The 56,067-nt window shown below is 62.3% G+C and carries 52 protein-coding genes (2 of these 52 only partly in view); 19 read left to right on the top strand and 33 right to left on the bottom strand.

From position 1 onward, the window contains the following. Together AC58NV_RS11430 and AC58NV_RS11425 are read left to right on the top strand one after the other, a co-directional pair. Positions 1 to 864, top strand: partial view of a CaiB/BaiF CoA transferase family protein gene (locus AC58NV_RS11430; protein WP_497227237.1) — the 3' portion only. It extends 240 nt beyond the left edge of the window; only the last 864 of its 1,104 coding nucleotides appear in the window; its start codon lies beyond the left edge, outside the window; the stop codon is at positions 862 to 864. Positions 865 to 1,057: 193 nt separating this feature from the next. Beyond that, positions 1,058 to 3,043: a CocE/NonD family hydrolase gene (locus tag AC58NV_RS11425; protein WP_497227236.1), complete on the top strand. Its 1,986-nt coding sequence runs from the start codon at positions 1,058 to 1,060 to the stop codon at positions 3,041 to 3,043. Positions 3,044 to 3,110: 67 nt separating this feature from the next. Here the strand turns inward: AC58NV_RS11425 and nadC are convergent, their stop codons facing one another. The 3 genes from nadC to nadA are packed head-to-tail and all read right to left on the bottom strand — an operon-like array spanning position 3,111 to position 6,574. Beyond that, a complete protein-coding gene (gene nadC, locus AC58NV_RS11420) occupies positions 3,111 to 3,965 on the bottom strand; it encodes a carboxylating nicotinate-nucleotide diphosphorylase (protein ID WP_497227235.1) in 855 nt (284 codons plus the stop codon). After that, the gene (locus tag AC58NV_RS11415; RefSeq protein ID WP_497227234.1) at positions 3,962 to 5,518 is read right to left on the bottom strand and encodes an L-aspartate oxidase; all 1,557 of its coding nucleotides are present in this window, start codon (positions 5,516 to 5,518) and stop codon (positions 3,962 to 3,964) included. Before AC58NV_RS11415 ends, nadC begins: the two co-directional genes overlap by 4 nt. A gap of 3 nt (positions 5,519 to 5,521) precedes the next feature. Next, on the bottom strand, positions 5,522 to 6,574 hold the full coding sequence (gene nadA, locus AC58NV_RS11410; protein WP_497227233.1) for a quinolinate synthase NadA: 1,053 nt from the start codon (positions 6,572 to 6,574) through the stop codon (positions 5,522 to 5,524). A gap of 289 nt (positions 6,575 to 6,863) precedes the next feature. On the opposite strand from nadA, the gene AC58NV_RS11405 reads away from it, so the two are divergent. Genes AC58NV_RS11405 through AC58NV_RS11395 form a run of 3 tightly spaced genes read left to right on the top strand, consistent with a single transcriptional unit; the run spans position 6,864 to position 9,078 of the window. Next, a complete protein-coding gene (locus tag AC58NV_RS11405; protein ID WP_497227232.1) occupies positions 6,864 to 7,568 on the top strand; it encodes an ABC transporter permease in 705 nt (234 codons plus the stop codon). Next, positions 7,568 to 8,278 carry an ATP-binding cassette domain-containing protein gene (locus tag AC58NV_RS11400; RefSeq protein ID WP_366661229.1) on the top strand — a complete coding sequence of 237 codons (711 nt, stop codon included), beginning with the start codon at positions 7,568 to 7,570 and terminating at the stop codon, positions 8,276 to 8,278. Before AC58NV_RS11405 ends, AC58NV_RS11400 begins: the two co-directional genes overlap by 1 nt. Further along, the gene (locus tag AC58NV_RS11395) at positions 8,275 to 9,078 is read left to right on the top strand and encodes an ABC transporter substrate-binding protein (protein ID WP_497227231.1); all 804 of its coding nucleotides are present in this window, start codon (positions 8,275 to 8,277) and stop codon (positions 9,076 to 9,078) included. The genes AC58NV_RS11400 and AC58NV_RS11395 overlap by 4 nt, the downstream gene beginning before the upstream one ends. Positions 9,079 to 9,152: 74 nt before the next feature. Here the strand turns inward: AC58NV_RS11395 and phnF are convergent, their stop codons facing one another. Further along, positions 9,153 to 9,866 (bottom strand): phosphonate metabolism transcriptional regulator PhnF, encoded by a 714-nt coding sequence (gene phnF / locus AC58NV_RS11390; RefSeq protein WP_497227230.1) that lies wholly within the window; start codon positions 9,864 to 9,866, stop codon positions 9,153 to 9,155. Between the two features lie 107 nt (positions 9,867 to 9,973). Here phnF and phnG point away from each other — a divergent pair, with 107 nt between their 5' ends. Genes phnG through AC58NV_RS11375 form a run of 3 tightly spaced genes read left to right on the top strand, consistent with a single transcriptional unit; the run spans position 9,974 to position 12,115 of the window. After that, the gene (phnG, locus tag AC58NV_RS11385) at positions 9,974 to 10,426 is read left to right on the top strand and encodes a phosphonate C-P lyase system protein PhnG (protein ID WP_497227229.1); all 453 of its coding nucleotides are present in this window, start codon (positions 9,974 to 9,976) and stop codon (positions 10,424 to 10,426) included. Next, positions 10,426 to 11,010 (top strand): phosphonate C-P lyase system protein PhnH, encoded by a 585-nt coding sequence (gene phnH / locus AC58NV_RS11380; protein ID WP_497227228.1) that lies wholly within the window; start codon positions 10,426 to 10,428, stop codon positions 11,008 to 11,010. Before phnG ends, phnH begins: the two co-directional genes overlap by 1 nt. Positions 11,011 to 11,014: 4 nt before the next feature. Next, a complete protein-coding gene (locus tag AC58NV_RS11375) occupies positions 11,015 to 12,115 on the top strand; it encodes a carbon-phosphorus lyase complex subunit (protein ID WP_497227227.1) in 1,101 nt (366 codons plus the stop codon). Positions 12,116 to 12,117: 2 nt separating this feature from the next. Here AC58NV_RS11375 and AC58NV_RS11370 read toward each other — a convergent pair whose 3' ends face one another. Next, a complete protein-coding gene (locus AC58NV_RS11370) occupies positions 12,118 to 12,258 on the bottom strand; it encodes a hypothetical protein (RefSeq protein ID WP_497227226.1) in 141 nt (46 codons plus the stop codon). 46 nt (positions 12,259 to 12,304) lie between these two features. Here AC58NV_RS11370 and AC58NV_RS11365 point away from each other — a divergent pair, with 46 nt between their 5' ends. The 4 genes from AC58NV_RS11365 (at position 12,305) to phnN (ending at position 15,257) form a co-directional block, all read left to right on the top strand. Then, a complete protein-coding gene (locus AC58NV_RS11365) occupies positions 12,305 to 13,162 on the top strand; it encodes an alpha-D-ribose 1-methylphosphonate 5-phosphate C-P-lyase PhnJ (RefSeq protein WP_497227225.1) in 858 nt (285 codons plus the stop codon). A gap of 73 nt (positions 13,163 to 13,235) precedes the next feature. Continuing rightward, a complete protein-coding gene (gene phnK / locus AC58NV_RS11360) occupies positions 13,236 to 14,006 on the top strand; it encodes a phosphonate C-P lyase system protein PhnK (protein ID WP_497227652.1) in 771 nt (256 codons plus the stop codon). Between the two features lie 10 nt (positions 14,007 to 14,016). Then, the gene (gene phnL, locus AC58NV_RS11355; protein WP_497227224.1) at positions 14,017 to 14,700 is read left to right on the top strand and encodes a phosphonate C-P lyase system protein PhnL; all 684 of its coding nucleotides are present in this window, start codon (positions 14,017 to 14,019) and stop codon (positions 14,698 to 14,700) included. Beyond that, positions 14,697 to 15,257 (top strand): phosphonate metabolism protein/1,5-bisphosphokinase (PRPP-forming) PhnN, encoded by a 561-nt coding sequence (gene phnN / locus AC58NV_RS11350; protein WP_497227223.1) that lies wholly within the window; start codon positions 14,697 to 14,699, stop codon positions 15,255 to 15,257. Before phnL ends, phnN begins: the two co-directional genes overlap by 4 nt. On the opposite strand, the gene AC58NV_RS11345 is transcribed toward phnN, so the two are convergent. Further along, entirely contained in the window at positions 15,239 to 15,922 is a 684-nt protein-coding gene (locus AC58NV_RS11345; protein ID WP_497227222.1) for a DUF1045 domain-containing protein, read from the bottom strand. The genes phnN and AC58NV_RS11345 overlap by 19 nt on opposite strands. A 50-nt stretch (positions 15,923 to 15,972) precedes the next feature. Here AC58NV_RS11345 and AC58NV_RS11340 point away from each other — a divergent pair, with 50 nt between their 5' ends. Further along, positions 15,973 to 17,115: an alpha-D-ribose 1-methylphosphonate 5-triphosphate diphosphatase gene (locus AC58NV_RS11340; protein WP_497227221.1), complete on the top strand. Its 1,143-nt coding sequence runs from the start codon at positions 15,973 to 15,975 to the stop codon at positions 17,113 to 17,115. Positions 17,116 to 17,204: 89 nt separating this feature from the next. Here AC58NV_RS11340 and AC58NV_RS11335 read toward each other — a convergent pair whose 3' ends face one another. From AC58NV_RS11335 to AC58NV_RS11305, 7 genes are read right to left on the bottom strand one after another with little or no spacing between them, the layout of a single operon-like run. Next, positions 17,205 to 17,684, bottom strand: a complete 480-nt coding sequence (locus tag AC58NV_RS11335; RefSeq protein ID WP_497227220.1) for a class I SAM-dependent methyltransferase — start codon at positions 17,682 to 17,684, stop codon at positions 17,205 to 17,207. Further along, the gene (locus tag AC58NV_RS11330) at positions 17,685 to 18,443 is read right to left on the bottom strand and encodes a polysaccharide deacetylase family protein (protein WP_497227219.1); all 759 of its coding nucleotides are present in this window, start codon (positions 18,441 to 18,443) and stop codon (positions 17,685 to 17,687) included. It lies immediately after the preceding gene. Next, positions 18,440 to 19,576: a glycosyltransferase family protein gene (locus AC58NV_RS11325; protein WP_497227218.1), complete on the bottom strand. Its 1,137-nt coding sequence runs from the start codon at positions 19,574 to 19,576 to the stop codon at positions 18,440 to 18,442. Before AC58NV_RS11325 ends, AC58NV_RS11330 begins: the two co-directional genes overlap by 4 nt. Beyond that, a complete protein-coding gene (locus AC58NV_RS11320) occupies positions 19,573 to 20,160 on the bottom strand; it encodes a histidine phosphatase family protein (RefSeq protein WP_497227217.1) in 588 nt (195 codons plus the stop codon). Before AC58NV_RS11320 ends, AC58NV_RS11325 begins: the two co-directional genes overlap by 4 nt. Continuing rightward, positions 20,157 to 21,245, bottom strand: a complete 1,089-nt coding sequence (locus tag AC58NV_RS11315; protein ID WP_497227216.1) for a glycosyltransferase family 4 protein — start codon at positions 21,243 to 21,245, stop codon at positions 20,157 to 20,159. The genes AC58NV_RS11320 and AC58NV_RS11315 overlap by 4 nt, the downstream gene beginning before the upstream one ends. A 5-nt stretch (positions 21,246 to 21,250) precedes the next feature. Next, positions 21,251 to 22,495 (bottom strand): glycosyltransferase family 4 protein, encoded by a 1,245-nt coding sequence (locus AC58NV_RS11310; protein WP_497227215.1) that lies wholly within the window; start codon positions 22,493 to 22,495, stop codon positions 21,251 to 21,253. Further along, positions 22,492 to 23,718, bottom strand: coding sequence for a glycosyltransferase family protein (locus AC58NV_RS11305; protein ID WP_497227214.1), 1,227 nt, complete (start codon positions 23,716 to 23,718; stop codon positions 22,492 to 22,494). The genes AC58NV_RS11310 and AC58NV_RS11305 overlap by 4 nt, the downstream gene beginning before the upstream one ends. A 391-nt stretch (positions 23,719 to 24,109) precedes the next feature. Here AC58NV_RS11305 and AC58NV_RS11300 point away from each other — a divergent pair, with 391 nt between their 5' ends. Next, positions 24,110 to 26,509, top strand: coding sequence for a mechanosensitive ion channel family protein (locus tag AC58NV_RS11300; protein WP_497227213.1), 2,400 nt, complete (start codon positions 24,110 to 24,112; stop codon positions 26,507 to 26,509). Between the two features lie 206 nt (positions 26,510 to 26,715). Here AC58NV_RS11300 and AC58NV_RS11295 read toward each other — a convergent pair whose 3' ends face one another. From AC58NV_RS11295 to AC58NV_RS11275, 5 genes are read right to left on the bottom strand one after another with little or no spacing between them, the layout of a single operon-like run. After that, entirely contained in the window at positions 26,716 to 28,062 is a 1,347-nt protein-coding gene (locus AC58NV_RS11295; RefSeq protein WP_497227212.1) for a CoA transferase, read from the bottom strand. Beyond that, positions 28,059 to 29,213, bottom strand: coding sequence for an ABC transporter permease (locus AC58NV_RS11290; RefSeq protein ID WP_497227211.1), 1,155 nt, complete (start codon positions 29,211 to 29,213; stop codon positions 28,059 to 28,061). The genes AC58NV_RS11295 and AC58NV_RS11290 overlap by 4 nt, the downstream gene beginning before the upstream one ends. Continuing rightward, the gene (locus AC58NV_RS11285) at positions 29,210 to 30,238 is read right to left on the bottom strand and encodes an ABC transporter permease (protein WP_497227210.1); all 1,029 of its coding nucleotides are present in this window, start codon (positions 30,236 to 30,238) and stop codon (positions 29,210 to 29,212) included. The genes AC58NV_RS11290 and AC58NV_RS11285 overlap by 4 nt, the downstream gene beginning before the upstream one ends. Further along, entirely contained in the window at positions 30,238 to 32,151 is a 1,914-nt protein-coding gene (locus tag AC58NV_RS11280) for an ABC transporter substrate-binding protein (protein ID WP_497227209.1), read from the bottom strand. The genes AC58NV_RS11285 and AC58NV_RS11280 overlap by 1 nt, the downstream gene beginning before the upstream one ends. Beyond that, positions 32,144 to 33,925 carry an ABC transporter ATP-binding protein gene (locus tag AC58NV_RS11275; protein WP_497227208.1) on the bottom strand — a complete coding sequence of 594 codons (1,782 nt, stop codon included), beginning with the start codon at positions 33,923 to 33,925 and terminating at the stop codon, positions 32,144 to 32,146. Before AC58NV_RS11275 ends, AC58NV_RS11280 begins: the two co-directional genes overlap by 8 nt. A 423-nt stretch (positions 33,926 to 34,348) precedes the next feature. Here AC58NV_RS11275 and AC58NV_RS11270 point away from each other — a divergent pair, with 423 nt between their 5' ends. Beyond that, positions 34,349 to 35,014, top strand: a complete 666-nt coding sequence (locus tag AC58NV_RS11270; protein ID WP_497227207.1) for a TetR/AcrR family transcriptional regulator — start codon at positions 34,349 to 34,351, stop codon at positions 35,012 to 35,014. A 30-nt stretch (positions 35,015 to 35,044) separates the two neighbouring features. Here AC58NV_RS11270 and AC58NV_RS11265 read toward each other — a convergent pair whose 3' ends face one another. After that, the gene (locus AC58NV_RS11265; RefSeq protein ID WP_497227206.1) at positions 35,045 to 38,467 is read right to left on the bottom strand and encodes an indolepyruvate ferredoxin oxidoreductase family protein; all 3,423 of its coding nucleotides are present in this window, start codon (positions 38,465 to 38,467) and stop codon (positions 35,045 to 35,047) included. 146 nt (positions 38,468 to 38,613) lie between these two features. Here AC58NV_RS11265 and AC58NV_RS11260 point away from each other — a divergent pair, with 146 nt between their 5' ends. Continuing rightward, positions 38,614 to 39,072: an Lrp/AsnC family transcriptional regulator gene (locus AC58NV_RS11260; RefSeq protein ID WP_497227205.1), complete on the top strand. Its 459-nt coding sequence runs from the start codon at positions 38,614 to 38,616 to the stop codon at positions 39,070 to 39,072. A gap of 21 nt (positions 39,073 to 39,093) precedes the next feature. On the opposite strand, the gene AC58NV_RS11255 is transcribed toward AC58NV_RS11260, so the two are convergent. Beyond that, complete coding sequence (locus AC58NV_RS11255) at positions 39,094 to 39,486, bottom strand: DUF3307 domain-containing protein (RefSeq protein ID WP_497227204.1); 393 nt, start codon at positions 39,484 to 39,486, stop codon at positions 39,094 to 39,096. A gap of 234 nt (positions 39,487 to 39,720) precedes the next feature. Here AC58NV_RS11255 and AC58NV_RS11250 point away from each other — a divergent pair, with 234 nt between their 5' ends. Further along, the gene (locus AC58NV_RS11250; protein ID WP_497227651.1) at positions 39,721 to 42,678 is read left to right on the top strand and encodes a cyclic nucleotide-binding domain-containing protein; all 2,958 of its coding nucleotides are present in this window, start codon (positions 39,721 to 39,723) and stop codon (positions 42,676 to 42,678) included. Between the two features lie 26 nt (positions 42,679 to 42,704). Continuing rightward, a complete protein-coding gene (locus tag AC58NV_RS11245) occupies positions 42,705 to 43,556 on the top strand; it encodes a fumarylacetoacetate hydrolase family protein (RefSeq protein ID WP_497227203.1) in 852 nt (283 codons plus the stop codon). 158 nt (positions 43,557 to 43,714) lie between these two features. Here AC58NV_RS11245 and AC58NV_RS11240 read toward each other — a convergent pair whose 3' ends face one another. The 9 genes from AC58NV_RS11240 to AC58NV_RS11200 all read right to left on the bottom strand — a co-directional run bounded on the left by AC58NV_RS11240 (position 43,715) and on the right by AC58NV_RS11200 (position 52,146). After that, on the bottom strand, positions 43,715 to 43,993 hold the full coding sequence (locus tag AC58NV_RS11240; protein WP_497227202.1) for an ArsR/SmtB family transcription factor: 279 nt from the start codon (positions 43,991 to 43,993) through the stop codon (positions 43,715 to 43,717). A 276-nt stretch (positions 43,994 to 44,269) separates the two neighbouring features. After that, on the bottom strand, positions 44,270 to 45,376 hold the full coding sequence (locus AC58NV_RS11235; RefSeq protein ID WP_497227201.1) for a Zn-dependent alcohol dehydrogenase: 1,107 nt from the start codon (positions 45,374 to 45,376) through the stop codon (positions 44,270 to 44,272). Positions 45,377 to 45,503: 127 nt separating this feature from the next. Further along, on the bottom strand, positions 45,504 to 46,841 hold the full coding sequence (locus tag AC58NV_RS11230) for a class-II fumarase/aspartase family protein (RefSeq protein WP_497227200.1): 1,338 nt from the start codon (positions 46,839 to 46,841) through the stop codon (positions 45,504 to 45,506). Next, positions 46,841 to 47,551 (bottom strand): alpha/beta fold hydrolase, encoded by a 711-nt coding sequence (locus tag AC58NV_RS11225; RefSeq protein WP_497227199.1) that lies wholly within the window; start codon positions 47,549 to 47,551, stop codon positions 46,841 to 46,843. Before AC58NV_RS11225 ends, AC58NV_RS11230 begins: the two co-directional genes overlap by 1 nt. Continuing rightward, positions 47,544 to 48,335, bottom strand: coding sequence for a 3-oxoadipate enol-lactonase (gene pcaD, locus AC58NV_RS11220; protein WP_497227198.1), 792 nt, complete (start codon positions 48,333 to 48,335; stop codon positions 47,544 to 47,546). Before pcaD ends, AC58NV_RS11225 begins: the two co-directional genes overlap by 8 nt. Positions 48,336 to 48,405: 70 nt before the next feature. Then, a complete protein-coding gene (locus AC58NV_RS11215; protein WP_497227197.1) occupies positions 48,406 to 49,602 on the bottom strand; it encodes an endonuclease/exonuclease/phosphatase family protein in 1,197 nt (398 codons plus the stop codon). A 45-nt stretch (positions 49,603 to 49,647) separates the two neighbouring features. After that, positions 49,648 to 50,625: a threonine ammonia-lyase gene (locus AC58NV_RS11210; protein ID WP_497227196.1), complete on the bottom strand. Its 978-nt coding sequence runs from the start codon at positions 50,623 to 50,625 to the stop codon at positions 49,648 to 49,650. Then, positions 50,622 to 51,452: an alpha/beta fold hydrolase gene (locus tag AC58NV_RS11205; RefSeq protein WP_497227195.1), complete on the bottom strand. Its 831-nt coding sequence runs from the start codon at positions 51,450 to 51,452 to the stop codon at positions 50,622 to 50,624. The genes AC58NV_RS11210 and AC58NV_RS11205 overlap by 4 nt, the downstream gene beginning before the upstream one ends. Before the next feature lie 7 nt (positions 51,453 to 51,459). Further along, entirely contained in the window at positions 51,460 to 52,146 is a 687-nt protein-coding gene (locus AC58NV_RS11200; RefSeq protein ID WP_497227194.1) for a haloacid dehalogenase type II, read from the bottom strand. 137 nt (positions 52,147 to 52,283) lie between these two features. On the opposite strand from AC58NV_RS11200, the gene AC58NV_RS11195 reads away from it, so the two are divergent. After that, a complete protein-coding gene (locus tag AC58NV_RS11195) occupies positions 52,284 to 52,712 on the top strand; it encodes an FKBP-type peptidyl-prolyl cis-trans isomerase (RefSeq protein ID WP_366661270.1) in 429 nt (142 codons plus the stop codon). A 115-nt stretch (positions 52,713 to 52,827) separates the two neighbouring features. Here AC58NV_RS11195 and AC58NV_RS11190 read toward each other — a convergent pair whose 3' ends face one another. From AC58NV_RS11190 to fabB, 4 genes are all read right to left on the bottom strand, one after another. Next, positions 52,828 to 53,451 (bottom strand): TetR/AcrR family transcriptional regulator, encoded by a 624-nt coding sequence (locus tag AC58NV_RS11190; RefSeq protein WP_497227193.1) that lies wholly within the window; start codon positions 53,449 to 53,451, stop codon positions 52,828 to 52,830. Beyond that, positions 53,448 to 54,080: an HD domain-containing protein gene (locus AC58NV_RS11185; RefSeq protein WP_497227192.1), complete on the bottom strand. Its 633-nt coding sequence runs from the start codon at positions 54,078 to 54,080 to the stop codon at positions 53,448 to 53,450. The genes AC58NV_RS11190 and AC58NV_RS11185 overlap by 4 nt, the downstream gene beginning before the upstream one ends. Before the next feature lie 128 nt (positions 54,081 to 54,208). Beyond that, positions 54,209 to 55,000 carry an enoyl-ACP reductase FabI gene (locus tag AC58NV_RS11180; RefSeq protein ID WP_497227191.1) on the bottom strand — a complete coding sequence of 264 codons (792 nt, stop codon included), beginning with the start codon at positions 54,998 to 55,000 and terminating at the stop codon, positions 54,209 to 54,211. A 6-nt stretch (positions 55,001 to 55,006) separates the two neighbouring features. Next, a protein-coding gene (fabB, locus tag AC58NV_RS11175; protein ID WP_497227190.1) for a beta-ketoacyl-ACP synthase I crosses the window boundary here: on the bottom strand, positions 55,007 to 56,067 show its 3' portion. Its footprint extends 169 nt past the window's final position; the window shows 1,061 of its 1,230 coding nt (coding positions 170-1,230); the start codon falls outside the window, past its right edge; the stop codon is at positions 55,007 to 55,009.

Raw genomic sequence — 56,067 nt, 5'->3', positions numbered from 1 at the left:
GGAAAGCAGGCGGTGGTCAAACTGATCCGGGATGCGGATATTCTGATCGAGAACTTCAAGGTCGGCGGGTTGAAGAAATTCGGGCTGGACTATGAGAACCTGTCAAAGATCAATCCGCGGCTGATTTATTGTTCGGTCACCGGCTTTGGCCAGGACGGTCCTTATGCAGAGCGTGCGGGCTATGATTTTCTGCTGCAGGGAATGTCCGGGCTGATGTCGATCACCGGCGCACAGGATGGCCAGCCGCAGAAGGTGGGCGTTGCGATTACCGATATTGTCACCGGTTTATATGGCACTATCGGCATTCTGGCGGCGGTGGAGCAGCGACATACCACCGGGCGCGGCCAGCATCTCGACATGTCTCTGATGGATTGCGCGACGGCGTTGCTGGCGAACCAGGCGATGAACTACCTAGCGACCGGGGAAAGCCCAACGCGGCTGGGCAATGACCACCCGAATATCGCTCCCTATCAGGTGATGGCAGTCAGTGACGGCCATGTGATCCTTGCGGTTGGGAATGACGGTCAATTTCAGCGGCTTTGCGATGTGCTGGGGCTGGCGGAGGCCAAGGCGGATGCACGGTTCCAGACCAACCAGCTGAGGGTGGCAAACCGGAGGGAACTGACCGCCGTTTTGGAGGTGGCGCTGGCCGGATGGACGCAAGATAAGCTTCTGGCATCGCTGGAGGCGGCCACAGTGCCGGCCGGTCCGATCAATACCATCGGCCAAGCTTTCGAGGACCCGCAGATCAGGCACAGGTGCATGCAGATCACCCCGGAAGGCGTGCCTGGGGTGCGGGGGCCATGGAAATTTTCCGGGGCGGAGCTGGCTTTGGAGAAAACGGCACCCAAGCTGCCAAAATAGTTGCTCAGCTGTCTTGGCCCGCGTATTGACACGGCTTTGCCGCTAAAAACAGTTTGGGGCCGTTGAGACTTTCGTGGACTGTAAGCAGGTCCGCGTACATTCGCTTGCATCTGCTTACGACTGCTCACTTTTCCGCAGTCTAAGTTTGGTCGAATGTGCGGGCATGGCTGACGTTAAAAAAAGGACACTGCCCATGCCCGGTGCATACCGCATCATTGAAAACACGTGGATCTCCATGCCCGGCGGCCGCAGACTGGCTGCCCGCATGTGGCTGCCGGACGGCGAGGGGCCGTTTCCGGCAATCCTGGAATACCTCCCCTACCGCAAGCGTGATGGCACCGCGCCACGGGATGAGACCACGCATACCATCTTTGCTGTCGAAGGCTATGCCTGTATCCGGGTGGACATTGCAGGCACAGGCGACAGCGAAGGGGTGTTCGATGATGAATACTCGGAGCAGGAGCTGAGCGACGGTGAAACCGTCCTTGAATGGATTGCAGAGCAGGACTGGTGCGACGGAAATATCGGCATGATCGGCATAAGCTGGGGGGGCTTCAATGGGCTTCAGCTGGCGTTCCGCCGCCCGGCGGCGCTGAAGGCGGTGGTTTCGGTCGCCTCGACCGTGGATCGATACGCGGATGACATCCATTACATGGGGGGCTGCCTTCTGAGCGATAATGCCAACTGGGGCAGCCAGATGTTTGCTTATCAGTCACGCCCTTCGGACCCGGAGCTTCGTGCTGACTGGCGGGAAGACTGGATCAAGCGGATCGATGGAATGCCATTCATGGCTGCCGAATGGTTGCGCCAGCAGGAGCGCAGCGGCTTCTGGAAGCACGGTTCGGTTTGCGAGGACTGGTCTGCCATCCAGGCCCCGGTGCTGGCGATCACCGGCTGGGCGGATGCCTATGTGAATGCCCCCCCGGCGCTGGCCGCCAACCTGAAGGTTCCAGCCAAGGCAATGATCGGCCCGTGGGAGCACCGCTACGCGCATATTGCCAAGCTGGATCCCGCGGATTTCCATGGTGAGGTGCTTCGATGGTTCGGCAAGTGGCTGAAGGGTGAGGCGACCGGCGCGGAGGATTTGCCGGATTACCGCGTATTCATGCAGGAGCATTTCAACCCCACCATGCAGAATAAGCCCCGGCAAGGCCGCTGGGTGGCAGAGGCTGAGTGGCCGTCGCCAAAAGTGCAGGACAGGGTGATGTACATGGGCCAGGGTGAACTGGCGGATCAGCCTGCCAGCGGAGCGCTGACCGTCAGCAGCCCGGCGACCGTGGGGCAGGCCTCTGGCTATTTCTGCCCTGGAATGCGGTTTGACAATGAACTGGCTGGTGACCAGGCGGGAGATGATGTGCTGTCGGCCTGTTTTGACAGCACGCGGCTGGCCGAGCCCCTGGAGCTGCTGGGCCGTCCGCGGGTAAGGGTGGCCTTCAGCGTTGACAAGCCCGTGGCGCAACTGGTGGCGCGGTTGTGCGATGTCTCGCCCGATGGTGTTTCGCAGCGGATCACCTTCAGGGCGCTGAATCTCACTTGCCGAAACGGTTTCGAAGCTCCGCAGAAGCTGGTTCCGGGTGAGCGTTACAAGGCGGAGATTGAGTTGAATGAATGCGCCCATCGCCTGAAAGCGGGCCATGTACTGCGGCTGGCGTTGTCGACGTCTTACTGGCCGATTGTCTGGCCTGCGCCGGAGGCGGCGGAAGTGACGCTGCACTTGGAGGATTGTTCTCTGGTTTTGCCAGAACGCAATGTCCAGGAAGAGATCGCACCGCGGAACCCTGGTGCTCCACGGGACTATCCAATGTTGCAGGCGGAGCAGTTGCGTGAGGCTGGCGGCACGTCGAAAACCTGGACCCGCGAGGACGGAACGCTGGTGCTGGATACCTTCGATGATTATGGCAAGTCGGTGAATCCCTATCACGGCATGTGTGTCGGCAGCCATGTCACCATGCATTACGAGGTGCATCCGGATGATCCGGCCTCGGCAGCCTTTGCCAGCGACTGGAATTTCGAGTTTGAACGCGGCAACTGGCAGGTCTCAATCGACACAGAGAACAGGGTGACCTGTGACAGGGAGAACTTCTATCTCTGGCGCAAGGTGACGGCCCGTGAAGGGGAGGAGAAGAATGTGGCCGTCATCAAGGAATGGCAGGAGACTATTCCTCGCGGTGTGCTTTAGGCCAAAGCGGGCAGCGGACCATTTGCGGTGGCTTGCGGTGCACAAGACAGCGCCGCAAGCCTGATGGTCAGAAATCGAGGCCGAGGTCGAGGGTGCGCGCCGAATGAGTGAGCGCGCCGGAGGAGATATAGTCGACGCCAGTGGCCGCAACTTCAGCGATGCGGTCGAGCCGCATGTTGCCGGAAGCTTCGGTCACGACGTGGCCTTTGGCCATCTCGACTGCCTTGCGCAGGGTAGGCGTGTCCATGTTGTCGAGCAGCACCACATGGGCGCCGCCAGTGGCGATGACTTCAGAGAGCTGATCAAGGGTGTCGACCTCGATTTCCACCTTCATCATGTGGCTGACACTGTCTTTGGCGGCTTCCAGCACGGCTTTCACCCCGCCTGCGGCAGCGATGTGGTTGTCCTTGATCAGGATCGCATCCGACAGGCCGAAGCGGTGGTTGTAGCCGCCGCCGTGCAGCACCGCCTGCTTTTCGGCAATGCGCAGGCCGGGGGTGGTTTTGCGGGTGCAGGTGATGCGGGCGGCAGTGCCCTTGGTTTCCGCCGCAAAGGCAGCCGTGAGGGTGGCGATGCCGGTCAGGCGGCCGGCAAAGTTCAGCGCGACGCGCTCTCCCGACAGGATCGAGGCAGCGGAGCCGTCGATCGTCATCAGCGTGTCGCCCTTTTTGCAGGCGCTGCCGTCGGGCAAGAGGGTCTCGACCTTCAGCCCGGCATCGACCAGGTGAAAGGCGATGCGGGCGATCTGCATGCCGGAGACCACGCCATCCTCGCGGGCGTTCAACCGGGCGGAATAGGTGGCAGAGGCCGGGATCACCGCGCGGGTGGTGATGTCGCCGTTCTGGCCCAGGTCCTCCATCAGCGCGGCGCGGACCATCGGTTCCAGGATCAGGTCGGGCAGGGTGGCGAATTGGGTACTCATGTCAGTTCCTTGTGAACCTTGGCGCGGATAGCCAGGGCCTCGTCCAGGGTGATGCGGGTGCGGTGCGCTTGTGCGGGGTCGGCCTCGGGGAAGTCGTCGCGGAAATGGCCGCCGCGGCTTTCCTCGCGCTTGAGTGCCGCCGCGGCGATCAGGGTGGCGGTGGCGCACATGTTGGTGAAATTCTCATCTGTGGCCTGCTCCGCCTCAAGCCGGGCAATGGCAGAGAGCGCCTGTTTCAGGCCCGCGGCAGTGCGGCGGACGCCTGCGTGGGCGGTCATGGCTTCTCGCAGGGATTTTATCGCTTCCGGGTCCAGGTCCTGGCCGCCATCAGGAAACTCCGGGTGGACTTCGGTGGCATCTGCGGCAAGATCCAGAGTGCCGATATCCTGGGCCGCGTTGCGGGCATAGACCAGCGCTTCCAGGAGGCCGTTGGAGGCCAGCCGGTTGGCGCCGTGCAGACCGGTCGAAGACGCCTCGCCGCAGACCCAGAGGTTTGCCAGGCTGGTGCGGCCTTTCATGTCCGCATCGACCCCGCCCATGTGGTAGTGGGCGGCAACGGCAACGGGGATCGGCTCCTGCACCGGGTCGATGCCGGCGCGGGCGCAGGTGTCCGCAACCGTCGGGAAGCGGCTCAGAACCTCCGCGCCCAATGCCTCGCGGGTGTCGAGCATCGGGCGGCGGCCTGCTTGTGTTTCGACAAAGATGGCGCGGGCAACAATGTCGCGGGGGGCAAGTTCGGCGTCCGGGTGTTCGGCCAGCATGAACCGGTTGCCGTCCGCATTGATCAGCACCGCGCCTTCGCCGCGCAGGGCTTCGGTGGCAAGCGGGGCGGGATCCTCGCCAATATCAAATGCAGTAGGGTGGAACTGCACAAATTCCGGATCCGCTATGTGGGCGCCGGCCCGGGCGGCAAAACCGATCACCTGACCGCGGATGCGGGGCGGGTTGGTGGTGTGGGCGTAAAGCCCGCCGGAACCACCGCCCGCCAGCAGCACGCCGGGCGCCTTGATCAGCACCGGTGCAGAAGGCGCGTCGGCGCGGGTGATCCAGATGCCGGTGACAGTTGCGCCCTGAGTCTCGAGCCGCACGGCCTGGGTGTTTTCCAGCACCTGAACGGACGGTGCTGCGCGGACGGCGGCAATCAGCGTCTGCATGATCTGATCGCCGGCCTGGTCACCCTTCACCCGCACCACACGGGCGGCGGAATGGGCGGCCTCGCGGCTCATCACGTAGTTGCCCTTCGCGTCGCGGTCGAAGGGGGTGCCGAGTTCGGTCAGGTCGAGGATGTGTTCGCGTGCAACCCGTGTCACCATGGCGGCTACCTCCGGGTCGACGGTGCCGGCCCCTGCCTGCAGGGTGTCGGTGGCATGCGCCTCGGGCGTGTCATGATTGGCCATGGCAGCTGCGACACCGCCCTGGGCCCAGGCTGAGCTTGCGCCTTCGCCCAGCTGTTCGGGAGAGATCACCAGAACCGGCCGCGGTGCCAGCTCAAGCGCAGCATAAAGCGCGCCAAGACCTGCGCCGGCAATGACGATACGGCCGGTTTCGATCACGGATCAGATGCCCAGTTTTTGTGAAAGGTCGATCATACGCTGAACTGCAACGCGGGCCTTCTCGGCCACCTCCGGATCCACCTCGACCGGCTCAGTCATGGTGTGCAGCGACCACAGGACTTTCTCCAGCGTGATCTTCTTCATGTAGGGGCACATATTGCAGGGGCCGACAAATTCCACCTCAGGCAACTGATCGGCGATGTTCGAGGCCATCGAGCATTCAGTGATCAGCAGAGCTTTTTCCGGCTTTTCATCGGTCACGTATTTTACGATGCCGCTGGTGGAGCCGGAGAAGTCGGCCTCGGCCACCACATCGGGCGGGCATTCCGGGTGGGCGATCAGCCGGGTGCCCGGGTTCCACTCGCGGAAATCGCGCAGGTCCTTGGCAGTGTACTGCTCATGCACGATGCAGGAGCCCTCCCACCATACAATGTTCTTTTCCGGAACTTGCTGGGCAATGTTCTGGGCCAGATACTGATCCGGCGTCATGATGATGGTGTCTTCCTCCATCGCGGCAACGATCTGCGCGGCGTTGGAGGAGGTGCAGCAGATGTCCGACGCGGCCTTTACCTCAGCCGTGGTGTTCACATAGGTGACCACCGGCGCCCCCGGGTAGCGACGGCGCATTTCCGCGACGCCTTCGGCGGTGATGCTTTCCGCCAGCGAACAGCCTGCCTCCATATCCGGGATCAGCACGGTCTTTTCCGGGCTCAGGATCTTGGAGGTTTCGGCCATGAAATGCACACCGCATTGGACAATCACATCGGCTTTGACCCTGGTGGCTTCGATTGCCAGCTGCAGGCTGTCTCCAACCACGTCCGAGATGCCGTGATAGATTTCGGGCGTCATGTAGTTATGCGCCAGAATCACCGCGTTACGCTGTTTCTTCAGTTCCAGAATTGCCGCTACATACGGCGCATGGGCCGCCCATTCGACGGGGTTCACCACGCGGTCCATGCGGGCGTAGACGTCTGCCATCTGCTCGGCCAAGGCCGGGTTGGGGGCCAGATCATAGTGGTTGGCGAGCTGATCCCGCATGGATTGCAGGTCGAACATGGTGTATCCTCAAGGTTGCGTCCGGGGTGACACTTTGGGCGGGGGTTGTTTCATGTTCATATCGTCCGCGCAAGCGCGTCTGAGCGGAAACGGAGCCAAATGCGGTGATTTGGCGCTAACAGGCGGCATCTTGGGGAAGCCGTTGTTTCTCAGATGGGTATTGGCAGCATGATTTTCCAGCCGGTTTGCCGTTTTTGGCTGTCCCGGCGTCCTCTCCTGTGATTTGGAGCCGGGCAAAGCCATGTTAGACCGGGCCGGTAGATAGCCCCTAGGAGAGTGACCGGATGCGATGAATGATCTGTGGGCAGGACTAAGCCAGGCCTTTTGGCTGCTGGTGACACTGGACGCGGATCTGGTGGAGATCACCCTGCGGTCGCTGCGGGTGACGCTGACCGCGCTGGCCATTGCCTGTGCCATTGCACTCCCGCTGGCAGCCTTCTTGGCGGTGCGCCGGTTCCGGATGCGCCGGGCCACGATAGCGGTGCTGAACGCGCTAATGGGTCTGCCGCCTGTTGTGGTTGGGCTGGTGGTCTATGTATTCCTATCCCGCGCCGGTCCGCTTGGTGTTTTTGGCCTGCTGTTCACACCCACGGCGATGATTATCGCGCAGGTGATCATTGTGGTGCCCTTGGTGGCCTCAGTGGCGCATCAGTCGCTTCGCGAGTTGTGGAGCGATTACCACGATCTGCTGATCTCGATGAACGCCACCCAGTTCCAGCGCATCCAAGCGCTCTTGTGGGACGGGCGCCGGGCGCTGCTGACTGCGGCGCTGGCGGGTTTTGGCCGCGCGATTGGTGAAGTGGGCGCGATCATGGTGGTGGGCGGCAATATTGATCATGCCACCCGGGTGCTGACCACCGCGATTGCGCTGGAGACCGGCAAGGGAGAGTTTGCCATGGCACTGGGGCTGGGCTTTGTGCTGATCGCGCTGGCGATTGCAGTCAACCTAGCGATCCACTGGCTGGGCCGTACCGAGAGCGAGGGGCGCTGGTGATGCAGATGTTCCCGCTGGTGTCCAAGGGCGCCCAGGTGCGCCGCCGCGGCAAGGTGCTGGTCGGACCGGTTGACCTGACCCTGGGCGGGCAGGGCACCTCGATTGTCATTGGCCCTAACGGGGCGGGCAAAACCACGCTATTGAAGATGCTGCATGGCATCGTTCGGATGAATGGCGGCAGCTTGGACTGGGCCTGCCCGCTGGAAGAAGCGCAGAAGCGGCAGGCGTTTGTGTTTCAAACTCCGGTGATGATGCGCCGCACGGTGATCGACAACATCGCCTATCCGCTGCGGCTGACGGGCGTGGGCCGCCGCGAGGCGCGCACGCGGGCGGCGGACTGGGCGGCCCGTGTCGGCCTGGGTAGAATCCTGCAGCGCCAGGCCACTATGCTGTCGGGCGGTGAGCGGCAGAAGCTGGCGCTGGCCCGGGCCCTGGTGCGGGAGCCGGAGGTTCTGTTCCTGGACGAGCCCTGCGCCGCATTGGATGGTCGCGCCACCCGTGAAATCGAAGAGATCCTTGCCCATGCCGCCGAGAGTGGCACACGGCTAATTATGTCCACACACAACATGGGGCAGGCGCGGCGGCTGGCGGATGAAGTGATTTTTGTACTGGGCGGCCGCATCCACGAATTCAGTCCGGCGGAGGATTTCTTTGCCGGGCCTCAAACGCCGCAGGGGCGTGCTTTTTTGAACGGAGATATTGTCGAATGAAACGTCTGATTATGGGCGCCATTGCATCCATGGCCTTTACCACAGCCGCGCTGGCGGAAGAGATGAAGATGGCGGTGACCACTTCTTTCCACAATTCCGGTTTGGCAGAGATCCTGCTGCCTGAGATCAAAGGGGATCTGGGGCTGGATGTGCAGCTGCTGGTGGTTGGCACAGGCCAGGCGATCCGCCTCGGCGAGGCGGGCGACGTGGACGCAATCCTGGTGCATTCCAAGAAAGCCGAGGAGAAGTTTCTGGCGGGCGGCAACGGCACGCACCGGCGCGAGATCATGTACAATGATTTTGTTTTGATCGGACCCAAGGCGGATGCTGCCGAAGTGGCTGGCGCCGCAGATGCCGCAGAAGCGCTGCAAAAGATTGCCGGGGCAGAAGCGGTATTTGTCAGCCGCGGCGACGACAGCGGTACCCATAAGAAGGAGCTGAGCCTGTGGAAAGCCGCGGGTCTGGAGAGTGAGGACTTTGGTTCATGGTACAATGCGGTAGGCGCCGGCATGGGGGCTGCTCTCAACACGGCCGCGGGCATGGACGCTTACATCATGTCGGACCGTGCCAGCTGGCTGAATTTCGGCAACAAGGGCGGCCTCGAACTATTGTTTGCCGGTGACCCGGTTCTGTTTAACCAGTATGCCTATCTCCCGGTTAGCCCGGTAAAGCACGGCCATGCGAAAAACGCTCAGGCAATGCTGCTGGAGGAGTGGCTGGTCTCAGACAAGGCAAAGGAGCTTATCAACGGCTACCAGATCAACGGCGAGACTCTGTTTGTGTTCAACGCCAAGCAATGAATTGATCTGAACCTGCAAGCTGGAGCCCCTGCTATTGGCGGGGGCTTTTTTGTAATGAGAACTCGTGAGGGGTCTCAGGTTTCACCTCCCACAGTCAGGGTGACTCTGTCGCCCGCGAACCACGTGCGCCCGAATTCGACAGGCCGTCCTTCCGGATCTGCGTTGATGCCAGTGGTGCGCAGGATCGGGCTGCCTTCCGCGACCCTGAGATGCAGTGCTTGCGTCGCAGTGGCGAGCTTGGCGGTGATCCGTGTCTCAACCCGTGTGTAGTCGTCAATTCCGAACTGCAGCAGTGCTGCGGTGACGGAGCGCTGCTCCTGCAGCGCGTCGAGAATGCCGGGAAAACGTTCCGCTGGAAAGATGCTTTGGAACAGGGCTATGGGCTGGTCGTCCGCCAGCGACAGGCCGTCATAGACATGTACTTCAGCGCCTGGGTCCAGCTGCAGCGCATTGGCCTCGCGGGCAGCGGCAGCGCGGGTCTCTAGCACTAAAATTTGCTTGGCGGGGCTGCGGCCTTCGCGGGAAAGGTTTTGATGGAATCTTACCCGCTTGCCGATAGGGTAATCGGTCGGCTTTGCCGACACGAATACCCCGGCGCCGCGCCTGGAGTGAACCAGCCCTTGTTCCGCCATATCCGCCAGCGCCCGGCGTACCGTGTGCCGGTTCACCCCGAAGCGTGCAGAGAGCTGTGCCTCGGCGGGCAGCTTGCCGCCGGTTTCATACCGGCCTTGAGCGATGTCGTCAGTCAGGGCAATGGCGATAGACTTCCAGACGGGGGTGCGGGCCATGTCACGGAACTTTCATAACTCTCCGATTGCGCCTTCTGGGGCGACTCGGGTAATATTTGTCTAGTTGTATATAAAGTGTGGACAGCATGGCCAAGAGGCTTAGACAAATGACAACGACTTTTTCTGCGATAGACCGCAAGGGCTGGATGAGCTTACTGGCTTCCGCCGACGAGGCCCGGCTGACTGAGCTGTGGCAAGGCTATGGAGCGGACCCGGCTTGCGAGCTTCTGCGCGCGCCGGAAGCCGGCGGCGTCATGGTGCGCGGCCGCATGGGTGGCACCGGAGCGCCGTTCAATCTGGGCGAAATGACCGTCACCCGTTGTGCTCTGTCGCTTCAGGATGGCACGGTCGGTCACGGCTACGTGCGAGGGCGCAGCAAGGTAAGCGCGGAGATTGCCGCCAAGATTGACGCCCTGATGCAGACCGGTGCCGCGGATGCTCTGCGTGCTGCAGTTCTGACACCTTTGGCTGAAGAGAAACAGAAGGCGAAGGATAGCCGTGCAGCCAAGGCTGCAGCAACAAAGGTCGAGTTCTTCACCATGGTACGGGGAGAGGACTGATGAGCCTGGACACCCGGAATGCCGTCTATGCGGGCGGCTTCAGCAATCCGCCGGTGGCTGCGGCACATGCTTTCCGCGCAGCGATGAACGCGATGGCCCGGCCCGGCCGGGTCCAGGACGTCACCGGTGCCGCACCGCCGGAGGGGATCTCCATTGCGGCGGGCAGCCTGCTGCTGACCCTCTGTGACCCGGAAACCGGTGTCTATCTTGCTCCGGACGTTGATAGCGGCGATTTGCGCGGCTGGCTGGCGTTTCACACCGGTGCGCCGGTTGTCCCGGCGGAGCAAGCGGATTTCGCGCTTGGCAGGTGGGACGCGCTTACGCCGCTGAACCGCTTCCGTATCGGTACCCCGGAGTACCCCGACCGCTCGGCCACGCTGATCGTCGAAACGCCCGGCTTTGGCGTGCCCAACGCAGTGCTGCGAGGTTCGGGTATCAAGAACACAGCCCGGATGCAGCTGCCGGAACTGACCGCGTTCCAGAACAATGCGGCTCTCTACCCGCTGGGTGTGGACTTTTTCTTCACCGCGGGGTCGCAGGCGGCTGCGCTGCCGCGGTCGACCCAAGTAACTACGGAGGCTTGAGCCCATGTATGTTGCAGTTAAAGGCGGCGAACGCGCTATTGAAAACGCCCATGCCTGGCTGGCCGAGGAGCGCCGAGGCGGCAAGGATGTGCTCGAGCTTTCGCTCTCCCAGATCCGCGAGCAGCTGAGCCTGGCGGTGAACCGTGTAATGGCCGAAGGCTCGCTCTATGATCCGGACCTTGCGGCGCTGGCGATCAAGCAGGCGCGCGGCGATCTGATCGAGGCGATCTTTCTGATACGCGCCTACCGCACAACCCTGCCGCGGTTTGGCTATTCGCAGCCGGTGGAGACCGGGGAGATGGCCTGCGACCGCCGGATCTCGGCGACCTTCAAGGACGCGCCGGGCGGCCAGGTGCTTGGGCCGACGTTTGACTACACCCATCGCCTGCTGGACTTCAAACTGGCTGCCGACGGCGAGGTGCCTGAAGCGCCGGTCGCGGAGCCGCGCAAGGAGGCCACGCCGCATATCACCGGCTTCCTGCAGGGTGAGGATATAATCGAGCGAGAGCCGGCCTCGGACGCGGTACCGGGCGATCTGACCCGGGAGCCGATGTCCTTCCCGGCGGGCCGCGCGGTGCGGCTGCAATCGCTGACACGCGGGGATGAGGGGTTTATCCTCGGCATGGCCTATTCCACTCAGCGCGGCTACGCGCGCAACCATGCCTTTGTCGGCGAATTGCGCATCGGCAAAGTGCCGGTGGAGATGGAAATCCCGGAGCTGGGTTTTGCCATCGAGATCGGTGAAGTGGAGCTGACCGAGTGCGAGACCGTGAACCAGTTCAAGGGCTCTAAGACGGTGCCGCCGCAGTTCACCCGCGGCTACGGGCTGGTTTTCGGCCAGTCAGAGCGCAAATCCATCGCCATGGCGCTGGTCGACCGGGCGCTGCGCTGGGAGGAGCTGAGCGAGGACAATGTCGGCGCTGCCGCGCAGGACGAGGAGTTTGTCCTGAGCCACGCCGACAACATCCAGGCCACCGGCTTTTTGGAACACATCAAGCTGCCGCATTACGTCGACTTCCAGTCCGAGCTGGAATTGGTTCGCAACCTACGCCGCGAAGCGGCAGATCTGGCGGAAACGCTGGCTGCACGGGAGGCTGCGGAATGAGTTCACTCATCCTTTCGAGTGGCACCGGGGTCGCCATCTTCGCAGAGCTTCTCAAAACCAATTCCAAAGCCGACGAATGCGGCGAACAGGACAAACGCAATAGCTGCTGCAAGAGCAATACCAACTGCAATCAAAGCGTCCAAAGCAACTTCCTGACGGGGTTCAAACCCGGGGCTGAGAGAGCCAATCATGTCTGACTACAACTTTGCATACCTCGACGAGCAGACCAAGCGGATGATCCGTCGCGCGATCCTCAAGGGTCTGGCCATTCCTGGCTATCAGGTGCCCTTTGCCAGCCGCGAAATGCCGATGCCCTATGGCTGGGGCACCGGCGGCGTGCAGGTCTCAGCCGCGACGCTGACCCCGGAGGATACGCTGAAAGTGATCGACCAGGGGGCGGATGACACCACCAACGCGGTGTCGATCCGCAAGTTCTTTGAAAAGACGGCCGGTGTTGAGACCACCGAGGAAACCGAAAAGGCCAGAGTTATCCAGACCCGCCACCGGATTCCGGAGGCAGAGCTGACCGAGGATCAGATCCTAGTCTATCAGGTGCCGATCCCGGAGCCGCTGCGCTTTCTGGAGCCGCGAGAGACCGAGACGCGCAAGATGCATGCCTTGCAGGAATACGGGCTGATGCACGTGAAGCTTTATGAGGACATCAGCCTGCACGGTGCCATCGCCACCGCCTATGCCTACCCCGTGAAGGTGGAGGGGCGCTATGTGATGGATCCGTCGCCGATCCCGAAATTCGACAACCCCAAGATGGAAATGGCAGCAGTCCAGCTGTTTGGTGCCGGCCGCGAGCAGCGGATATATGCGGTGCCGCCCTATACACAGGTCGTTTCGCTGGATTTTGAGGACTACCCGTTCGAGGCCAGTAAGGCAGATCACCCATGCGATCTGTGCGGGGCGGAGGACAGCTATCTGGATGAGGTGATCCTGGATGACGGAGGCAACCGGATGTTTGTCTGTTCCGATACGGATTACTGCCGTTCGCGCCGTGACGCGGGCCACTCCGGCCGATTGAGTGAGGAGGCAGCGTGATGGTGGACGGCGCAAAATTTTTCGAAAAATTTTGCCAAGAATTTTCTAAAATTCTTGGCGCGGAGGGCAAATGATGACCCCTTTGCTGCAAGTGAAGAATGTAGCCAAGATGTATGGCGCGCGGATCGGCTGTGCGAATGTGAGTTTTGACCTGTATCCCGGTGAGGTGATGGGGATCGTGGGCGAGAGCGGATCGGGAAAGTCGACTCTGCTGAACAGCCTCGCAGGCCATTTGACCCCGGACCGGGGCGAGGTGATCTTTGACACCCGTGCCAACGGGCCGGTGGATACCGTCACCATGTCCGAACCGGAACTCCGGATGCTGAGCCGGACCGATTGGGCCTTTGTGCATCAGCATGCCCGGGATGGCTTGCGCATGTCGGTTTCGGCGGGCGGCAATATCGGCGAGCGGCTGATGGCTGTAGGGGACCGCCACTTTGGCGCGATCCGCGAACGGGCGGCTGATTGGCTGGGGCGTGTCGAGATCAACGAAAACCGTATCGACGACCGCCCATCGGCCTTCTCCGGCGGTATGCAGCAGCGCCTGCAGATTGCCCGCAACCTAGTGACCGCCCCGCGGCTTGTCTTCATGGATGAGCCGACCGGTGGCCTTGATGTATCGGTTCAGGCGCGTTTGCTGGACCTGTTGCGCGGCCTGGTGCGTAAAATGGGGTTGAGCGCCATAATCGTAACGCATGATCTGGCTGTCGTGCGCCTGCTGGCGGACCGGCTGATGGTGATGAAGGATGGCCACGTAGTGGAAACCGGGCTGACCGATCAGGTGCTGGACGATCCCCAGCATGACTATACCCAGTTGCTGGTTTCCAGCGTGCTGCAAGCCTGAGGGCAGGGCGATGATTGAACTGAACAATGTGAGCAAGAGCTTTACCCTGCACAATCAGGGCAGCGCGGTGATCCCGGTGATGGAAAACGCCAGCCTGAGCGTGAAGCCCGGCGAATGTGTCGGCCTGACCGGGGCTTCCGGGGCGGGCAAGTCTACCCTGATGCGGGTGATCTACGGCAACTATCTGGCAGCCTCCGGCAGCGTCCTGGTTGGCACTGTCGATGTCGCCAAGGCCAAGCCGCGCGATATACTGGCACTGCGCCGCGAGACACTGGGTTATGTCAGCCAGTTCCTGCGGGTAGTGCCGCGGGTGCCGACCCTGGATGTGGTGGCAGAGCCGCTGCTGGCCGCAGGCACACCGCTGGATCAGGCGCGAGACAAGGCTGCCGCGCTGCTAGAGCAGCTCAATATCCCTGAACGGCTGTGGGGGCTCAGCCCCACAACTTTCTCTGGCGGTGAACAGCAGCGGGTGAACATCGCGCGCGGTTTTGCCTATGACTACCCCGCGATGCTGCTGGATGAACCGACGGCCAGCCTGGATGCCCGGAACCGGGCTACCGTTCTGGGGCTGATTGAAGCTGCAAAATCACGTGGAGCGGCCATCATCGGTATTTTCCACGATGAGGCTGCGCGCCAACAGGTTTGCGACCGGTTCGTGGACGTCTCCGCATTTTCCCCCAAGGCGGCGGCATGAGTGCGGCGGTCAGGAGAGGCTCGGTCATTGCAGTGGTCGGGCCGTCCGGAGTTGGCAAGGACAGCCTGATGTCTGCCCTGGCGGTCTCCGGCCCTCATCTGCGCTTGATGCGGCGGGTGATCACCCGCGCGCCTGAGGCGGGAGGGGAAGACTATCAGGCAGTATCGGAAGCCGAATTTTCCGCCCTTGCCAAAAGCGGTGTTTTTTCGCTGCATTGGCAGGCACATGGGCTGCACTACGGCATTTCGCGGGACATCGAAACGTTGCGCGCGAGCGCGGGCGGGGTGCTGGTGAACCTGTCCCGCGCGGTGCTGCTGGAGGCGCAGGAGGTGTTCGGCGATTTCATCGTACTGTCAGTGACGGCACGCCCTGAGGTGCTGGCTGAGCGGCTCGCAGCCCGAGGGCGGGAGGGCGCGGCTGAGGTGCGGCGCCGTCTTGCCCGCGCGGAATATCCGTTGCCGGCAGAATTGCGCAGAGTTCATGTAATTGACAACAGCGGCGCGCTCAGCGCCGCGGTGAACAGCGCGCTGGCGGTGATTCAGCCAGAGAGGGCGTAGCGTTGAATCAGGTGAAATCTTCCGTCCGGTGCTTCGCCCATCAGTGCCAGATCTCGGATTTCCAAGGGGGCGGGCAGCAGCGGGATCAAATGCTTGTTCAGTGCTCCCTCCACTGCCGGCAGTTCCGGTTTGGGCAGTTTTCCGGTAAGCGTGATGTGAAAGCGGAACTGGTCCAGGACATAAGGATAGCCCCAGCGGCTGAGGTTCTCGTCCTGCTCCGGCGTCAGGCCCGTGGCGCGGCGGCGGTCCAGTTCGGCTGCAGGTGCTGGGGCACGGAAGGAGTCGAATTCGGTTACACAGGCCGCGGCCAGGGCAATCAGCGCGCTGTGCTCCCCGGTGGGGCACAAGGCGAGAAAACGGCCCAGACGGGCCAAGTGAAGGCCATCAAGACTGACGGGCTTTTGCGAAGAGGCGAAGGCTTCGCAGGCGGCTTCAAGCGCTGCCTGAGTCTGCCCTTCTGCCAGACGCATCGGCGGCTTCATCGTCGCATGCAGACCGTATTTTCGCGGCACATCCGTGATTGCGCCAATGTTCAGTTCAGCCACGTTCGGGTGCGGCACCATGGTACCCGTTTCCATGTCCCAGCCAAGCCAGCTGGCTGCAAACCGGCTCCATTCCGCATCAGCGGGAGGGGCGTAATAGATCGCGTATCGCGTGAATGTCACATTGGCCTCCTAAACGTGGCCTTCCATAGTTCGAAAGATGTGAAGTTCAGATGACAGAAGAGATGATCCTTGCCAATGCCACTCTGGTGCTGCCGGGTGAGGTCCGGACCGGTAGTGTGAAGATCTGCGGTGGTGAGATCGCAGACATCGCGGATGGCGGCTCAATTCCGGCAGGAGCAATGGACTGCGAGGGCGATTATGTGAGCCCCGGGCTGGTGGAACTGCACACGGACAACCTGGAGCGCCACATTCAGCCTCGTCCCAAGGTGGACTGGCCGCATGCGAGCGCAATCATTGCCCATGATGCGGAACTGGCAGGCACCGGCATCACCACGGTGTTTGATGCCATGCGTGTGGGCTCAATCAGCCGGCGGGAAAGCCGCTATGGCGCTTATGCCCGGCAGCTTGCCTCGGAACTGCTGGAGCTGCGGGCAGCGGACGCATTGAAAATCTCTCACTTCCTGCATCTTCGGGCAGAAGTTTGCACGGACACCCTGGTAGATGAACTGAATGCCTTCGGAGAGGAAGACCGTGTCGGTTTGGTCTCGCTCATGGATCATACGCCGGGTCAGCGCCAGTTTCGCGATATCTCCAAGCTGGAGGAATATGTGAAGGGCAAACACGGCTTTGATGATGCGGCCTTTCGGGAGCATGTGGCGCACCTGATGGAGCTGCAAGAGACCTATGGCGCTTTGCACGAAGCGGAAGCGGTAACAGCGGCCAAACGGTTCGGCGCAGTTCTGGCAAGCCATGACGACACCACAGCGGCTCAGGTGGCCGTGTCTGCAGGCCACGGTATCCGCTTGGCTGAGTTCCCGACAACTGTAGAGGCAGCGCAGGCCTGCCGTGCCCATGATATCAAAGTGATGATGGGAGCACCTAACCTGATCCGCGGCGGTTCCCACTCTGGCAATGTAGCGGCGCATGAGCTGGCGGAGCTCGAGCTGCTGGATATCCTGTCGTCGGACTATGTGCCCGCAGCGCTGCTGATGGCCGCGGTTAGGCTGGGTGAGCTGTGGGGCGATGTGGCTCGGGGTCTTGGCTCGGTGACACATGCGCCGGCTGCTGCGGTCGGGCTGGACGACCGCGGACGGCTGGAGATTGGCAAGCGCGCTGACCTGATCAGGTTCGGCATCAAGGCTTGCACGCCCGCCCTGCGCGGGGTCTGGTCGCGCGGCTTGCGCGTGGCTTAACCCCTAATGGGCAGAAGGGAGTGAAGCGCACGCCGCCCATCAGGGGCGGGCCCGTGCTGCCCGCTATTAAAGGCCGGACGGGTGTGGTGTCAGCCGGCCCGGTAGAACATGTAGCGTCCCGGCGGTATGCCCGCGGGGCCGTCCAATTCCTCAAAACCTGTTAGCGGCTGGCCGGAAACGATGATCCCGCCAGGTGCCATGACTTGGGCAATTATTGGCGAGAGGGCGGCAGCTTCGGCCACGTCTCTTTCTTTGACGCCAAAGCCGAAGTCGTAGTGGGCCAGGGCGATTTTGTGACCATCCGCCGCAAGTTGCTTCAGCATCGGCTTCGCTTCGCCTTGCAGAAAATCCTTTTCTGGCGGAACGCAGGACGGATGGCATTGCAGCACCCGGTCAATCACCCAGATCCGGCGGCTGGTCAGGATCTCGCGCAGGTGATCATAGGTGCGCCCGTTTCCAAGTCCCATGTCCAGCACGTCGCCTGTCAGCGGGCTGATCTGGTCCGCGGCCCAGTTCAGCCCGTCACGCTGGGCGGTCAGGCGGCGCAGCATGGAATCCAGACGGCTCATTCAGGACATCCTTTCATCATAGATCCAGGCCTCGCCCGGGCCATCCAGCAAGCGTTTCGCAAGCGCTGCGATGAAGGACCAGATTGCCTCATCATGCACCTGATGGTGGGAGAGCAGCCCGTAGGGTTCGGCATTGTCCGCGTCGCCCAGGCGGCGGTCGCGCAGCTGGCGCACCACCTGCGTGATCAGCTGGTCCGGCGGAAGCAGGCTGCGGCTTCCCTTCCAGTCGATCGGGTCAAGGTGGGTATTCACACGCAGCAGCCCGGACGCAGGCTTGGCGGCTTTGCGCGGATTGAAGGTGGACACCGCCGTATACCCGGCGCCTGCCAGCCAGGTTAGCATTTCCGGTGAAATCCGGTTCCAGGGGGGTACAAACATCGGCCTCAGGCTGCTGCCGAACAATTTTTGCAAAGCAGTCAGGCCGCGCTCCGCATCATCCAGCAGCTCCTCCAGCGGGCGGTGGGCGCCGAATTCTGCCTTTTTCTCGCCTGCAGGCGCGTGGTTCTGGTGTGCCCAGCCGTGAACGACCGGAACCAGTGTCGGATGCTCTGCGATGAAGCGGGCCAAGTCAGGTGTCGCGCCCTGGGGGATCACCGCAAGATGCACCGGCAGATCCAGGTCTATTGAGAGCTCTGCTAACCGTTCGAGTTCAGAAGATTGGGACATCGCATCGTCGTCCCGCCACCACAGCGGCAGCGTCCGCCCTGCCTCCTGCCATTGCTCCAGTTCCCGGTCCAGACCGCTCCAATCCGCCGTCATTCTCGCCCTCCCGCAAGTTCTGCGGCAATCTCCACGCTCCGGGCGGCTCCGTCAAACCTGAAACCGCCTGCCGGCCGCGGCGGCGCCTGCATTGCCGCCTTGACCGCAGCGCATAGCGCTTCGGGGGTCAGCCCGGCAGTTTTCACGATTTCAATGCCATTCAGTGGAGCCAGGCTGGCCGCGCGCAGGCCCTGTTCGGTCTCGTTGCCGGCATCGAAGGGGATCAGCACCGCAGGCGTGCCGGCCTGCAACAGATCCAGCGCGGTGTTGTAGCCGCACATGCTGACAGAAGCGGCGGCGTGGGAGAGCATCTGGCGGAAATCTTTGCGGGCAGGCTCCAGCAGGGCAGGGGAGCCGGTGCTGGAGAACTCCGCAATACGTGCCTCGGCATCCGAGCCGCCAACCAGCAGCCGCCAGGCGGTATCTGGCATCAGTTTTGCAGCTTCCATAGCCGTGCGGTAGAGTGGGGTGCCAACGCTGCCGCCGCCTGCGCTGACCAGAACTTCGCCAGTGCCAGCCTGCTCTGGGTGCGGGCCAGCGGCGGGGGGGGCCACATAACCGGTATAGCGCAGCTTTTCTGCAAGCATGCCAGAGACCGGCCAGCTGGCCTCGAGCCGGGTGGCGGCGGGGTCAGAGTGGACCAGTACTGCGTCAAAATATTGCGCAATAACAGCGTCGGCCTTTTCCGCCTTTTCAGGCTTGGAAGGGGGGGCGAGGATGTCGCGGATGGAGGATAGGATCACCGGCCGCCGGTGCAGCGTGCGAGCCGCTTCCAGTAGGGCGAGGAACTCCTTACGCAGGGAACGGCGGCCAAAGGGGTAGAGTTCCGTGAGCAAGACGTCAGGCTGCATGCCCCGCAGCGCTGCGCAGAGGGCCGATTGGCGGCGCGTCGAATAGGCTTCATCTGCCAGCGCGCCATCCTCTGCCATCAGGCGGGTGAAATTCACTCCGTCCGAGCGCAGCGGCGGCAGCTGGATCAGTTCAACCCCTTCAGCGTTGAGCTGCGGCGCCGGAAAGCCGCCGGAGACGACCTGAACCCTATGGCCTGCGGCGATGAAAGCCCGGGCCAAGGTCAGCGCGCGCGACAGGTGCCCCGTGCCCAGTAAATGTGTAACGGCAATCAGGACTTTCATGGATCATCCCTGCGTAACAGCCGGACGGGTTCAAGCCAGGGAGTGATGCGTGTGCCGTCAAGTTCCACCACAAACAGCCGGTTGCGCTTGATGCGGAAAGGGGCAGGGCCGTCAAAGTTCCAGCCATAAGCCCGTGCCAGGATCATACGCATGATGCCGATATGGCAAACAGCCACAGCGTCCTGCTTCAGATCCGTCAGCCAGGGCTCGATCCGGGACCAGACCTCAGCCGGGGTCTCGCCTCCGGGCGGGCGGTAGCTCCAGCCCCAATTTTCAATATCACGGTAGCCGCTGCCTGGATCTGCTTTCAGATCTAGGCCGTGCAGCCCTTCCCATTCGCCCCAGTTCATCTCAGTCAGTTGCGGCGCAGTGCGCGGAGGGCGGCCTGCTACCAGTTCTGCTGTTTCCGCTGCGCGCACCAGCGGGCTGGACCAGAGCTCGGCCAGCTGCCAATCCGCAGGCAGGGCGTAACCGCGCAGATCGGAGCGGGCCTGATCATCCAGAGGAATATCGCTGCGGCCCTGAAGGCGGCCGGCCCGGTTCCATGCGGTGTGGCCATGGCGGAGGAGGGCGAGGCGGATCATGCAGAAGGGTCCATCAGCGGCAGAACAGTTTCCCAGAACCGCCGGGCAGCGGCGGGTGCAAGGTGCTTTTGGGCAACGAAATCACGGACATTCCTGGCAGTCTGGATGCGCAGCGTGCGGTTGGCAAGCAATTGACCGGTGAAGGATGCAAGAGCCTCCGCGCCTTCATCCGCGGCCGGGTATGGGGCCGGGAGCAACACATCCCGAGTGCCAGGGCGGTCTTGTGCGGCAACCGGCAAGCCGTGGGCCTGTGCCTCCAGGTAGACCATGCCGAAGGCCTCGTTCACTCCGGGCCATAAAAACAAGCCGGCCCTGGCGTAGGCCGCCGCCAGTTCCGAGCGGCTGAGCTGGCCGAGGAAACGGACCTTGCTTCCGAAGGGCGCCATTAGCGCCTCAACTCCGGGCCGCGCCGGGCCGTCACCGGCAATATCGAGATGCCAATCGCCCGGCAGCAGGGTGAGCATTTCGGCAATGATGCTGTAAGAGGCAAGTTTGTCGCCTGCACGCATCATAGCTGTGGTCAGCATCGGACCGTCCAGAGAGGATGCGGCGGGCAGCTTCTCAATCGGCAAGAAGGGCGGCAGATGTGCCAGGGTCTGACTGCCTCTCCGGTCACGTTCCAGCGCAAAACGGTCCTGCTCGGTGAAGTAGAATACCGCTTCCGCGGCATCCGCGGCAGCATGGGCGGCTTTGGAGAACTCAGCCCAAGGACCAGTCAGGCGCTTCTTGGCGCGGGTGGACTCAATTTGCACATACGGTATGCCGCGGGCACGGGCTACGGCAGGGCCGATCAGGTCCGGGGCCTTGTAGTAGTTGTGATAGGTGATCCAAAGGTCGGTTTCCGGCATCCCGCGGATCAGTCTTTCAGCTTCAGCATCAGCTTGCCGCTGAAGATCGGCCTGAACCTTGGCGTCGCCGTGTTTGTCAAAGATCCTCAAGTCCGAAGCCAGCCGTACATCCGCACCGCTGTTGCGCACCAAATCCACGAGATTACGGGCCATCTCACGGTCGCCTGAGGGAACGGGGTGGTGTAGCGGCTTCATAGGGGCGTAGAAGGCAACCCGCTTTCCGGCTCCCGGCTGCATAGGGCTTATCTGCTCTGCAGCATCACGGTCAGCCGCTTGGAGAGCTGGGCAATGCCGGGGGCCATGCCAAAGTCCGTGCGCAAGCGCGCAAGCGCGGCTTCAGCCATTTGCGTCAGTTTTTGAGGCTGCCGGGCAGCGTAGAGCAGGCTTTCGGCCAGCGCCTCCGGGCTGTCTTCGCTCAGCAGTCCATGGGTACCGTGATCAATGAACTCCGGGATCGCGGAAACCGGGGTCGACAGGATTGGCAAAGCCTGCGAAGCAGCTTCCATCAGCACGTTTGGCAAACCGTCGCGGTCGCCATCCGCCGCCACTCTGCTGGGCAGCACAAACAGGTCGGAGCTGCGCATGGCATCGATCACTTCGGGCTGGTCGCAGGCGCCGCGCCACGTGATGCGGTGAGCGATCCCGGCGTCCTCTGCCATTCCCTGCAGCAGTTCACCCAGTCCCCCACCGCCTATATGGGTCCAGCGCCAGTCCAAGCCTGCAGGAAGCAGCGCAAGGGCGGCTATCAGCCGGTCAAAACCCTTCTTCTCTACTAAGCGGCCAACTGACATGAAGTGAACCGGATCCTTGGGCTGCCGCGGCCGCCGTTCCGGCGGCGCAGGAAAACGGGTCAGGTCCAGCCCGTGATAAACCAGATCGACCCGGTCTGGTTTATCAGCCATTCCCTGCAAGTGCTTGGCGCCAAAGCCGGTGCATGTGGCGCCAAAGGCAGCACCGTGATGGGCGGCAGAGAGCTTTTCCTGAATCTCCCAGTCCGGCGACGTCCAGATGTCCTTGGCATGGGCCGAAAAGCTCCAGGGAAGGCCTCGCATGACTGCGGCATAGCGGGCCACGGAGGACGGCGTGTGCAGAAAATGCGCATAGAGACCCAGGGCTTCATCCGGCATTTCTGCGGCCAGCACGCAGGCTTGGCCAAAGCGCCGGATGCGGTTCGGAGACAGATCCCGGCGCAGGTCAGCTCGCCAGATGCGGTAGGCCTCGCCGTAGCCGGGCAGTTGCTGTGCGATACAGCGCGCGCGCCAGACCCGGTCTGGCTCCTCATACAGGTATTCGGGCAGGTAGTTCACCCGCGCCTTCAGCTGTAGGTGCAAGGGGTGGCGTTTAATATCGGTCGGGTGGCGCAGCGACCAGATCTCGAAAGCGTGACCAGCGGCCTCAAGAGCAACCAGCTCCTGCGCGATGAAGGTCTCGGACAGGCGCGGCCAGCCCTTGACCACCACCGCTAGGGGTGGGCGGGCAGCGGTCATTCAGCAGCCTCTTGACGGTTGTCCTGAAGCAGTGCAGCAACCCGGCGGGTCACGTAATCCAGCCCGTCCAACAGGCCCTCGGAGCCGGCGGAAGAGGGCGGAAGCTGGGTTGCCAATGCACGGATTGCCTTGGCAAGCGCTGGCGCGGTCCAGCCGTCCCTGTTTTCATCCAGCATGGTGGTGAGGCCAATCTCCTCGGCCCGGCTGGCACGGATCCACTGCTCCAGCCGCGGCGTGGTGCGGGGCACGATCACCGCGGGTTTGTCAAAGGACAGCACTTCGCAGAAGGTGTTGTAGCCGCCCATGCAGACGACGCCCTGGGCGCCGGCAAACAGGGTTTCGATCTGCGATTCAAAGCCAACGGCGGTGACCCGGCCATCGAGGCGGGCCACGCGCTCCTCGAAATCCTCGCGGGTCTCGCCGGACAGGAAGGGGCCGTAGACCAGCACCGCGCGCGGGGTGAGCTCCGGGTCGGCTTCATAGGCGGCAAGCGCCAGGTCCACCATCATCTCGCCGTCGCCGCCGCCGCCGGGGGTGATCAGCAGGTAAGGCTGCTCAGGCGGTTCGCCGACCTGGCCGAGATCGCGGCGCAGGTAGCCGGTCCAATGCATCCGCGCCTGCATTTCAGGCGTGAAGGGCAGCCCGGCGGTGGGGTCGTAGACCGAACGCGGCCCGTAGACCCAGATCTCGTCATAGAAGTCGCGGGTGGCCTCGACCGCGTGCTTGCGCTCCCATTCGGCGGCCAGCACTTCAGGTTCATCAAGCACGTCGCGCAGCCCCAGAACCATCTTGCAGCGCCCGCGTGTCTTCAGAAGGTCAAGCGCCGGCATCAGTTCGCCGCGAAAGCCTGTGGGCTCCTTGTCAGCGACCAGCACGTCCGGGTCATATTGTTCGACGGTCGAGCGGATCAGGGCCGCACGCAGTTCTGCGGTTTCCTCGATGCTCATGCCCATGGTGCGCGAAGCGTAGGAGCCGTCGGAACGCTTGATGACACCGGGCAGCCGCACATGGTCGACCCGGGAGGGGAAGGAGAACCGGCCTGCGACAGGCGAACCGGTAAGGATCAGCGCTGAGGCGTCGGGATTGGCAGCTGTGATCGCGCCGGCAAGGGCCCGCGACCGGCGCAAATGACCCAGCCCGAATGTGTCGTGGCTGTAGAACATGATCCGGGGACCGCGCCTTGCAGCTTCAGCCGGGGAGTGAGTGATGCCTGTGTCCGTCATACGAAATCCCGGAAGGACTGCTTGGCGGCGGCGGCCACCAGGCAGGCTTCGGCGGCAGAAGGAGCGCGCCAGCTGGCCCTGCCGCTCTTCTCTGGGCGCGTGCTATTATGCTCGGCCATCTTCCGCCTCAGTTTGCGCGCCCGATGGCCTTGTGCGGCTGGGTGCGGTCAGTTTTTTGCTTTCACCGCTTCCGGCTTGGCTGGTAGCTGCCGGACCGCGGCATCACGGCTTTCTGCCGGAGGCAGATATCTGAATTTGTATAGCCCGGAGCTGGAGCGCATGCAATCATGCGGCATTGTTGCAAGGCGCACGGTTATTTGCACGCGCGCTATTTGCGCAACGCCCCGGCAGATGGTTAATTCGGCTCAAGTTTCCATAAGGATAGCCAGTCATGCTGCAATCACTGTTTCGGTTTCTGCTTTGCCTGTTGCTGGGGTTCGGGCTGACAGCTCACGCCAGTGCGCAGGAAAGTGACGCAGGGAGTGCAGAGACACTGTCCCGGGCGATTGAGCAAGCAGCCGAAAGCGGTGTCAGCGTTCTGGTGGTGGACAGCAGCGGGCGGCTGCTGAACGCGCCGCATGAGGGTGAGCAGCAGGGGGATCAGTCTGCCTCTGGCGCGATGGAGCAGCCGTCAGCTTTGATGAAGGCGCAATCCAGGGTCGCAGCGTTTCGCGCAGAGCTGAACAGCCGGCTGGAGGCGCTGCCCTATTCGGTCTTCGAAATGCAGTACATCCTGCGACAGACCAGCCCTGACGGACGTATCATGACCTACGTAGAAGTGCTGGGTTGGAGTGTCCTGTTCCTGCTGATCGGCCGCTGGCTGTCGGTGGAGATTTATGGCAAGCGTATCGCAAAGAGGTTTGTGGTCGCTCGGATCCGGGAAACTCCCGAAGGCTATCAGGAAAAGATGCCTTTCCTGGTCTACCGCTTCCTGATGGGGGTCGGGGCCACCATCTTTGCGATGATCTTTGCAGCCTTGATTTCGTATCTGGTTTTCGGTGCGTCGGGCGACCCCTCTATCGAGTTTACCGTCACAGCGATCTACACTGCCTACTTTCTGGCACGGACCGTATCGGACCTGTGGAGGATGGTGCTGTCACCATTCCTGGCGCAATACCGAATCCCGGTATTTTCCGACCGGGATGCCAAGCGGCTGTATATCTGGGCGTCCTTGCTGGCGACATACGACATTTCCTCGACGCTGTTTGCGACCTGGGTCGGGGATTTCGGACTTAACTACAATGTCTATGCACTGGTCTACGGCGTTCTGGCACTGGCGGGGACGCTGGGCAACCTGTTGATGGTGCTGGTTAACGGCCGGGCGATTTCCAATGCCATCCGTGCTGGCCGCCCGCCTGAGGACTGCTCCTGGCTGGTGCGGTTCCTGGCGGTCGCCTGGGCGCCGGTGCTGATGGTCTACATGGTTTTCGGCTGGCTCAAGCTGGCCTTTGATCTGGTACTTGAGCACGAAGTTTCGATCCCGTTGATGGCGGGCAGCTACTTCGTTCTGACCACGATCTTGGTTGTGTACGGAGTGATAAATTACTTGATCGAAAGGTATTTCCGCCGCAGCCTCGCTGTTCAAGCCGCGGTGGCAGCGCCGGCTGCTGCGGAAAGTGCAGCACCGGATACGGGTGGGGCGGGTGCTGACACTGAGGCAGTGCAGCCGGACAGCGCTGCTCCGGAAGCAGAGGAAGAGGAGGGGGAGGAAGGAGCCTCCCTCAAGACAAAACACCCGATAGCTACATACGAGGATCTCGCGCGCAGGGTTGCGGGCATCCTAGCCTTTGTTGTCGGTGCTTATTCGCTGGTAATTGTCTGGAAACCGGACGCCAGCTGGCTCAAGACTACTGCCGCCGAGCGGGTCGTGGATGTGACTGTGATCCTGTTCATCGGCTACATCGTCTATCACCTGTTCCGGATTTGGATCGACAGCAAGATCGACGAAGAAGTGGGGGATGTTCCAGAGGCCGAACTGGGCGATGAGGGCGGTGCCGGAGGGGCCAGCCGGCTGGCGACCCTGCTGCCGCTGTTCCGCGGTGCAATCCTGGCGGTGGTGCTGGTGTCGATCGCCCTCATCCTGCTGCTGGAACTGGGTATTAACGTCAGCCCGCTCTTTGCCGGTGCCGGTGTGGTTGGCCTGGCCGTGGGCTTTGGTTCGCAGACGCTGGTGCGGGATATCTTCTCGGGCGCATTCTTCCTGATTGATGATGCCTTCCGCAAAGGCGAATACATCGACATCGGCGATGTGAAGGGCACTGTCGAAAAGATCTCCGTCCGCTCCTTCCAGCTGCGCCATCACTTGGGCGCGCTGCACACCATACCCTTTGGCGAGATCAAGGTGCTGACCAATTACTCCCGCGACTGGGTGATGATGAAACTGCCGCTGCGGGTGACCTATGACACCGATGTGGAGAAGGTCAGGAAGCTGATCAAGAAGCTGGGGCAAAAGCTGATGGATGATCCGGTTGTCGGCCATACCTTCATCCAGCCGCTGAAGTCGCAGGGGGTGATCGAGATGCAGGACTCGGCAATGATCATCCGGGTGAAATTCATGACCAAGCCGGGCGACCAGTGGATCGTCCGCAAGCGGGTGTACCAAGAAATTCGTGAACTTTTCGCGCGTGAAGGTGTCAAGTTCGCCCACCGCGAGGTCACGGTGCGCCTGGCCCCGGACCAGGAGGAAGAGGTGACACCAAAACAGAAGGAGGCCGCGTTGGGAGCTGTGCAGGCAGCCATTGACGAAGACATGCTGGAAGACATGGGCGGACCGGGCGGCGACGACCGCTGAATAACCTTGGCAAGGGGCGCCCTCCCGCCCCCGCGCTTGACCGCTGGTGCGTTCAGCGTGGAGTTGGGCCTGGCGCCGCGCTGGTGCGCGGCGCAGTCTTGGAGGCTGCTGGACTGGCAAGATGCCGGGAAGCTGACGGGCGCTTCTTTCCAGCTTTGTTTTTTGGGGCAGATTGCCTGGGGCAGTGGCGGCTCGCGTGCCACCGGTTAATCAGCCCAGGTGGCAGCGGCGCTGCCGCAGCGGGCGGCAGCCAATTCCCAGTGCATTGCCGTGCCGTTCAGAGTGAGTGGTGCAGCAAGCCGACGGCCAGACCCCCAGCCGCTTTTTTCAATATGCCGCAAGTAGTCGCTGTCTTTTGGCCCAGCGATATCCGGTCCTTTGGCAGGCTTGCCCATCCCCGCTAGCAATTTCGCTGTGCGCGCAAGCGAGAGGCGGGCAGTTGGAACTGCCTCGCCTTGCGCCGCTGCAGTGAGTGCCGACAGCACCGCGGCAGCCATCAGATACCCGGTTGCATGATCCAGCGCCTGTACCGGCAGTGGGTGCGGCCTGTTGGTCCCGGCCCAGTCGCGGCCTGCATCTGCAATGCCAGCACTCATCTGCACCAGGCTGTCGAACCCGCGCCGCGTGGCCCAGGGGCCGGTCCAGCCATAGGCATCCAGCGTCACTTCCACGGCGTTTGCCGCAAGCTGCCGCCGGTTGCCTGCGTCATACCCCAGCCCGTCCAATGCGCCGGGCCGGTAGCCGTGCACCAGCACATCGGCCTGGGCAAGCAAGGTTTCGAATACCAGCCGGTCTTCGCCTTTGGTCAGGTCGAGCGCGGCCATTCGCTTCCCTAGGGAAATGTCGGTGATCACTCCCGGCTCGTCCCAGCCAGGCGGGTCGATGCGCAGCACATCGGCACCAAAACCGGCCAGTGTGCGGGTGGAGACCGGCCCGGCAAGAACGCGGGTGAGGTCCAGCACCCGCAATCCGGCAAGCGGGCGTTCAACAGTCGCCTGAGGCCGATCTCTCAGCTGTATATGGCGGGGGGAACACCAGTCGATCAGCGGCTCTGCCGCCACAGCGCGGCCCTGAGGGTGCGACAGCCAGTCCGCTCGGCTGCGCATGGCGGCAGCCGCCCCGCCAGCAGCCACAGTTTCGCTTTCCAGGCTATCCGCATTCCAATACTTTACTGCGGCAGCCACGGCCTCCCGCGTGCCGGCGCATTCAAGCACCCTCAGCGCTGCCTGGCGGTGATGCGGCAGGTTGGTATGGAGGCGGATCCAGCCGTCCTGTGTTTCATAGACGCCGGCGATCGCATCCCACAGGCTGGGCAGCTCCCAACCCTCTGGGCGGAAGCTGTAGCTGAACCACAGGGAAGCCAGACGCTGGTCGACAATGACATCGGGCGCGGTGGGCGCGAGGTTCAGCACCTCGATTAGCATCGCCAGTTCAAGCCCAACGGCGGCAATTGAGGCATTAGCCAGTTCTGTGACAGCAAAGGCGCTGGGCCACCGGCCGCTGCCGGTGAGGCGGAATTGCTCCGAGGCGGGGAGGGCGGTGAGAAGGGTCACTGCTGATAGGGATCCAAGCTATCGCGCAGCCCGTCGCCCAGGAAGTTAAAGGCCAGTACGACGACGACAATCGGCAGCATCGGAATGGCCAGCCAGGGGTAGATTTCCACGGACGTGAGGTTCTGCGCGTCGTTCAGCATTACCCCCCAGCTAACAGCCGGCGCACGTAAGCCGAGGCCGAGGAAGGACAGCGCGGTTTCGCCCAGGATCATGGCCGGGATTGATAGGGTGGCGGAGGCGATCAGGTGCGACATGAAGTTCGGCAGCAGATGCTTGCGGATCACCCGTCCGGAAGAGGCACCCATCATTTCCGCCGCGCGGACATATTCCTCTTCACGGAGCGACAGAAATTTGGCGCGCACTGAGCGGGCCAGTCCGGGCCAGTCAAGAATGCCGAGAATGATGGAGATGATGAAGAACACCGCGACCGGCGACCAGTTTGAGGGCACCGCCGCGGACAGCGCAAGCCACAAGGGAAGTTCAGGCAGCGAGCGCAGGATCTCGATCACCCGGTTCACCGTCCAGTCCACTCGGCCACCAAAATACCCGGCGACACTGCCGAAGAAGATGCCAAACACGAAGGAGACCGTGATCCCGATCAGGCCAACCGTGAGTGACAGCTGCGCGCCATAAGAAACGCGGCTGAAGATGTCGCGGCCCAGGCGGTCAGACCCCAAGATGAAGATCGTGGCTTCCTCGCTGGCGCAGAACAGGTGCCGGTTGCTTTCTATGAAACCGGCCAGATAATAGGTGCTGCCTTCGCAGAAAAACTTGAGCTTGAGCGGGCGTGAGGTGTCCGGCTTGAACTCCCACTGGAAAGTCTCGAGGTTGGCCTCGGAAGTCATCGGGTAGACAAACGGGCCGATAAACTCACCCTCGTGAAACAGCTTGATCGACTGCGGCGGGGAAAAAAGGTGTTCCGAAAACCGCTGATTGGGGCCGTAAGGGGCGATGAAGCCGGCGAACGGGATCAGGAAGTAAGCAATAAAGAGGAAGATGCCGGAGATCAGCCCAAGCTTGTGTGTCTTGAACTTACGCCAGACCAGCAGCCAATTCGGGGCATCAAGATCCTTGCGCTCCAGCTCCAGCAGCGAGGCCTGCGGATCGAAGGGTTCATCATCGACAAAACGTCCGTCGGGCAAATGGGTCATGCGTCGCGCCCCTCATAGCGGATTCTGGGGTCAAGCAACACCAGCAGCACGTCCGAAATCATGGTGCCGATCAGGGTGAGCAAGGCCACGAACATCAGCACGAAACCCGACAGGAACATGTCCTGTGTCTTGAGCGCGGTCAGCAGCGTCGGGCCGATGGTTTGCAGGCCCAGCACCACAGACACCAGAACTGAACCGGAGATCATCGAGGGCAGCAAGTTGCCGATGTCGGCCACAAAGGGGTTGAATGCCACCCGAAGCGGGTATTTCGCCAGCATCCGTGATGGCGCCATGCCCTTGGCGATGGCGGTCTCAACATAGGGCTTGCCCAGCTCATCCAGCATGTTGGCACGGAGCCGCTGCATCATGGCCGAGGCACCGGCGGTGCCGATCACGAAGGTTGGAACAATGAGGTGCACCATAATGGATTTCACCTTGTCCCAGTTCATTGGCGCGCCCTCGAACTCAGGTGCCATCAGCCCGCCGATCGGCAGGTCAAACCAGCGGTGGCCGTAGTAGAACAGGATCAGCGCCAGCAGGAAGTTTGGCGTTGCAAGCCCCAGATAGCCGACAAAGGCCGTGGTGTAGTCGACCCAGGTGCGGGCGCGGGCGGCGGCAAGCACCCCCAGAGGGAGGGCTACGGTATAGACAAAGATAACGGCGGCCAGGTTCACCAGCACAGTCAGCCAAAGGCTGTCGCCGACGATATCGGCCACCGGGCTGTCAAATTCGAAGGACCAGCCGAAGTTGCCTTGGATCATGCCGGAGAACCCATGCGGGCCGGGCATGAAGCCCATCCAGATCATGTATTGCTGCCACAGCGGCTTATCCAGCGCATACTCCTTACGCAGAAATTCGGCCTTGGCCACCCCTGCGGACTGGCCTGTCGCCTGCAACTCGGCGATCTGGTTCGACAGGTAGTCGCCGGGCGGAAGGTTAATGATGACAAAGATCAGCACCGATACCACCAGCAGTGTCATCAGCATGGTGCCAAAGCGGTAGATGGCGTATCGCAGTATTTCCATCAGTCCAGGCCGTCCTCAAAAAAGAACTCGTCGGGCCGGTAGACGCCGAAATGCGCGCCGGGGTCCCAGGCCCAGATCGCCTGCTCAGGGACGTTGCGCAGCTGCTTGCTGACGACCACAGGTTGCGGTGCGGCGGCAACCACCCCTATCGCGTAGACTTGCTCTGCGTGGATCTGCAGCATGGCGCGCCAGGCCGCGATGCGCCCGGCCTTTGTCGTGGCCATGTCCCAGTCCTGCAGCAGGGAAAGCAATTTCTTGGCCGGCTCCATGTCCGGCGGCTCGCCCGCGCTGCCGCCGGTCTGATAGTATTGGCCCCACTTCGGCCAGGACAAAAAAACCTGATCTGTTGGGGCCAAGTAAACCGGGGACGTATAGGACTGCGGCAAACCATTGTCCCAGCCAAACCAGGCGGAGGCCATGGAATTGCCGGAGAAGACACGGTTTCTCAGAATGTCGCGGTCCAGCGGGCGCATGATTAGCTTGACCCCGACATCGCGCCAGTCATCGGCGATGATCTGGAGGGCGTTTTCCACTTCCTGACGTTCGCCGGCGGTTTCCACAATCAGTTCCATCAGGCGTCCGTCAGGCAAGTAGCGGATGCCATAGCCGTCCTTTTCGGTCAGCCCGGCCTCGTCCAGCAGGCGGTTTGCCTGTTCCGGGTCAAACCCGGCCCAAGCGTCGCGCAGGGCGGGATCGAACAGCTCGCTCTGCTCAAGCACCGTCATGGCGCCGGGTTTGGCGAGATTGAAGTAGAGCGCTCTGTTGATGGCGCGGCGGTTGATAGCCAGGGACAAGGCGCGCCGTACCCGCACATCACGCAGAATTTCACGCCAGAGCGGATCCTTTGTATTGAGGTTCGGGTAGATGGCGATCTGCGAAGCAGCGCCGTTACCCCAAAGGTAGGTCATGTAGCCGGAATTGTCCTTTTCGCCCTTGCGCAGGATCGGGATGTCGCGGAAATCCAATCCGCGGGCCTGCAGATCCGCTTCTCCTGCGTTTGATTTGGCGGCCACCAGCCCTGCCGTTACGATCTCCATCTCTACGGTGTCGATATAGGGTAGCTGCACACCGCGGCTGTCGATCCGGTGGTAAAAAGGATTGCGCACGAATTGATGGCGGATCTTCTTGCCGGGCGAGGCGTTGATCCAGGGCTGCAGCGTCGGAAGCTCGTGATTGTCGAACTTGTACATGTTGTCGTATTTGTTATGCAGCGCAGCCCAGCTTTTGACACGGGCGTAGTCAACTTCCTCTTCCAGAACCTCTGCGTCGGCATAATCCGCGTGGAACTGTTTCAAGTATTTTGCTGGCCTGTAGATAAAAGGCGGACGGGCCTGAGCCAGCATGTGCAGAAAACTGGGGTTCGGCTCATCCCATTCATAAATCACTGTTGTTTCGTCCGGGAAGCTTACCCGCGGCAGATTTCCCATTACCCGCAGAAAGTCCGGCGGCCCAGCGGGGCTCAGCAGCTCGTTGTTGGCGACATCCTCCCACCAGTACCGGAAATCGTCAGAGGTGAACGGATCGCCGTTGGACCAGCGGTGACCGGGCCGCAGTTTCAGCGTGTAGCGGCGGTTGCCCTCGTTCTCGTATCCCAGAAGAATGTCCGGCTTCAGCTGGTATTTCTCGTCGTAACCGGCCAGCCGTGCATAACCATAAACCACCATTTGCCGGATGTCCTTGGAGCGCGTGACCATGGTATTCAGCGTTCCGCCCTGAATACCGAACTCCCGGCCTTTGGAGGCCAGATCCACCACTAGCGGTACTTCTGGCAGGCGTTTGGCAGCTGGTGGCAGATACCCGGCCTTGACCTCGGAGCTCCAGAATTTGCTTTCTTGTACAGCGAAGTCTGCGAAGGCAGGTAAAGGGGCAATGCAGAAGGCAGCCGCTAGGAAAGGTCTCAGGGCATCAAGCATGGCAGCGCACCTTGTGGCCAGGTTCCAGGTTTTTCAAATTCACCAGGGGCGGGGCATCGACGCCGTTGAACCGGAAGGCTTCGGGCCAGCGCTCGGGCGCTCCCGCACCCTGGGCCACCAGTTTCAGGTCGATGGGCCGGTCGATATCCGGTTCCGGTTGGGCGGCGATCAGCGCCTTGGTGTAGGGGTGCTGGGGATTATAGAATAGTGTTTCCGGCGGCGCCTGCTCGACGATCAGCCCGCGCCGCATCACCGCAACCTCATCGGCGATCCGTGCTACCACGGCAAGGTCATGACTGATGAACAGGTAGGACAGGTTGTGCTGGTCGCGGATGTCTTCCAGCAGCCGCAGGATCTGTTCCTGCACCGAGACATCCAGCGCTGAGGTCGGTTCGTCGCAGACAATCAATGCCGGATCCAGCATCAGGGCGCGCGCAATAGACAGGCGTTGGCGCTGGCCGCCGGAAAAAGCGTGCGGATAGCGTTTCAGCATGTCGGGCGACAGCCCTACTAGGCGCAGCATTTCCGCAGCCTTGTCGCGGCGAGCGGTCCGGGTGCCGATGCGATGGATGTCCAGCGGCTCCATCAGCGTGTCTTGTATGCGCATTCGGGGCGACAGCGACGAGTAAGGGTCCTGAAACACCATCTGGGCCTGCTTTTGGAAGGCTGTTCGCGTCTCCCGGTCCATGTCATGAACTGTGACCGGGGGCTGGCTGGCATTTGGCCGGAACAGCACTTCGCCGCCAGGGTCGGGCGGTTCTGCCCCCAAGGCGATGCGGGCGGCAGTGGTCTTGCCTGATCCGCTTTCGCCAACGATTGCCAGTGTTTCGCCGCGGGTTACCCGCAAGTCAATCTCGCGGCAGGCATGGATCAGCGTCGGGGCCTGCCAGCCCTTACCCGCCCGCAGTGTGTAGGTCTTGGAGACAGATCTCATTTCCATGATCAGGTCTTCGCGCGAAGGAGGAATCGCAACGACTGCCTCGTCCGGGATTTCCGGTGCGGCGTCGAACAACGCCTTGGTATACGGATGTGCAGGCGTTCTCAGCAACGGCTCGGCGCGCCCAGACTCCATGACCCGGCCTTTGTGCATCACCACGACCTGCTCGGCCATGTTGGCAACCACGCCCAGATCATGGGTCACTAGGATCATTGCCATGCCGGTTTCGCGCTGCAGATCCTTCATCAGGCCCAGCACCTGTGCCTGGGTAGTTACGTCAAGCGCTGTGGTCGGCTCGTCGGCGATCAGCAGGTCCGGCTTGGCCACCATCGCCATGGCGATCATCGCGCGCTGGCGCATTCCGCCCGATAATTCAAACGGGTAGGAGCGATAGGTGCGCTCCGGTTCTGGAAAACCGACACGTTCAAAACAATCCAAAACAATTTCGCGCGCCTCGCGTTCGGATTTCCGTCCATGCAGCCACAGCACCTCGGACACCTGGTTGCCGATCCGGTGCAACGGCGACAACGACCGCATCGGCTCTTGGAAGATCATCGAGATGGTGTTGCCGCGCACGTCACGCATGCCGCGTTCATCCAGCGAGGCCAGATCCAGTTTCTTGTCGCGGGTCTCCAGCAGGATCCGTCCAGACCGCAGCTGCGCCACCTTTGGCAGGATGCGCAGCACTGCCCGGCAGGAAACCGTCTTGCCCGAGCCGCTTTCCCCAACCAGGGCAAGCGTTTCACCCGGCTGGACGGCAAAACTCACGTCATTGACAACGGAGGCTCCTTTGCCAAAACCGACGCTGAGGTTTTCGACGGACAGCAGCGGACGCATTCAGAATAGCCCGCCCAGTTGGTTCAAGGCGCTCATGAGATCGTTTTTTCCCCTGTTTTTTCCAACACCTTCGCGCGCCGGAGGCTGTTTAGTCAAACCCCATTTGGTCAGACGCCGGTTCTGCAAGGAGAATTTAGCCAAGCTGCAGAAAGCGTTGCAGGGTGGAGAATGCTTGGCAGTTTGCATTCAAACTGATTGAGAGAGCGTGAAGGAAGGGTGCCAGCATCTGGTCTCAATCAGTCACAAGGATGTGCCTGCAGGCGCCAGCTGTCGGTACCGCCCAGTATTCAGGCTGCATTTCCTGTGTGTCGCTGATGCCACTTAGTCTCCGTTGCAAATCCGGGCAGGCAGTGTTGCCGTGTTGGCGCAGGCAGGCGGCCCGGCATAGAGTGGCGGAAATGCAAGTAACCTGAAAGGCCGCTCATGGCGCAAAAACCTGTTCTGCACCGGGATGATCCAGAGGCCGAGCCGCTGGTCGGCAATATCAAAGTCACCCGCAACGACTGGCTGAACGTGGCAATGGATGTGCTGATCTCGGATGGTGTGGAACAGGTCAAGGTGCTGGCACTGGCCGAGCGGATGCAGGTCTCGCGGTCGTCTTTCTACTGGTATTTCAAATCCCGCCAGGATCTGCTGGACGCGCTTCTGAAAACCTGGGAGCAGACCAATACCGCAGGCATGGTGCGGCAGGCGGAGGCACCGGCCAAAACAATCACTGGCGCAGTGCTGAATGTCTTTCACTGCATCACCAACCCCAATCTGTTCAACACCGCGCTTGACTTTGCAGTGCGGGACTGGTCCCGCCGCTCAGGCAAGGTGCGCAGCCTGCTGGACCGGTCCGACCGGCGACGGGTTGAGGCGCTGACAGCAATGTTTGCCCGCTATGGATACCCGGAGCGCGAGGCCATGACCCGCGCCAAAGTCCTGTATTATATGCAGCTGGGCTATGACATGGCGGATCCGAACGAAAGCCACGCCCACCGGCTGGAAGTGACGCCTGAATATCTCAAGGTGTTCACCGGGCGGGAGCCGCTGGCTGAGGAGGTCGAGGCCTTCACCGAGTTTACGCGCCAGCACTGGGACATCTGATTTCCCAGTGCCGGTTTATGAGTGCTTGCCTTACAGGCTGCGCAGCGTCTCATCCGCTGCCGAGCGGGTCTTTCTGGCGGCCTCCAGGCGCACCGGCCCGTAACCGCGGATTTCCATCGGCGCTTGCAGGATTTCGAGACAGGCGCCATGCGTACCCGGTGTGTAGCGCTGGGCCACGGTACGGAGCGCATCCTCGTACCAGGTCAGCAGTTCGCGGTGCAGGCGGGCTTCTTCATGGTAACCGAAGACGTTGAAGGCGGTGCCGCGCAGGCTGCGCGTCTTGACCAGCAGGTTCAGCGCCGGGTGCAGCCAGGGGCCAAATGAGCGCTTCAGGGGCCGGCCGCGGCTATCCTTCTTGCGGCTCAGAAGCGGCGGAGCGAGGTGGTAGTTGACCTTAAAATTACCCTCGAATTCGTCCTCGATCTGGTGACGGAATTTCTCGCTGGTCAGCAGACGTGCTACCTCGAACTCGTCCTTGTAGGCCATCAGCTTGAACAGCGACCGGGCAGCTGCCGCGGTCAGTTCATCCTGCGCCTTCTCGGGCAGCGCATCGCGGAACCGTTCGAGCGTATCCTGGTACCGTGATGCATAGGCCGTGTTTTGGTACCCGGTCAGGAAGGTGGCGCGCCGATCAATCAGCTCTTTTAGAGTTTCGTCCTGTTCCGGAGCTTCTGTGTAGATGTCCTCTACCAGCGCCGGGTCCGCAGCCATGGCGCGTCCGATGGCGAAGGCGAGACGGTTCTTTTCGATGGCCACGCCATTCAGTTCTATTGCCTGATCCAGCGCGCCCGCAGTCACCGGCACCAGCCCCTTTTGCCAGGCGAAGCCCAGCATCATGACATTGGCCAAAACCGCATCTCCCAGCATGGCCTCAGCGGCTTCGTTGGCATTGAAACCAGACAGGTTCTGCGGCCCCACTGCTTCTGCAATGGTATTCTCGCGTACCCCCGCCATCAGGTCGGCATCGCGGCGCAGAACCAGATCACCAGTAGGCATTTCCGCCCGGTTCAGCACCACTTTGGTACCGGCGCGGTAATGAACCGATGCCTTGGGAGCCGAGCTTACGACAACATCGCAGCCTATCACGGCATCCGCACCGCCCTGGTCAATGCGCACCTGGTTCAGTGTTCCCGGGGAGCTGGACAGCCGGATGTAGCTCAGCACTGTACCGAATTTTTGAGCAAAGCCGGTGAAGTCCAGCACGCTGGCGCCCTTGCCCTCCAGATGCGCTGCCATGGTGATCAGCGCGCCAACGGTGACAACGCCGGTGCCGCCGACCCCGGTGACCAGCAGGTCAAAAGGCTGTTTGAGTGATGGCAGTTCGGGCGCGGCCAGCTTGGCAGTCAGCGCGGCGGCGTCCAGCCCGGCGGTTTTCTTCTTGCGCCGGGTGGCACCTTCGACGGTGACGAAGCTGGGGCAGAAGCCGTTCAGACAGGAAAAGTCCTTGTTGCAGGTGGACAAGTTGATCTTGCGCTTCCGGCCAAAGGGCGTTTCCTTCGGCTCCACGCTCAGGCAGTTGGATTCCACCGAGCAATCGCCGCAGCCCTCGCAAACCAGATCGTTGATGAAGGCAAAGCGTTTCGGGTCTTCCATCTTGCCGCGCTTGCGGCGGCGGCGCTTCTCTGTGGCGCAGGTCTGCTCGTAGATGAGAACGGTAACGCCGGGGACCTCGCGCAGTTCCCGCTGCACCGTGTCCAGCGCACTGCGGTCATGGAAGGTGGTTCCTGCCGGGAAGTCGCCGTGACTGAACTTGCCGATATCGTCAGAAACCAGGGCAATCCGCTGCACACCTTCGGCGCGGCAAGTCTGGGCGATGCCATGCACCGAGACCGGCCCGTCCACCGGCTGCCCGCCGGTCATTGCGACCGCGTCGTTATAGAGGATCTTATAGGTGATATTGGTGCCGGCCGCGACCGCTTGGCGGATCGCCAGCGAGCCCGAGTGATACCAGGTGCCTTCGCCCAGGTTTTGGAACACATGCTTGTTGCCGTTGAATTGCGAGGCCACGGTCCAGGGCACGCCCTCACCGCCCATCTGCGCGTAACCCGCGGTCTCCCGGTCCATCCAGCTCGCCATCACGTGGCAGCCGATGCCAGAGAACGCCTTGGAACCCTCGGGCAGCTTGGTCGAGGTGTTGTGCGGGCAGCCAGAGCAGAAATAGGGTGTACGGGTGGCTCCGGGCACGTTCAGCACCTTCGGCGGTTCCGCGGTCAGTGCGGCCGCCTTGGCGGGCAGGTTCTCCTCCGGAAAGAAATTGTCCAGCCGTGCCGCCACGATCGGCGCCAGCAACAGCGGGCTCAGCTCGCCGGTCCAGGGGATCAGCGGCTCGCCTTGGCTGTCGTATTTGCCGACCATCTTCTCCGGCTTGCTGCCGGGCCAGTCATAGAAATTCTCCTTGAATTGGCTCTCGATGATGCCGCGCTTTTCTTCGACAACCAGGACTTCCTGCTTGCCGCGTACAAACCGCAGCGCATCGGTGCGGTCCAGCGGCCAGACCATGCCAACCTTGTAGATGTCGATGCCCAAACGGCGGCAGGCGGCCTCATCCAGCCCCAGAAGCCGCAGCGCCTCCATCAGGTCCAGATGCCCCTTGCCGGTGGAGACGAAGCCGAACCGGGCTTCCTTGATGTCATAGATCCGCTTGTCGATCGGGTTTGCTTCGGCAAAGGCGCGCACCGCGTCCAGCTTGGCATGGATGCGGGTTTCGATCTCAGGCGAGGGCAGGTCGGCGCGGCGGATATGCAGGCCGCCGGGATAGTCCGGCAGCTCAGGGTAAGTGAACTGACGGTCCGGTTGCAGTTCCACAGAGCGTGCGCTCTCCACGGTTTCCGACACTGCCTTGAAGCCGACCCAGGTGCCCGAGTAGCGCGACAGGGCAAAGCCGTATTCGCCGAAGGTCAGGTATTCAGAAACATCTGCCGGGTTCAGCACCGGCATGAACCAAGACATGAAGGCCACATCCGACTGATGCGGCATCGAAGAGCTGACGCAGCCATGATCATCGCCAGCAACGACCAGCACGCCCCCTTTTGCCGAAGAACCGTAGGCGTTGCCATGTTTCAGCGCATCGCCGGAGCGGTCCACGCCCGGGCCTTTGCCGTACCACATGGAAAACACACCCTCGACCTCGCAGTGCGGGTCCAGAATGGCCTGCTGGGCTCCCAGAACGGCGGTGGCGCCCAGGTCTTCGTTCACGGCGGGCATGAACGTAATGCGGTTCGCCTGCATCCGCTTCTCCGCGCGCCAGAATTCCAGGTCGACCCCGCCCAGCGGCGAGCCGCGGTAGCCCGACACAAAGCCCGCGGTGTTCAACCCCGCGGCGTGGTCTCGGTGGGCCTGATCCAGCATTACCCGGGCCAGCGCCTGGGTGCCTGTCAGGAACACCCGGCCTTTGGTCATGTCGTAACGGTCGTCCAGCTTGTAGCTGCGGAAATCGTGGCTCAGCTCGGTCATCGCGGCGGTATCCTTGCGCGGAAAAAGTGTTTGCCGGAAAAATAAGCCACGAAGGCTGAAAAGATTTGCCTGAATTTCTGGTTTTGCGGCCATTTGTGGATGTGTTATCCAAAACTTACAATTTTTTCGGAGGAATTGACCGGAAAATGAAGATCGACGACCGCGACCGCCGGATCCTGACGTTGATTCAGGAAGATTCCCGCATCTCCAATGCCGATCTGGCAGAGGCAGTGGGCATGTCACCGTCAGCCCTTTGGCGCCGGGTGCGGGCGCTCGAGGAGGCAGGGATCATTGAGCGCTATGGGGCCGTGGTGAACGCGCCCGCTATGGGGCTGGGGTTCCAGGCCATAGTACATGTGCACCTGACGCGGCACGACCCGGACAAGCTGGTGGAGTTCATCCGCGCGGTGGAAACCAGCCCGCTGGTGCAGGAGTGCTATGCCACAACCGGGCAGGCTGACTACCATCTTCGGGTTCTGGCGCCGGATCTTGAGGCCTACAACAGGTTTCTGGAGAGCTTCCTGTTCCGTCTCCCCGCGGTGGCCAGTGCCCAGACCAATGTGGTCCTGCGCACGATCAAACGGGACAAGCCAGTGGTGCCCTGACAATGCGCAAGCAGAGGTGGCTTATGTCGCCGCGTACTTTATCCAGGCCCAGGCCATGGCGATATAAGTCAGCTGGTGCAGTGCCTGGTCCGAGCCCATCGCCTGCCAGAACATTGCTTGCTGCGGATTCAGTTTCTTGCGCTCGGAAAACCGGGCCTTGCCGAAATCGATGTGGAAATGCACCACCCATTCCAGCACGGCCAGCACCAGGATGAACATTATCGGCGCGCCGAACAGCAGAAAGATCAAGGCCGAACCGACAATATGGACACCGGCATGCTGCGCGCGCCCCATATGGGCATAGGCGCAGCGGCCTGACAGCATCTTGGGTGTCTGCAGGAAGAAGTCGGCAAACAAGTGCTTGACCTGCAGGGCGCAGAGCAGCAGCAGAACGGATCCGACGTATTCCGGCAAACCAATTAGTCTCCTGAAAGTGTACTTGGCTGGAACCTTACGGATTTTTTGGCGTCTGGCAAATGTTGCGACGGCAAGGTGCCGCAACGGGACAAGGCGGGTTTCTGCCCATTGCCTGTGCCTGTTAAACCGCGCTACCCATAGAAAAGCCTAGCCTGATGCCGCCAATTACGGAGCTTTCCCATCGAGCGCTCTCTGTTCCGCTTCATCTGGAAATACTCGAAACGCGACCAGCTGGTGCTACTGGTCGTGACTGCTTGCCTGTTTCCGCTGCTCTATCTGACGCTCGAGCTGCCCAAACGGATCATCAATGACGCGATCGGAGCCGAGAGCTCTACGATTACGGTGCTGGGGCAGAGTTTCGAACAGCTGACGTTCCTTTGGATCCTTTGCGGAGCCTTCCTGCTCTCGGTGCTCTGCCACGGTCTGCTGAAAATGCGGATCAACACCATGAAGGGGGTGCTGGCGGAGCGGATGCTGCGCCGCTTCCGCTATCAGCTGATCGCCCGGGTCCTGCGCTTTCCGCAACCCTATTTCGAGCGGGTCAGCCAAGGTGAGCTGGTGTCGATGGTCACCTCGGAATCGGAGCCAATGGGCGGGCTGATGGGGGATGCGGTCAGCCAGCCGGTGCTGCAGGCGGGCCAGATGCTGACCATCCTGTTCTTTCTGTTTTTGCAGAACTTCTGGTTCGGGATGGCAGCGATTGCCTTGATTCCGCTGCAGGGCTGGCTGATCCCGATGCTGCAGCGGCAGATCAACCTGCTGAACAAGAAACGCATCAAGCAGGTGCGCGCGCTGGCCACGGAAATCGGGGAAAGTGCCGCAGGGGCGTCGACGCTCAGGATCAACGGCGGCTGGCGCTATCGGATGGCGATTATCACCGCCAGGCTGGGACGCCTCTATGACATCCGCTTCCTGATCTACCAGAAAAAATTCTTCATGAAGTTTCTCAACAACTTCATCACCCAACTGACGCCTTTCTTCTTCTATGCGGTCGGCGGTTACCTGGTGCTGCAGGGCAAGGTTTCGCTGGGCGCGTTGGTGGCGGCGCTGGCGGCCTACAAGGACCTGGCGTCGCCCTGGAAGGAACTGCTGGCCTATTACAACCAGACCCAGGACATGAGCTTGCGCTGGGACGTGATTCTGGAACGTTTCGCGCCGCAGGGCATGGTCGAGGAGAATCTGCTCAGCGGCGAACCCGAGAAATTGGGCCGCCTGAAGGGCGATGTGAAGCTTGATGCGGTAAGTGTGCGGGATACTGACGGCAATCTTGTGCTGGAAGAGTTGAGCGCGACGTTTCCTGCGGGGAACGTGATTGGTATCGCGGCGCCGTCCGAGGAAGACCGGCGTGCCCTGGCGGAACTGCTGACCCGGGAAATCCTGCCTTCCTCTGGAACCGTGACGGTGGCGGGGGAGAGTCTTGTCGGCCTGCATCAAGCAACCATCGCTGCACGGATCGGTTACGCCACCTCGCGCCCGGTCCTGTTTCAGGGGTCCTTCGGCGACAACGTAATGATGCCGATGCGGATGCGCCCGCGCGGCGAGGCACGCAATCAGCGGGAGCTGGAAATCGCAAAGCTTGCCGGCAACAGCCCGGATCCCTTTGATGCGCCATGGCTGGATCCTGAACTGGCGGGTTTTTCCAGCGAGGATGAGCTGCGCGGGTGGTGGCTGAAGCTGGTGGAAGGCATCGGGTCGGACACCGCGCTGTTCCGCCGCGGAATTGATCAGTATTTCGAAGCCCCGGCGCATCAAGGCCTGGCGGATCAGCTGGTCGAGCTGCGCCCCGCGGTACGCAAGGCAATCGAGGACGCCGGGCTGGATGTGCATGTGCATTTCCTGGACGAGGAAAGCTACAACCCGGCTTTGCCGGTTGCGGAAAACCTGCTGTTCGCAGCGTCTCAGGAAGCCATGACCGGCGAGATGCTGCACCACCAGGGAGAGTTCCTCGACCAGCTGAAGCAGCTGGGTCTGGACGAGGGGCTGGTCGCGCTGACCCGCGATGTGGTCGAGATGCTGCGGCAGATTTTTGGCATGGACGGTACCGGCCACCCACTGTTCCGCAAGCTGGGGCTGGATGTGGAGGCCTATGAGGCCGCGCTGGCGCTGGCGGATAAACCTGGCGGAACGGATGCTGCCAAGCTTAGCCGGGAGGAATTGGCGCAACTGCTGATCGTGCCGTTCACAATCTCGGCGGAACAGATCGGCCCGGCTTTCGAGGACGGGATGAAGGAGCGCATCCTCGGCTTCCGCCGCAGTCATGGCGACAGTCTGCTGAAGGCGCTGGGTGCCGGGTTTGTGCCCTTCAGCGAAAATGCATTTGCACCCAGTTTGACTGTCCTTGAGAATGCGCTGTTCGGCAAAATTTCCGATGCCGCCGGGGCCAAGGCGGATGAGGTGCGCAAGCTGGTTTCGGAGCTCATGGTCCGTGAAGGATTGCGTGATCAGGTGGTGGAGCTGATCTTTGACATGCCGATCGCCGTGGGCGGGCAGGGGCTGGCGGCAAGTTTTGCGGAGCCCCTGGCCTTCTGCCGGGCCACCATCAAGCGGCCGGACATCCTGATCCTCGACTCCGCGATGGCAAGCTATGATCTGGACACCCGCGTGGCCGTGCACAAGAACCTGCGCAAGCTACTGCCGTACACAACACTGATCTATTTGGCCCCCAGTTTCCAAAGCCCGGATGTCTTCGACACGTTCTTCGAGTTGCGCCAAGGCCGGCTTGTCAGCGATGAGGCCGAGGCGACTGCGGCGGGGGATGGAGCGGCGAGCCAGGATCTGGCGCGCAAGCTGCGGGCGCTGGAGCAGACAGAGCTGTTCTCCGGCCTGAACCGCCGCCAGATGCGCCTGCTTGCCTTTGGTGCGCGCTGGTATGATGCGAAGGCTGGCGAAGTTGTCTTTCTCAAGGATGATGAGGCCACAGACGGGGCTTACATGATCCTTGATGGCGAGGCAGGTTTGTACTTGCCGCAGGAAGGGGAGGAAGACCGCCTGATCGCCACTGTTGGCCCGGGAAGGCTGGTTGGAGAACTTGGATTGATCCGCCATGAGCCGCGCGCTCTGAGCATGATCGCAGAAACCGACCTGCGCTGCCTGCGGATCGGTGAGGAGGAATTCCTTGCGGTGGTGGAAAACGACGCCTCCACGGCTTTCAAACTGCTACAGGTGGTTGCGGGCTACGTCTCCAACTGATCGGGAAACAAACGGGGAAAACAGGAATGAAACTGCTGCGATACCGCACGGGCGGAGAAATACGGCCGGGACTGCTGGACAGTGAGGGTGCAGTCCGGGATCTTTCTGCCCACGTGCCGGATATCACCGGCGAGGTGCTGGATGATGCGACGCTGAACCGGCTGACTGGGCTGGATCCGCAGACGCTGCCGCCGGTGGAAGGCGCCCCGGCACTGGCTCCTTGCGTCGGCCAGACGGGAAAGTTCCTTGGCATCGGCCTCAATTACACTGACCATGCTGAGGAAATGGGCATGGCACTGCCGGAACATCCTATCCTGTTCCTCAAGGCCACCTCTTCGATAGTTGGGGCGAATGACGATGTAATCCTGCCGCGCGGTTCGGTGGCCGCGGATTGGGAAGTAGAACTGGGCGCAGTGATAGGAACTGCGGCCAAACACGTTACTGAAGAAGACGCGCTGAACCATGTTGCGGGCTATTGCGTGATTAACGATGTGTCGGAACGGGATTTCCAGACCAAGCTGACAGGGCAATGGACCAAGGGCAAAAGCTGCGACACCTTCGGGCCTATCGGTCCGTGGCTGGTGACGCGGGACGAGGTGCCGGATCCGCAGAACCTGTGGCTGACGTGCGATGTGAACGGTGATCGGCGGCAGACAGGCAACACCAGCACAATGGTGTTCTCGGTGGCGCAGATCATTTCGCATCTGAGCCAGCTGATGACGCTTCATCCCGGTGATGTGATTGCAACAGGTACGCCACCAGGGGTCGGCATGGGAGCCAAGCCCGAGCCGGTCTATTTAAAACCCGGCGATGTGATGCGGCTGGAAATCGAAGGACTGGGTGCGCAAACCCAAAAGGTCAGGGCTGACGGGGAGTAGCCGCCCGGCCCGACATCTTTGCCTGGGGTCCAGGCCTCAGGCGCCTCGCGCCTCTTGCGCGTGTTGCAGCCCAAGGCGTGGCTCTTGCCGCGAACACAAGAAGACCTCTTGCAAAGGCACCGCCAAGCCGGCAGCGGACCACGGAATCGCCCTCAATCTCAGCCGCAGAACTGCTTGTGGAGCAACGCAATCATTTCTTCAGTACTGCCGTTGTTCAGGGAATAGTACACCGCTTTGCCCTCTCGACGGGGCGTGACCAGCCCTTCTTCCCGCAGCCGCGCCAGCATCTGGCTCACCGCCGCCTGGCGCAGGTTCATTAGGTTTTCCAGTTCACTGACCGATTTCTCCCCTGCGATAAGGTGGCAAAGGATCATCAGACGGCCTTCATGTGCAAGGGTCTTTAGAAATGCAGCTGCAGCTGCAGCACTTTCCTGCATGTCGGCTTCCGGCGGGTTGCCGCCACTTTTTGACGGAGGCACTGCTTCACTTCCTGCTGTCGTTTTTCCGCAGCTTGCCCGCTTCAAGTGCCCAAGTCATCCAGCAGTTGCGTTTCACACCAGGATCGGCGGAGAGTCACCGGTGAGAGCTCTGCCAAAGGCATAGCGGCGCCTGCCTGAACCGGATCCGCTAAGGCCGGCAAGGCGGTCAGCGGCAAACGGGGGGACCAGGAACGCGCAAATCTATCGAAAATTCCTGGCGTTTTTGGGGACAGGTCAGCCTGCTGTGCGCCCATGACTGAACACGATGACATTCCGCTTCGCGCTGCCGGTCTTGGTATCGGCAATTGCCTCGTTGATCTGGTCCAGGGACCAGCGGCCGGAAATGAGCTCATCCAGCTTCAACCGCCCTTGCTGGTACAGATCCACGATCCAGGGAATGTCCCGCTGGATTACTGTGTCGCCCATCTTGGAGCCGATCAGCCCCTGTCCCAAGGCAGCCAGCACAACAGGCTCGTAAGCTGCATTGGCGCCCGAATGCGGCATGCCGATCAGCACCGCCTTGCCGCCGCGGGCCAAGTAGCGCAGCGCCTGATCGTAGGCGGGAATGGCGCCGACCGTGACCAGCACTGCATCGGCACCGCGCCCGCCAAGAGCTTTGTGGGCAGCCTTCCAAGGCTTGCCTTCGGTTGCAAGCACCCCGTGGGTGGCGCCGAACGCCTTGGCGGTCTCCAGTTTCTCCGGGTTCATGTCGACCGCAACAATGCGGCGGGCGCCTGCAATACGGGCGCCCTGAATGGCATTGAGGCCGACGCCGCCTGCGCCGATGACCACCACGTCTTGGCCCGCGCGGAGCCGGGCAGCGTTGACCACCGCACCCACACCGGTGATCACTCCGCAGGAAATCAGCGCTGCCGCGTCCTTTTTCATTTCTGCGGGAATCCTTACGATCTGGCGCTGATCCACCACCACTTTCTCGGCAAAGGCGCCACACGCCATCGCTTGGTCCAACGGGGCGCCGCTGACCGTTTTCAACGGCCCATTCACCGTGTCATAGGGCGTTTCGCAGATCACTGGCCTGCCACCCGCACAGGAAGCGCAGGTGCCGCAACTGCGGATCAGTGTGACCACGACCGAGTCGCCCGTCGCAAACCCCTGCACGCCTGAGCCAACTCCGGTGATCACCCCGGCGGCTTCGTGACCGTAAACCGCAGGCAGATGCCCGCCCCAGGCACCTTCGGCATATGAGATGTCGCTGTAGCAGATCGCAACCGCGTCCAGCGTGACCTCGACTTCCCCCATTCCGGGCGGTGCCAGCTGCACATCTTCAATGACCAGCGGGGCGCCGAATTCGTGGCAGACAGCGGCTTTAATGGTTCGCATGATCGTCCTTCCCGTTTACAGTCAGGGTGACGCGCCAACGCAGCTGCATCAAGCAGCAATGTGCCGGATAGAGCGCGTTGTAACGCCACGGAAAACGCCGCGCTTTGCAAAGCCTGGTGCAATCCGGTCAGGAACCGCGCAGGCCGTCCGCACGCTTGCTGAACTGCAGGGCTTCCCATGGCGCATGGCCCATCTGCCTAGCCGGGTCAAATAACGCATCCGCATCCAGCTCCGGATAGTCCCGCACAACAAGATCCCGCAGTGGAGTGCGCGCGGCCTGAGCCTCCTGGCATAAGGTCTTTACCGCCGCCTGGGCATCGGGCCGCGGTATCTGCGCCGCCAGGGCAAAACTCAGTGCTTCGGCGTGGATCAGGCCCCGCCCGGCTGAAAGCGCCGTCGCCATAGCCTCAGCGCGCGGCGAAATATCTGCGCAAAGCTCCTTGCCTGTTCTTGCTGCACTTGCCGCGCCCAGAACGATCTGCGGCAGGCACATCCATTCGGTAAACCAGGCTGCTCCGTCGCGCTGATGCTGCTGCATTGAGGCGCCCTGAAGGACGGAGGACAAGCCGCTGCCTTGCCGGGCCAGCGCTGCCAGCGCTGAGGGCGCCACCGGGTTCTGCTTCTGCGGCATGGTGGAAGAGGCGCCGGCTCCTCCAAGCGAGACTTCTTCAGTCCCGCTTTGCGTCAATGCGGTGCAGTCCTCGCCGATCTTGCCGAAGGCCAGGGTCACACGGAGCAGCCAATCTGCGATCCGCAGTACCGGCGTCCGGTCCGTGTGCCAATTGCGTCCTGGATCCCGCAGCGCCAGTCCCTTTGCCATGGCTGCCCGCACTTCCGGTGCCCTCGGCCCCAGCGCGCTGGACGTGCCCGCCGCGCCGGAAAGGGACACCATCAGGCAGGACTGCCGCAAGCCGGGCAGCTCTTCCAGCAGGTTCAGCAGCGGGGTGCCCCAAGCCGCCGCCACCGCGCCAAAACTGGTGGGGGTTGCGTGCTGCCCGTAAGTGCGGGCGGCCATCGGCAGCTCCGCATGCGCCCTAGCGAGTTTGCCGAGCGATAGGACAGCGGCCTTCACGTCCGCCTCAACCAGCGCCAGCGCCTGGCGCAGCCGAAGCATCAGCGCGCTGTCCATGATGTCCTGCGAAGTCGCGCCCCAATGCACATACTGAGCATGTTCGGGCGCCTTCATTTCTTCGCGGAATGCGGCCACCAGACCCGGCACCGGCACACCGTTCTGCCCGGTGGGCCGTTTCAGCACACCCGGGTCGACGGCGATTTCCACCACGGCCCGCCCGATCGCGGCAGCGCTTTCCTGCGGGATCACGCCTGCCTCGCCTTGCGCCTTGGCCAGGGCGCCCTCCACCAGCAGCATCGCGCGCACTTCGGCGCTGTCCGAGAACAGCCGGCTGACTTCGCCGCTGCTGAATAAGTCGCCATAAACCTGGCTGTCAAAGACAGAGCCTGCCATCAGAAGTCCTTTACGATCTGCCCCAATAGCTCTGCCAGGCCTTCAGGGTCGGCGAAGAAGGGCGAGTGGGAGGTATTCAAATTATGGGGCCGCCCTGTCGGCAGGCGGGCCGCCATCTGCGCCTGGTATTCCGGCGGAATGATCCGGTCTCCAGTGCAGCGGATGTAGGCTTTGGGCACAGCCTCGAACCGTTCGCTCAGGCGGATCGGCGTGTCCTGCGGCAGGATCGGCTGCACACAGAGGTTTTCCATGGCGAAGCGCACGGCTTCCGCCGGGCAGTCGTGGTAAAACAAGTCAGGCGTTGTTTCCGGCATCAGGCTGTAAGCGGTGCCTGCCGTGTTCTTCTGAGTGGCGCCTTCAAGCGTTTGCCGCGGCCCTGCCTTGCGCATGTCGATCAGGGACATGCCGCTGACCGGCAGATAGGCGCAAAGGTAAATCAGTCTGCGCACGCGCGCCGGATGCGCCTCTGCCGCAGCGGAAATGGGAAAGCCGCCCCAGGAATGCCCGACGATCACAGTGTCAGGGGAGGAGGCTGCCGCAACCGCCTCGGCTGTTTCGGCCAGTGTCACGCCCGCGGGATCGCGCCCGTCCGCGTGGCCGGGCAGAGTGATGGCGCGAGCAGTGTGGCCGCGGGCCTCCAGCGCCGGGATCACGTCGCGCCAGCACCATGGGCCGTGGCAGGAGCCGTGAACAAGAAGAAACTCAGCCAATGTGCCCAGTCTCCCTCAGGAAGGCCGCCAGGCGGTCAGCGTATTCATCCGGCTGCTCGACGCAAGGAATATGGCCTGCACGCCGGATCAGATGAAACTGGCTGCCGGGGATCAGGTCCACCGTTTCACGCACCAGGTCGGGCGGGGTGGAGCCGTCCTCGGACCCCGCAATACCGAGGCAGGGCAGCCTCAACCCGCTGGTCGGCGTGTAGAAATCGGTGCCCGCAATCGCCGCGCAACAGCCGGCATAGCCGTCGCGCGATTGCAGCACGAGCATGTTTCGCCACAACTGCAGCTCCGGCGTGGCGCGGAAGCCGCGGGCAAACCAGCGTTCCATCACCGCATCGGCCAGCGCCTCGATGCCATCTGTCTGAACCGTTTGAACCCTTTCCTTCCACATCTCGGCGGTGCCGATCTTGGCTGCGGTGTTCGACAGCACTAGTGCCCGCACCTGATCCAGCCGCTTCACGGCAAGTCCCTGCGCGATCATGCCGCCGATCGACAGGCCCACGAACATGCAGTCGCGCACTTCCAGGTGGTCCAGCAGCCGCTCCGCATCCCGAATAAGCGCACCCATCGAATAGGGGGCAGGCGGGCAGGAGGACAGCCCATGCCCGCGCTTGTCGTAGCGGATGATGCGCAATCCTGCGGGCAGCCTTTCCACCACAGCATCCCAGACCCTCAGGTCCGTGCCGAGCGAATTGGCAAACACGATGGGGGCGCCGCCTGCGTCGCCGTCAACGCGGTAGTGAAGCTGGACGTCGCCCAGATCTGCGATCTGCATGGAGAACCTCGTTTCTGCTCCGCCGCAGTCTACCTGCGCCGGGGCAGGAAGGTAAAGCAATCGGCCAAGCTCAGCTTCTCAGCTCCATATGGGCCATGATCTGCCCGTGATCCGAGGCCAGTTTATTGTAAGGCGCTTCCGGATGGCTGCCATCGGTTAGGTGGTCGTTGAATACGCTGTAGTAGTGCATCTTGCCGACCGCTCCGTGCCAGTCCGGGTCGAAGTGGCGGGACATGTAGATCTGGTCGATGCTCTCGTGAACTCCGCCAAAGGCCGTGGTGTAGACCACATCGCGCAGGGATTTCCGCAGGAACATTTTCTCCGCCGAGCGCAGCCGAACCCGGTCGATGGCTTCGCGGATCTGCGCGTCCTCTGCCTCGCTGTAGCGGTCGCCTGCATGCTCAGCATCATGGCGCAGCATCCAGGCATAGTTCTTGAACGGCGCCTCACCGGAAATGATCTCGCTGCTCACAGCATGTTCACCGTCGTTGAAATCCCCCAGGACCATTACCGGGCGGCCTTGCTCCAGCTCCTCCAGCACCGCCCGGCGCAGCACCCAGGCTTCGCCCATCCGCCGCAGGGCCGCGCGCAGTGATCCCATTGCCCGCCCAGCCCCATCATAGGCCGTCAGCACCGTCTCAGGCGGGTAGGGGGCGCCTTGCGGCTTGATGTATTCACCCAGTTTCGACTTCAGATGGCAGTTGAACACGCTGATCACCTGGTCTCCAACCGGCACACGCACCTTCAGGATTGGGCGAGACAGGCGGCGCAGAGTGTAAAAGCCCGCGTCTTCTTCCTCGCCCAGGCACGCCATCGGAATATCCAGCGGCTGAGACAAGTCCTGGATCACGTCCGGCTCGCCTTGAAAGCCAAAGCGCGAAAGTACCGCCAGCCCGGGCCGCCGCTTGCCCGGCTCGTCCGCATCATTGAGGTTCGGAGCAAAGGCCAGCTCTGCCTCGGAATATGAGCCATAGGCCAGTTTCTGAAAAATTGCCTTGCGGTGATAGCGTTTGGCGGGATCGGGGAGGCTGGCTGCATTGGCTTCTGCCCCGCGCCGGTCGGTCTCGGCGATCACTTGGCGCAGTGGAGTTTCCTCGAAAATTTCCTGAAACCCGACAATATCCGCGTTCAGGGTCAGCAGCTGGTCGGCCATCCAGTCGGCCTTCCAAGCATATTCCTCCGGCGTGTAGCTTTGGAACCGGTAGTATTCCCGCTCCGGGCCGATCAGGTTTTTGACGTTGAACGAGGCGATGGTGAAACGTGTCATGACGTGTCCCCCTGGCTGCCGTGCGGACAATCGCGCGGCCAGGTCTCAAGCATAGCGCGAGAGCGCCTCCCGGAACAGCTCTGCATCCACATTGCCGCCGGTTGCCACGGCAATCACCGCATCGCCTTCAATCTGGTCCGCGTGGAACAGGGCTGCCGCCAGCGATGCGGCCCCGCCCGGCTCCAGCACGATTTTCAGCCGCAAAAAGGCCAGCGCCATGGCCTGCATCGCCTCATCCTCGGTGATCACAATGCCTGGTCCGCACAGGCGGCTGAGGATCGGGAAAGTGATATCCCCCGGCTGCGGTGTCAGGATGGCGTCGCAGATGGATCCGGATTGGCTGGGGTTCTGCCGGATTTCGCCTGCCGCCAGCGACCGGGTCACATCGTCAAAGCCTTCCGGCTCCACCGGGCGCACCCGCAGGCCCGGTGCGCGGGCTTCCAGCGCCAGGGCAATGCCGGAGGACAGCCCGCCGCCGCCGCAGTTGACCAGCACATCCGCTTCGGTGATGCCCGTTGCTGACGCTTGCTCCGCAATCTCCAGCCCGCAGGTGCCTTGGCCCGCAATCACCAGCGGCTCGTCATAGGGTTTGATCAGTGTCAGCCCGCGCGCTTCCGCGTGCAGGGCGCCAACCGCCTCGCGGCTTTCGCCGCCCGCACGGTCATAGAGCACCACCTCAGCACCCAGATCGCGGGTGTTCCGGATTTTTAGCTGCGGTGCGTCAGCGGGCATCACGATCACCGCAGGCGCGCCATGCGCCTTGGCGGCCGCCGCCACACCCTGCGCATGGTTGCCGCTGGAATAGGCGATCACCCCGCGTTTGCGCTCATCTTCACCCAGTGCCGAGACCGCCGACCAGCCGCCGCGGAACTTGAACGATCCGGTATGCTGCAGGCATTCCGCCTTCACCAGCAGGTGCCGCCCGGCGATCTCGTCCAGAAACGGCGAGGACAGCAGCGGAGTCTTGCGGGCATGGCCCTTCAGCCGCTCCGCCGCGGCTTCGATCATGGCAATTGAGGTCATCTGATCTGGTCCAGAACTGAATGGATGAGGGCGAGCGCTTCCGGCTCGTCCAGAAAGGGCACATGGCCGCGGTTCGCTATTTCGGCGGCCTGCAACGCGGGCAGGCGGCGCAGCATCTCCGCGAAGGTTCCGGCGCTCAGAATATCGGAGTTCGCGCCGCGGATCACGCCGCCGGGCAGGCCGTCCAGCGCCAGGAACAGCGGCCAAAGATCCGGCGGCGGTCCCGCATCTGCCTGCGCCAGCAGCGCGTCGCGCAAGCGCGGGTCATAACGCAGGGAAAGCCCTTCCGGCGTTTGGTCGTAAAAGGCTTCTGCCTCCTCCCTCCAGCGGGCGGCGGGCACGTCAGGAAAAGTGGGTGCCATCAAGGCGCTGAGGGTCTCAGCGGCCTGTGCCCAGGTCTTTGCCGCCGGGCGGCGGCCCACGTATTCCATGATCCTTGCAATGCCGCCGGGCGGGATCTCCGGGCCGACGTCATTCAGGATCACCGCCGAAAGCCTGTCCTTGGCCATTGCCGCCAGCGTCATCGCGACCAGCCCGCCGCGAGAGGTGCCAAGGATGGCGGCTTGGCCGAGACCCAGATGATCCAGCAGCGCCAGCACGTCCTGCGCCTCGCGCAAAACGTTGTAATTCAAGAAGTCCGGGTCATGATCCGACTGCCCGCGCCCGCGCGCGTCCAGCGTTATCATCCGGTACCGTGCGGCATGCGGTTCGAAGTAGCGGAAATCCCGGCTGTCCCGGGTCAGACCCGCAAGGCACAGAAGCGGCGGGCCTGTGCCGGCATCTGAGTAGTGCAGCTGCAGCCCGTCAGAAGTGCCAAAATGTGGCATGCGCGCTTCAGCCCTTGGCGAGGTCAGGGATAGTCGTCAGATCCGGCAGGATATGCGCGGGTTTCCAGGGCAGCCGGTCCACTGGCTCGCCGGCGCGGTTCACCCAGGCGGTGGTGAAGCCATAGCCGGAAGCGCCCGCTGCATCCCAGCCGTTGGAGGAAACGAACAGCACGTCTTCCGGTGCGCAGCCAAACCGCTTTCCGACCAGATCGTATACCCGGGCGTCGGGTTTGAAGGTGCCGACGCTTTCCACCGACAGCACATCATCCAGCACGCCCCCCAGCCCCGCTGACTGCACCGCACCATCCAGCATCGCGGGGGAGCCGTTCGACAGGATCGCAGTGTTCATGCCCGCGTCTTTCAGTGCTTGCAGCATCGCAGGGACTTCCGGGTAGGCCTGCAGCTCCCAGTACAGATCCAGCAGCCGCTGGCGCAGAGCCGTATCGCCGTGCAGCCCCGTCGCCTCCATCGCCCAGTCCAGCCCATCCTGGGTCACGTTCCAGAAATCGGCGTGGGCATTGGTGATGGAGCGCAGCCAGGTGTACTGCAGCTGCTTCAGCCGCCAGTGGCTGGCCAGCTCCGCCCAGTTGTCCTGCAGATGCGGAAACTCCGGCTCGCTGGCGGCCTGGCGGGCAGCGGCGGCCACATCGAACAGGGTTCCGTAGGCGTCAAAAATACAGGTGGTGATTGGCATGGGGTCCTCCCTTGCGGCGAGAGTTGCACGAAGGCAGAGAAGGGGCAAAGCGGGAAATTGTACCCATACGGGTTTACATCGCGTCTGCGGGCGCTAGGCTGCACGCCTTTATCAACCCGCAACCAATTGGAGGTCTCATGACCGGGGTAAAGAACGGCGACACCGTACGCATTCACTACACAGGCAAGCTGACGGATGGCACCGTTTTCGACAGTTCCGAGGGGCGCGACCCGCTGGAGTTCACCGTGGGCGCAGGCCATGTGATCGCGGGTATGGACGCCGGCCTTGAAGGGATGGGCGTTGGTGAAAAGAAAACCCTCGAAATCCCCTGCGCAGAGGCCTATGGCCCGATCAACCCCGCCGCACGGCAGGAAATCCCGCGCGAGGGCATCCCGGCGGACATCCCGCTGGACCTTGGCACCCAACTGCAGATGCAAAGCCCTGATGGCCAGGTGCTTCCGGTGACCGTCGTGGAAGTCAGCGAGGAAACCGTGACCCTGGACGCCAACCATTTCTTGGCTGGCAAGGATCTGGTGTTTGATATCGAGCTGGTTTCGGTAAACTGACATCTTTCGCACCGCAGGCGGGGGCTCCCGCCCATTGCGGTGCGGTCTGCAGATTGCATTGTCACCTGTTGGGCCCGGCGGCGCAGGTCCGTCAGGCGGGAACGTGATAGGGGCCTTAGCCGGCGGTTCGCCTTGCCTGGGCGCCGTCAACGAGAGCGGCAATGCTGTTTGCCGCGCTTTCCGCGAACTCTTCCAGCGTGGGCCGGGCGGCACCGGAGCGGGCGCGCAAACCGATAGAGTGAAGAGCCGCGGCGGCTAACCCCGCCGCCGTTTCCAGATTCTGCGGTGCGGCCAAAGGGGCATGGCGCTCCAGCAACCGGCGGAACTGATCGTCGCTTTGGTTCAGCTTCTCCAGCAGCTTTTCGCGGATCTGCGGATGCGCAGGCGCCTCTGCCCCGGCGGTGGAAAAGACCAGGCAGCCCCGGCCGCCGTCCTCTGTCAGGTAAAGGTCCAGCATCGCCGAGAAGACTGCCCGCAGTGCCGCGTCGAGCGGCGCATCTGCGGGCACCTTTTCAACCAGGTATGCCCTTGTTCTGGCCGCAAAATCGTCCATCGCCGCCAGAAACATATCCTCTTTGCCGCCGAAAGCGCCGTAAAGACTGGGCCGTACCAGCCCGGTTGCCTTGGCCAGATCGTCAAGCGAGGTTGCGGCAAAGCCCTTGGCCCAGAAGCAGCGCATGATGGCCTGCCGCACCTCGGTCTCGTCGAACTTGCGCGGGCGCCCGCGGCCCCGGCTCATTCCGGGAAATCCGCGCCGTGCAGCATGTCGCAGAAATGCGGCTGGTGGAAACCCGGCACGTTCCGGCGGGCCACATCTGCCCCGAAGTTGTGCATCGCTGTCATCGGTTTTTCCGCATAGATCCGGGTCAGAGCCTGTTCCATGGCCTGTTTGAAGCCGAGGCGGGGGTAGGCGTCAAGCACCTGTTCCATCAGTTCCGGGGTGATCCTGTCGTGCGGGATCACGCCGACGTCAATGCCCGCACCGATTTGCACCAGTGCTGCTTCCGGCGATTTCTTTTGCGGGATGGAAAACGTGGTGTGCAGTGCGATGGCGTCCCAGACCCGGTCGATGCGGGACTGCTCCACATTCTGTGCTGCAAGAAAACGCGCGGCGGCATCCGCGGCATCCACTTCAAACCGGTCATCACCCTTGTAGGCTTCTGTCAGGCCCAAATCATGCAGCATGGCGGCGATGTAGAACAGCTCCGGATCATAGGTCATATCCATCTTCCGAGCCATCAGCGCGCCGAACGCATGGGAGCGGCTCACATGGTTGTAGAGGAAAGGCGCGCTGGCCATGCGTGCCATCTCATCGGCGGCGGCGCACAACGCGGTATCCGGCGGGGTTACAAGGTCAGTCAGTGGCACATGAATTCTCCTGCGTCTGCAATGCCGGTTATTATTATGCGATTCGTTATAAAATACAGACGGCAAAGTGCTGGCAAAAGAAAAGGCGCCGCAAGGGCGCCTCAACTTTTGAAATTGCGGGCAGTTGATCACAGGTGATCCGGCTGCGGCATCCCCAGGACATGGAACCCGCCATCGACCCGGATGATCTCGCCGGTGGTGCAGGCGCCGGCATCCGAGGCCAGGTAGACAGCCGTGCCGCCGACCGCCTCCAGCGTCGCGTTGTCGCGCAGCGGCGCGTTCTGGGCGGTGTGCTTGAAAGTCTTGCGCGCACCGCCGATGGCGGCCCCGGCCAAAGTCTTCATCGGACCGGGAGAGATTGCGTTCACGCGGATGCCTTCCGGGCCCAGATCGTTGGCCAGGTAGCGGGTCGCGGATTCCAGCGCCGCCTTGGCAACACCCATCACGTTGTAGTTCGGGACCACCTGGTTCGAACCCTGGTAGGTCAGGGTCAGCAGGGTGCCGCCACCGTCCTTCATCAGCGGGTAGGCGCGGCGTGCCACCTCGATGAAGGAATAGGCCGAGATATCCAGCGAGTTTTTGAAATTCGCCCGGCTGGTGTCCAGAAAGCGGCCGGTCAGCTCGGACTTGTCCGAGTAGGCAATCGCATGGACCACGAAGTCGATCGTGGGCCAGCGTCCCGCCAGCTTCTCAAACGCAGCATCCAGCGAGGCATCGTCGGTCACATCCACATCGACCATGAAGTCAGAGCCGACGCTCTGCGCCAGTGGCTCCAGCCGCTTGCCAAAGGCTTCGCCCTGGTAGGTGAAGGCCAGCTCGGCCCCGGCATCCGCCATGGCCTTGGCAATGCCCCAGGCGATGGAGCGGTCATTGGCAACGCCCATAATCAGGCCGCGTTTGCCTGTCAGCAGTCCCGCCATCGTCGCTTATCCCTTGTACTTGCTAAGAACCATCGAGCCGTTGGTGCCGCCAAAGCCGAAGCTGTTGGTCATCACCGAGTCGAGGCCGGCGTTTTCCACCAAGCTGGTGGCAATCTCACCCGGCAGGATGCCTTCGGCGAGGGTGTCGACATTGATCGACGGGGTAATAAAGTCGTTATCCAGCATTAGCAGGCAGAAGATCGCCTCCAGCGCGCCGGCAGCGCCCTGGGCGTGGCCGGTCATCGACTTGGTCGAAGAGATCGGCGGCACGTTGCCTTCGCCGAACACACGGCGGGCGGCTTCAACTTCGCCAACATCGCCGACCGGGGTCGAGGTGCCGTGCGCGTTGATGTAATCCACCTTGCGGCCTTCGGGCAGGGTCGACAGCGCCAGTCGCATTGCCCGCTCGCCGCCTTCGCCGGAGGGCGCCACCATGTCGTGGCCGTCGGAAGTGGCGGCAAAGCCGGTCACCTCGGCATAGATCTTGGCACCGCGGGCCAGCGCATGCTCCAGATCCTCCAGCACCACGATGCCGCCGCCACCGGAGATCACGAAACCGTCGCGGTCCTGGTCAAAGGCGCGCGAGGCTTTCTCCGGCTCATCGTTCTTCTTGGAGGACATCGCGCCCATGGCGTCGAACAGGCAGGAAAGGGTCCAGTCCAGCTCCTCGCCGCCGCCGGCGAACATCACGTCCTGCTTGCCCATCATGATCTGCTCCGCTGCGTTGCCGATGCAGTGCAGCGAGGTCGAACAGGCCGAGGTGATCGAGTAATTGATGCCCTTGATCTTGAAGGCGGTCGCCAGGTTCGCCGAGATCGTCGAGGACATACATTTCGGGACGGCAAAGGGGCCGATCCGCTTGGTGGCGCCGGACTTCAGCACGGTCTGATGCGCGGTCAGCATGGCAGAGGTCGACGGGCCGCCGGAACCGGCCACCAGCCCGGTGCGCTCGTTCATCACCTGATCCTCGCTGAGGCCCGCATCGGCAATCGCCTGGCTCATGGCGATATGGGCATAGGCCGCACCGGGGCCCATGAAACGCAGGGTACGCTTGTCCACATGCTCGG

It is taken from the genome of Leisingera sp. ANG49 (genome assembly GCF_059694505.1).
The sequence above is the reverse complement of the archived record's forward strand: the minus strand, read 5'-3'. Positions and strand labels throughout refer to the sequence as shown.

Bases quoted from the DNA above. Each gene is read 5' to 3' on its own strand.
- AC58NV_RS11425 (WP_497227236.1), top strand. From the start codon at position 1,058: ATGCCCGGTGCATACCGCATCATTGAAAACACGTGGATCTCCATGCCC.
- nadC (WP_497227235.1), bottom strand. From the start codon at position 3,965: ATGAGTACCCAATTCGCCACCCTGCCCGACCTGATCCTGGAACCGATG.
- nadA (WP_497227233.1), bottom strand. From the start codon at position 6,574: ATGTTCGACCTGCAATCCATGCGGGATCAGCTCGCCAACCACTATGAT.
- AC58NV_RS11405 (WP_497227232.1), top strand. From the start codon at position 6,864: ATGAATGATCTGTGGGCAGGACTAAGCCAGGCCTTTTGGCTGCTGGTG.
- AC58NV_RS11400 (WP_366661229.1), top strand. From the start codon at position 7,568: ATGCAGATGTTCCCGCTGGTGTCCAAGGGCGCCCAGGTGCGCCGCCGC.
- AC58NV_RS11395 (WP_497227231.1), top strand. From the start codon at position 8,275: ATGAAACGTCTGATTATGGGCGCCATTGCATCCATGGCCTTTACCACA.
- phnF (WP_497227230.1), bottom strand. From the start codon at position 9,866: ATGGCCCGCACCCCCGTCTGGAAGTCTATCGCCATTGCCCTGACTGAC.
- phnG (WP_497227229.1), top strand. From the start codon at position 9,974: ATGACAACGACTTTTTCTGCGATAGACCGCAAGGGCTGGATGAGCTTA.
- phnH (WP_497227228.1), top strand. From the start codon at position 10,426: ATGAGCCTGGACACCCGGAATGCCGTCTATGCGGGCGGCTTCAGCAAT.
- AC58NV_RS11375 (WP_497227227.1), top strand. From the start codon at position 11,015: ATGTATGTTGCAGTTAAAGGCGGCGAACGCGCTATTGAAAACGCCCAT.
- AC58NV_RS11365 (WP_497227225.1), top strand. From the start codon at position 12,305: ATGTCTGACTACAACTTTGCATACCTCGACGAGCAGACCAAGCGGATG.
- phnK (WP_497227652.1), top strand. From the start codon at position 13,236: ATGACCCCTTTGCTGCAAGTGAAGAATGTAGCCAAGATGTATGGCGCG.
- phnL (WP_497227224.1), top strand. From the start codon at position 14,017: ATGATTGAACTGAACAATGTGAGCAAGAGCTTTACCCTGCACAATCAG.
- phnN (WP_497227223.1), top strand. From the start codon at position 14,697: ATGAGTGCGGCGGTCAGGAGAGGCTCGGTCATTGCAGTGGTCGGGCCG.
- AC58NV_RS11340 (WP_497227221.1), top strand. From the start codon at position 15,973: ATGACAGAAGAGATGATCCTTGCCAATGCCACTCTGGTGCTGCCGGGT.
- AC58NV_RS11335 (WP_497227220.1), bottom strand. From the start codon at position 17,684: ATGAGCCGTCTGGATTCCATGCTGCGCCGCCTGACCGCCCAGCGTGAC.
- AC58NV_RS11330 (WP_497227219.1), bottom strand. From the start codon at position 18,443: ATGACGGCGGATTGGAGCGGTCTGGACCGGGAACTGGAGCAATGGCAG.
- AC58NV_RS11325 (WP_497227218.1), bottom strand. From the start codon at position 19,576: ATGAAAGTCCTGATTGCCGTTACACATTTACTGGGCACGGGGCACCTG.
- AC58NV_RS11320 (WP_497227217.1), bottom strand. From the start codon at position 20,160: ATGATCCGCCTCGCCCTCCTCCGCCATGGCCACACCGCATGGAACCGG.
- AC58NV_RS11315 (WP_497227216.1), bottom strand. From the start codon at position 21,245: ATGCAGCCGGGAGCCGGAAAGCGGGTTGCCTTCTACGCCCCTATGAAG.
- AC58NV_RS11310 (WP_497227215.1), bottom strand. From the start codon at position 22,495: ATGACCGCTGCCCGCCCACCCCTAGCGGTGGTGGTCAAGGGCTGGCCG.
- AC58NV_RS11305 (WP_497227214.1), bottom strand. From the start codon at position 23,718: ATGACGGACACAGGCATCACTCACTCCCCGGCTGAAGCTGCAAGGCGC.
- AC58NV_RS11300 (WP_497227213.1), top strand. From the start codon at position 24,110: ATGCTGCAATCACTGTTTCGGTTTCTGCTTTGCCTGTTGCTGGGGTTC.
- AC58NV_RS11290 (WP_497227211.1), bottom strand. From the start codon at position 29,213: ATGACCCATTTGCCCGACGGACGTTTTGTCGATGATGAACCCTTCGAT.
- AC58NV_RS11285 (WP_497227210.1), bottom strand. From the start codon at position 30,238: ATGGAAATACTGCGATACGCCATCTACCGCTTTGGCACCATGCTGATG.
- AC58NV_RS11280 (WP_497227209.1), bottom strand. From the start codon at position 32,151: ATGCTTGATGCCCTGAGACCTTTCCTAGCGGCTGCCTTCTGCATTGCC.
- AC58NV_RS11275 (WP_497227208.1), bottom strand. From the start codon at position 33,925: ATGCGTCCGCTGCTGTCCGTCGAAAACCTCAGCGTCGGTTTTGGCAAA.
- AC58NV_RS11270 (WP_497227207.1), top strand. From the start codon at position 34,349: ATGGCGCAAAAACCTGTTCTGCACCGGGATGATCCAGAGGCCGAGCCG.
- AC58NV_RS11265 (WP_497227206.1), bottom strand. From the start codon at position 38,467: ATGACCGAGCTGAGCCACGATTTCCGCAGCTACAAGCTGGACGACCGT.
- AC58NV_RS11260 (WP_497227205.1), top strand. From the start codon at position 38,614: ATGAAGATCGACGACCGCGACCGCCGGATCCTGACGTTGATTCAGGAA.
- AC58NV_RS11245 (WP_497227203.1), top strand. From the start codon at position 42,705: ATGAAACTGCTGCGATACCGCACGGGCGGAGAAATACGGCCGGGACTG.
- AC58NV_RS11240 (WP_497227202.1), bottom strand. From the start codon at position 43,993: ATGCAGGAAAGTGCTGCAGCTGCAGCTGCATTTCTAAAGACCCTTGCA.
- AC58NV_RS11235 (WP_497227201.1), bottom strand. From the start codon at position 45,376: ATGCGAACCATTAAAGCCGCTGTCTGCCACGAATTCGGCGCCCCGCTG.
- AC58NV_RS11230 (WP_497227200.1), bottom strand. From the start codon at position 46,841: ATGGCAGGCTCTGTCTTTGACAGCCAGGTTTATGGCGACTTATTCAGC.
- pcaD (WP_497227198.1), bottom strand. From the start codon at position 48,335: ATGCAGATCGCAGATCTGGGCGACGTCCAGCTTCACTACCGCGTTGAC.
- AC58NV_RS11215 (WP_497227197.1), bottom strand. From the start codon at position 49,602: ATGACACGTTTCACCATCGCCTCGTTCAACGTCAAAAACCTGATCGGC.
- AC58NV_RS11210 (WP_497227196.1), bottom strand. From the start codon at position 50,625: ATGACCTCAATTGCCATGATCGAAGCCGCGGCGGAGCGGCTGAAGGGC.
- AC58NV_RS11205 (WP_497227195.1), bottom strand. From the start codon at position 51,452: ATGCCACATTTTGGCACTTCTGACGGGCTGCAGCTGCACTACTCAGAT.
- AC58NV_RS11200 (WP_497227194.1), bottom strand. From the start codon at position 52,146: ATGCCAATCACCACCTGTATTTTTGACGCCTACGGAACCCTGTTCGAT.
- AC58NV_RS11195 (WP_366661270.1), top strand. From the start codon at position 52,284: ATGACCGGGGTAAAGAACGGCGACACCGTACGCATTCACTACACAGGC.
- AC58NV_RS11190 (WP_497227193.1), bottom strand. From the start codon at position 53,451: ATGAGCCGGGGCCGCGGGCGCCCGCGCAAGTTCGACGAGACCGAGGTG.
- AC58NV_RS11180 (WP_497227191.1), bottom strand. From the start codon at position 55,000: ATGGCGGGACTGCTGACAGGCAAACGCGGCCTGATTATGGGCGTTGCC.